52 protein-coding genes (1 of these 52 running past the window's edge) are annotated in these 57,671 nt (G+C 54.2%); 12 read left to right on the forward strand and 40 right to left on the reverse strand.

Going from position 1 to position 57,671, the window contains the following annotated elements; all coding sequences use genetic code 11:
* The first annotated feature begins 31 nt into the window (after nucleotides 1-31).
* Complete coding sequence (xseA, locus tag AC07RN_RS09930; protein ID WP_478336239.1) at nucleotides 32-1,405, forward strand: exodeoxyribonuclease VII large subunit; 1,374 nt, start codon at nucleotides 32-34, stop codon at nucleotides 1,403-1,405.
* Here the strand turns inward: xseA and AC07RN_RS09935 are convergent.
* From AC07RN_RS09935 to AC07RN_RS10000, 14 genes are all read right to left on the reverse strand, one after another.
* The gene (locus tag AC07RN_RS09935; RefSeq protein WP_478336240.1) at nucleotides 1,402-1,617 is read right to left on the reverse strand and encodes a zinc ribbon domain-containing protein; all 216 of its coding nucleotides are present in this window, start codon (nucleotides 1,615-1,617) and stop codon (nucleotides 1,402-1,404) included. The two genes, xseA and AC07RN_RS09935, sit on opposite strands and share 4 nt — an antisense overlap.
* Before the next feature lie 469 nt (nucleotides 1,618-2,086).
* On the reverse strand, nucleotides 2,087-2,359 hold the full coding sequence (locus AC07RN_RS09940; RefSeq protein WP_478336241.1) for a hypothetical protein: 273 nt from the start codon (nucleotides 2,357-2,359) through the stop codon (nucleotides 2,087-2,089).
* Nucleotides 2,343-2,891 (reverse strand): DUF2778 domain-containing protein, encoded by a 549-nt coding sequence (locus AC07RN_RS09945; RefSeq protein ID WP_478336242.1) that lies wholly within the window; start codon nucleotides 2,889-2,891, stop codon nucleotides 2,343-2,345. The genes AC07RN_RS09940 and AC07RN_RS09945 overlap by 17 nt, the downstream gene beginning before the upstream one ends.
* Nucleotides 2,891-3,337 (reverse strand): Hcp family type VI secretion system effector, encoded by a 447-nt coding sequence (locus tag AC07RN_RS09950; protein WP_478336297.1) that lies wholly within the window; start codon nucleotides 3,335-3,337, stop codon nucleotides 2,891-2,893. Before AC07RN_RS09950 ends, AC07RN_RS09945 begins: the two co-directional genes overlap by 1 nt.
* Before the next feature lie 130 nt (nucleotides 3,338-3,467).
* Nucleotides 3,468-4,940 (reverse strand): ribosome biogenesis GTPase Der, encoded by a 1,473-nt coding sequence (der, locus tag AC07RN_RS09955; protein ID WP_015960001.1) that lies wholly within the window; start codon nucleotides 4,938-4,940, stop codon nucleotides 3,468-3,470.
* Nucleotides 4,941-5,050: 110 nt separating this feature from the next.
* Entirely contained in the window at nucleotides 5,051-6,229 is a 1,179-nt protein-coding gene (gene bamB, locus AC07RN_RS09960) for an outer membrane protein assembly factor BamB (RefSeq protein WP_478336243.1), read from the reverse strand.
* A gap of 10 nt (nucleotides 6,230-6,239) precedes the next feature.
* The gene (locus AC07RN_RS09965; protein WP_235133836.1) at nucleotides 6,240-6,860 is read right to left on the reverse strand and encodes a YfgM family protein; all 621 of its coding nucleotides are present in this window, start codon (nucleotides 6,858-6,860) and stop codon (nucleotides 6,240-6,242) included.
* 13 nt (nucleotides 6,861-6,873) lie between these two features.
* The gene (gene hisS, locus AC07RN_RS09970) at nucleotides 6,874-8,148 is read right to left on the reverse strand and encodes a histidine--tRNA ligase (protein ID WP_235133837.1); all 1,275 of its coding nucleotides are present in this window, start codon (nucleotides 8,146-8,148) and stop codon (nucleotides 6,874-6,876) included.
* 79 nt (nucleotides 8,149-8,227) lie between these two features.
* Nucleotides 8,228-9,346 (reverse strand): flavodoxin-dependent (E)-4-hydroxy-3-methylbut-2-enyl-diphosphate synthase, encoded by a 1,119-nt coding sequence (ispG, locus tag AC07RN_RS09975; RefSeq protein WP_015960005.1) that lies wholly within the window; start codon nucleotides 9,344-9,346, stop codon nucleotides 8,228-8,230.
* 26 nt (nucleotides 9,347-9,372) lie between these two features.
* Nucleotides 9,373-10,383 carry a cytoskeleton protein RodZ gene (gene rodZ, locus AC07RN_RS09980; RefSeq protein WP_478336244.1) on the reverse strand — a complete coding sequence of 337 codons (1,011 nt, stop codon included), beginning with the start codon at nucleotides 10,381-10,383 and terminating at the stop codon, nucleotides 9,373-9,375.
* Nucleotides 10,384-10,675: 292 nt separating this feature from the next.
* Nucleotides 10,676-11,842: a dual-specificity RNA methyltransferase RlmN gene (rlmN, locus tag AC07RN_RS09985; protein ID WP_133629608.1), complete on the reverse strand. Its 1,167-nt coding sequence runs from the start codon at nucleotides 11,840-11,842 to the stop codon at nucleotides 10,676-10,678.
* 147 nt (nucleotides 11,843-11,989) lie between these two features.
* Nucleotides 11,990-12,421 (reverse strand): nucleoside-diphosphate kinase, encoded by a 432-nt coding sequence (gene ndk / locus AC07RN_RS09990; RefSeq protein ID WP_015960008.1) that lies wholly within the window; start codon nucleotides 12,419-12,421, stop codon nucleotides 11,990-11,992.
* Between the two features lie 156 nt (nucleotides 12,422-12,577).
* Nucleotides 12,578-14,893: a peptidoglycan glycosyltransferase PbpC gene (gene pbpC / locus AC07RN_RS09995; protein WP_478336245.1), complete on the reverse strand. Its 2,316-nt coding sequence runs from the start codon at nucleotides 14,891-14,893 to the stop codon at nucleotides 12,578-12,580.
* 10 nt (nucleotides 14,894-14,903) lie between these two features.
* On the reverse strand, nucleotides 14,904-19,856 hold the full coding sequence (locus AC07RN_RS10000) for an alpha-2-macroglobulin family protein (RefSeq protein WP_478336246.1): 4,953 nt from the start codon (nucleotides 19,854-19,856) through the stop codon (nucleotides 14,904-14,906).
* Between the two features lie 281 nt (nucleotides 19,857-20,137).
* Between AC07RN_RS10000 and AC07RN_RS10005 the strand changes: the two genes are divergently transcribed.
* From AC07RN_RS10005 to AC07RN_RS10020, 4 genes are all read left to right on the forward strand, one after another.
* A complete protein-coding gene (locus AC07RN_RS10005) occupies nucleotides 20,138-21,682 on the forward strand; it encodes a PTS transporter subunit EIIC (protein WP_478336247.1) in 1,545 nt (514 codons plus the stop codon).
* 11 nt (nucleotides 21,683-21,693) lie between these two features.
* The gene (locus tag AC07RN_RS10010) at nucleotides 21,694-23,061 is read left to right on the forward strand and encodes a 6-phospho-alpha-glucosidase (RefSeq protein WP_478336248.1); all 1,368 of its coding nucleotides are present in this window, start codon (nucleotides 21,694-21,696) and stop codon (nucleotides 23,059-23,061) included.
* A gap of 139 nt (nucleotides 23,062-23,200) precedes the next feature.
* The gene (sseA, locus tag AC07RN_RS10015; protein WP_478336249.1) at nucleotides 23,201-24,046 is read left to right on the forward strand and encodes a 3-mercaptopyruvate sulfurtransferase; all 846 of its coding nucleotides are present in this window, start codon (nucleotides 23,201-23,203) and stop codon (nucleotides 24,044-24,046) included.
* Nucleotides 24,046-24,816 (forward strand): MurR/RpiR family transcriptional regulator, encoded by a 771-nt coding sequence (locus AC07RN_RS10020; protein WP_015960014.1) that lies wholly within the window; start codon nucleotides 24,046-24,048, stop codon nucleotides 24,814-24,816. The genes sseA and AC07RN_RS10020 overlap by 1 nt, the downstream gene beginning before the upstream one ends.
* 18 nt (nucleotides 24,817-24,834) lie before the next feature.
* Here the strand turns inward: AC07RN_RS10020 and sseB are convergent, their stop codons facing one another.
* The 11 genes from sseB to trmJ form a co-directional block, all read right to left on the reverse strand.
* Entirely contained in the window at nucleotides 24,835-25,611 is a 777-nt protein-coding gene (gene sseB, locus AC07RN_RS10025) for an enhanced serine sensitivity protein SseB (RefSeq protein ID WP_478336250.1), read from the reverse strand.
* Nucleotides 25,612-25,716: 105 nt separating this feature from the next.
* Nucleotides 25,717-27,003, reverse strand: coding sequence for an aminopeptidase PepB (pepB, locus tag AC07RN_RS10030; protein ID WP_478336251.1), 1,287 nt, complete (start codon nucleotides 27,001-27,003; stop codon nucleotides 25,717-25,719).
* A 61-nt stretch (nucleotides 27,004-27,064) separates the two neighbouring features.
* On the reverse strand, nucleotides 27,065-27,265 hold the full coding sequence (gene iscX / locus AC07RN_RS10035) for a Fe-S cluster assembly protein IscX (protein WP_478336252.1): 201 nt from the start codon (nucleotides 27,263-27,265) through the stop codon (nucleotides 27,065-27,067).
* 11 nt (nucleotides 27,266-27,276) lie between these two features.
* Entirely contained in the window at nucleotides 27,277-27,612 is a 336-nt protein-coding gene (gene fdx, locus AC07RN_RS10040) for an ISC system 2Fe-2S type ferredoxin (protein WP_015960018.1), read from the reverse strand.
* 1 nt (nucleotide 27,613) lies between these two features.
* Nucleotides 27,614-29,464, reverse strand: a complete 1,851-nt coding sequence (hscA, locus tag AC07RN_RS10045) for a Fe-S protein assembly chaperone HscA (protein WP_478336253.1) — start codon at nucleotides 29,462-29,464, stop codon at nucleotides 27,614-27,616.
* Nucleotides 29,465-29,478: 14 nt separating this feature from the next.
* Complete coding sequence (gene hscB, locus AC07RN_RS10050; protein ID WP_235133846.1) at nucleotides 29,479-29,994, reverse strand: co-chaperone HscB; 516 nt, start codon at nucleotides 29,992-29,994, stop codon at nucleotides 29,479-29,481.
* Nucleotides 29,995-30,192: 198 nt separating this feature from the next.
* A complete protein-coding gene (gene iscA / locus AC07RN_RS10055) occupies nucleotides 30,193-30,516 on the reverse strand; it encodes an iron-sulfur cluster assembly protein IscA (protein ID WP_015960021.1) in 324 nt (107 codons plus the stop codon).
* Nucleotides 30,517-30,532: 16 nt separating this feature from the next.
* Nucleotides 30,533-30,919, reverse strand: coding sequence for a Fe-S cluster assembly scaffold IscU (iscU, locus tag AC07RN_RS10060; RefSeq protein ID WP_005120408.1), 387 nt, complete (start codon nucleotides 30,917-30,919; stop codon nucleotides 30,533-30,535).
* A gap of 23 nt (nucleotides 30,920-30,942) precedes the next feature.
* The gene (locus AC07RN_RS10065) at nucleotides 30,943-32,157 is read right to left on the reverse strand and encodes an IscS subfamily cysteine desulfurase (RefSeq protein ID WP_015960022.1); all 1,215 of its coding nucleotides are present in this window, start codon (nucleotides 32,155-32,157) and stop codon (nucleotides 30,943-30,945) included.
* 179 nt (nucleotides 32,158-32,336) lie between these two features.
* A complete protein-coding gene (iscR, locus tag AC07RN_RS10070; RefSeq protein WP_015960023.1) occupies nucleotides 32,337-32,828 on the reverse strand; it encodes a Fe-S cluster assembly transcriptional regulator IscR in 492 nt (163 codons plus the stop codon).
* A 148-nt stretch (nucleotides 32,829-32,976) separates the two neighbouring features.
* Nucleotides 32,977-33,711, reverse strand: a complete 735-nt coding sequence (gene trmJ / locus AC07RN_RS10075; protein WP_015960024.1) for a tRNA (cytosine(32)/uridine(32)-2'-O)-methyltransferase TrmJ — start codon at nucleotides 33,709-33,711, stop codon at nucleotides 32,977-32,979.
* Nucleotides 33,712-33,847: 136 nt separating this feature from the next.
* Here trmJ and suhB point away from each other — a divergent pair, with 136 nt between their 5' ends.
* Nucleotides 33,848-34,654: an inositol-1-monophosphatase gene (gene suhB, locus AC07RN_RS10080; protein ID WP_015960025.1), complete on the forward strand. Its 807-nt coding sequence runs from the start codon at nucleotides 33,848-33,850 to the stop codon at nucleotides 34,652-34,654.
* A 53-nt stretch (nucleotides 34,655-34,707) separates the two neighbouring features.
* Here suhB and AC07RN_RS10085 read toward each other — a convergent pair whose 3' ends face one another.
* Together AC07RN_RS10085 and AC07RN_RS10090 are read right to left on the reverse strand one after the other, a co-directional pair.
* Nucleotides 34,708-35,688, reverse strand: a complete 981-nt coding sequence (locus AC07RN_RS10085) for a nickel/cobalt transporter (protein WP_478336254.1) — start codon at nucleotides 35,686-35,688, stop codon at nucleotides 34,708-34,710.
* Nucleotides 35,679-36,317, reverse strand: coding sequence for a DUF1007 family protein (locus AC07RN_RS10090; RefSeq protein WP_478336255.1), 639 nt, complete (start codon nucleotides 36,315-36,317; stop codon nucleotides 35,679-35,681). The genes AC07RN_RS10085 and AC07RN_RS10090 overlap by 10 nt, the downstream gene beginning before the upstream one ends.
* A 124-nt stretch (nucleotides 36,318-36,441) precedes the next feature.
* Here AC07RN_RS10090 and csiE point away from each other — a divergent pair, with 124 nt between their 5' ends.
* Nucleotides 36,442-37,719, forward strand: a complete 1,278-nt coding sequence (gene csiE, locus AC07RN_RS10095; protein ID WP_235133849.1) for a stationary phase inducible protein CsiE — start codon at nucleotides 36,442-36,444, stop codon at nucleotides 37,717-37,719.
* 3 nt (nucleotides 37,720-37,722) lie between these two features.
* On the opposite strand, the gene AC07RN_RS10100 is transcribed toward csiE, so the two are convergent.
* The gene (locus AC07RN_RS10100; protein WP_015960029.1) at nucleotides 37,723-38,862 is read right to left on the reverse strand and encodes a 3-phenylpropionate MFS transporter; all 1,140 of its coding nucleotides are present in this window, start codon (nucleotides 38,860-38,862) and stop codon (nucleotides 37,723-37,725) included.
* Between the two features lie 172 nt (nucleotides 38,863-39,034).
* On the opposite strand from AC07RN_RS10100, the gene AC07RN_RS10105 reads away from it, so the two are divergent.
* Nucleotides 39,035-39,457 carry a DoxX family protein gene (locus AC07RN_RS10105; protein WP_478336256.1) on the forward strand — a complete coding sequence of 141 codons (423 nt, stop codon included), beginning with the start codon at nucleotides 39,035-39,037 and terminating at the stop codon, nucleotides 39,455-39,457.
* A gap of 48 nt (nucleotides 39,458-39,505) precedes the next feature.
* Here the strand turns inward: AC07RN_RS10105 and glyA are convergent, their stop codons facing one another.
* The gene (glyA, locus tag AC07RN_RS10110; RefSeq protein WP_015960031.1) at nucleotides 39,506-40,759 is read right to left on the reverse strand and encodes a serine hydroxymethyltransferase; all 1,254 of its coding nucleotides are present in this window, start codon (nucleotides 40,757-40,759) and stop codon (nucleotides 39,506-39,508) included.
* 302 nt (nucleotides 40,760-41,061) lie between these two features.
* Between glyA and hmpA the strand changes: the two genes are divergently transcribed.
* Nucleotides 41,062-42,252, forward strand: coding sequence for an NO-inducible flavohemoprotein (gene hmpA / locus AC07RN_RS10115; protein ID WP_478336257.1), 1,191 nt, complete (start codon nucleotides 41,062-41,064; stop codon nucleotides 42,250-42,252).
* A gap of 38 nt (nucleotides 42,253-42,290) precedes the next feature.
* Here the strand turns inward: hmpA and glnB are convergent, their stop codons facing one another.
* The 5 genes from glnB to purL all read right to left on the reverse strand — a co-directional run bounded on the left by glnB (nucleotide 42,291) and on the right by purL (nucleotide 50,715).
* Nucleotides 42,291-42,629: a nitrogen regulatory protein P-II gene (gene glnB, locus AC07RN_RS10120; protein WP_002914032.1), complete on the reverse strand. Its 339-nt coding sequence runs from the start codon at nucleotides 42,627-42,629 to the stop codon at nucleotides 42,291-42,293.
* A gap of 78 nt (nucleotides 42,630-42,707) precedes the next feature.
* Complete coding sequence (gene glrR / locus AC07RN_RS10125) at nucleotides 42,708-44,045, reverse strand: two-component system response regulator GlrR (protein ID WP_015960033.1); 1,338 nt, start codon at nucleotides 44,043-44,045, stop codon at nucleotides 42,708-42,710.
* Entirely contained in the window at nucleotides 44,042-44,806 is a 765-nt protein-coding gene (gene qseG, locus AC07RN_RS10130) for a two-component system QseEF-associated lipoprotein QseG (protein WP_478336258.1), read from the reverse strand. Before qseG ends, glrR begins: the two co-directional genes overlap by 4 nt.
* The gene (gene qseE / locus AC07RN_RS10135; RefSeq protein ID WP_015960035.1) at nucleotides 44,803-46,236 is read right to left on the reverse strand and encodes a two component system sensor histidine kinase QseE/GlrK; all 1,434 of its coding nucleotides are present in this window, start codon (nucleotides 46,234-46,236) and stop codon (nucleotides 44,803-44,805) included. The genes qseG and qseE overlap by 4 nt, the downstream gene beginning before the upstream one ends.
* Before the next feature lie 591 nt (nucleotides 46,237-46,827).
* Complete coding sequence (gene purL / locus AC07RN_RS10140; protein ID WP_478336259.1) at nucleotides 46,828-50,715, reverse strand: phosphoribosylformylglycinamidine synthase; 3,888 nt, start codon at nucleotides 50,713-50,715, stop codon at nucleotides 46,828-46,830.
* A 266-nt stretch (nucleotides 50,716-50,981) separates the two neighbouring features.
* Between purL and mltF the strand changes: the two genes are divergently transcribed.
* Nucleotides 50,982-52,535: a membrane-bound lytic murein transglycosylase MltF gene (gene mltF, locus AC07RN_RS10145; RefSeq protein WP_478336260.1), complete on the forward strand. Its 1,554-nt coding sequence runs from the start codon at nucleotides 50,982-50,984 to the stop codon at nucleotides 52,533-52,535.
* Here mltF and tadA read toward each other — a convergent pair.
* The 4 genes from tadA to murQ are packed head-to-tail and all read right to left on the reverse strand — an operon-like array spanning nucleotide 52,420 to nucleotide 55,897.
* Complete coding sequence (gene tadA, locus AC07RN_RS10150; protein ID WP_015960038.1) at nucleotides 52,420-52,929, reverse strand: tRNA adenosine(34) deaminase TadA; 510 nt, start codon at nucleotides 52,927-52,929, stop codon at nucleotides 52,420-52,422. The genes mltF and tadA overlap by 116 nt on opposite strands.
* Before the next feature lie 57 nt (nucleotides 52,930-52,986).
* Entirely contained in the window at nucleotides 52,987-53,622 is a 636-nt protein-coding gene (gene yfhb / locus AC07RN_RS10155; RefSeq protein ID WP_015960039.1) for a phosphatidylglycerophosphatase C, read from the reverse strand.
* Nucleotides 53,623-53,625: 3 nt separating this feature from the next.
* Entirely contained in the window at nucleotides 53,626-54,987 is a 1,362-nt protein-coding gene (locus AC07RN_RS10160; protein ID WP_478336261.1) for a PTS transporter subunit EIIC, read from the reverse strand.
* Between the two features lie 16 nt (nucleotides 54,988-55,003).
* Complete coding sequence (gene murQ, locus AC07RN_RS10165) at nucleotides 55,004-55,897, reverse strand: N-acetylmuramic acid 6-phosphate etherase (RefSeq protein ID WP_478336262.1); 894 nt, start codon at nucleotides 55,895-55,897, stop codon at nucleotides 55,004-55,006.
* 117 nt (nucleotides 55,898-56,014) lie between these two features.
* Between murQ and AC07RN_RS10170 the strand changes: the two genes are divergently transcribed.
* Both AC07RN_RS10170 and AC07RN_RS10175 read left to right on the forward strand, forming a co-directional pair.
* Nucleotides 56,015-56,863 (forward strand): MurR/RpiR family transcriptional regulator, encoded by an 849-nt coding sequence (locus AC07RN_RS10170; protein ID WP_015960042.1) that lies wholly within the window; start codon nucleotides 56,015-56,017, stop codon nucleotides 56,861-56,863.
* A gap of 56 nt (nucleotides 56,864-56,919) precedes the next feature.
* Nucleotides 56,920-57,180 (forward strand): YfhL family 4Fe-4S dicluster ferredoxin, encoded by a 261-nt coding sequence (locus AC07RN_RS10175; protein WP_015960043.1) that lies wholly within the window; start codon nucleotides 56,920-56,922, stop codon nucleotides 57,178-57,180.
* Here AC07RN_RS10175 and acpS read toward each other — a convergent pair.
* Nucleotides 57,177-57,557, reverse strand: a complete 381-nt coding sequence (gene acpS / locus AC07RN_RS10180; protein WP_015960044.1) for a holo-ACP synthase — start codon at nucleotides 57,555-57,557, stop codon at nucleotides 57,177-57,179. The two genes, AC07RN_RS10175 and acpS, sit on opposite strands and share 4 nt — an antisense overlap.
* Nucleotides 57,557-57,671: the end of a pyridoxine 5'-phosphate synthase gene (pdxJ, locus tag AC07RN_RS10185; protein WP_478336263.1), read on the reverse strand. Its footprint extends 617 nt past the window's final position; only the last 115 of its 732 coding nucleotides appear in the window; the start codon falls outside the window, past its right edge — the gene reads right to left on this strand; the stop codon is at nucleotides 57,557-57,559. The genes acpS and pdxJ overlap by 1 nt, the downstream gene beginning before the upstream one ends.

A 57,671-nucleotide genomic window follows, 5' to 3' on the forward strand; every position in this document is an offset into this window, starting at 1 on the left:
ACTTGCTGATTTAAAATTTGATCCCGCTCACATGTTATCTTCCCAAAGCCCCTCAATTTATACCGTTAGCCGCCTCAATCAATCGGTTCGTTTACTGCTCGAGCAGGAAATGGGACAGGTTTGGATCAGCGGTGAGATTTCCAATTTCACGCAACCCTCATCCGGTCACTGGTATTTTACGCTTAAAGACGATAACGCTCAGGTGCGCTGCGCGATGTTTCGCAACAGCAATCGCCGCGTAACGTTTCGCCCTCAGCATGGCCAGCAGGTGCTAGTCCGCGCCAATATCACACTGTACGAACCGCGCGGTGATTATCAAATCATCGTCGAGAGCATGCAGCCCGCAGGCGAAGGGTTGTTACAGCAAAAATATGAGCAGTTAAAGGCGAAGCTGTCAGCGGAAGGTCTGTTCGATCAGCAGTTCAAAAAGCCACTGCCCTCCCCTGCGCACTGCGTCGGTGTCATTACCTCCAAAACCGGTGCAGCGCTGCATGACATTCTGCATGTGCTGAAGCGTCGCGACCCCTCCCTGCCCGTCATTATCTACCCAACAGCGGTTCAGGGTGACGATGCGCCGGGGCAAATTGTTCGCGCGATTGAGCTGGCAAATGCGCGTCATGAGTGTGACGTGTTAATTGTTGGACGCGGCGGCGGGTCCCTTGAAGATCTCTGGAGCTTTAACGATGAGCGCGTCGCGCGGGCGATTTTTGCCAGTCAGATACCCGTCGTAAGCGCCGTTGGGCATGAAACCGATGTCACTATCGCCGATTTTGTATCGGATATGCGTGCGCCGACGCCATCAGCAGCGGCTGAAGTGGTGAGTCGAAATCAGCAGGAACTGCTACGCCAGATGCAGAACGGGCAACAGCGTCTTGAAATGGCGATGGACTATTTCCTGGCTAATCGCACGCGCCGCTTTACTCAATTGCACCATCGGCTGCAGCAGCAGCATCCACAGCTGCGACTGGCGCGCCAACAAACCGTACTGGAACGCCTGCGTCAGCGCATGAACTTCGCGCTGGATAATCAGCTTAAACGCGTTGTTTCTCGTCAGCAGCGCATGACTCAGCGGCTGAATCAGCAAAACCCGCAGCCGAAAATTTACCGGGCGCAAACCCGTATTCAACAGCTGGAATATCGTCTCGCCGAGAACTTACGCGCACGTTTGAGCACGACGCGAGAACGTTTTGGCAATGCCGTTACCCATCTCGAAGCCGTCAGCCCGCTCTCCACGCTGGCACGTGGCTACAGCGTGACCACAGCGACGGATGGCAAAGTGCTGAAGCAGACCAAACAGGTTAAAGCGGGGGATTTGATGACGACCCGCCTGGCAGATGGCTGGGTAGAAAGCGAAGTGAAAGGCATAACGCCTGCCAAAAAAACGCGTAAGAAAAAGCCGGTTTAAACCGGCTCAAACTCAACACGCTTTTTTGAAATCAACCCATGACCGTTCTGGCAGAAATAATCGACCGCACCGCAAGCCTTTAAGACCTGAAGAGGCAGCTGGCACTCAGGGCAACGCGCCACCAGAGCGATATCGTTACCACAGTTGCCGCAATGCGCCATCCCATTTTCAGGCTCAAGCGTTGCCTGGCATGCCGGACAGATAATCGTCATTGTGACTCCTCAATTGAATGTTAGTGACACGAGCATTCTAACATGACGTCGTGAATACCCGCTGTAATCGCTGCGATCATTCTACCGCCCTGAGCCGTTGTGAATCCCAGCAGATAAAAAACAAAAACCTGACAGAGTCGCGCTTTATCGTGCAATGACTCGCTTTCTTGATGTGAAAATACAACACGACATATTCTATTGATTTTTATACATTTTAAATCTAATAAAATCTTTGTGTACTTCCTTGTGTATCTTAAAAACTGAAGCGCTGGTTTTTGTATAAAATTCATTAAATCCATGAGGATAAATTTTTTTGCGTTTGACTTCAAAATACTCATAGTAAACACAGTGCGCCGCGTACTTTTTGCATATCAGTTCACCCTATGGCTTCCAGAGATTCCTCCCCTTCCCGTCAGCTTTCTACATGCAGATATTTAGACAAAGGCGGCATGATTGCCGCCTGAGTGATTTAGGTATTACGCTCCAGCCAAACTACCTTTTCCCCAAGGAATACAGCCACAGCTGCCGTCAAAGCATTAAACACGATGTACATAGTGAAATAGTTATCGTCTACGCGATCAGGGTAAGGTCCCAGTTTCTCAGTCGGAAAGTAATTCATCAAGTTCGTGACGGTAAATTTCAGGCTTTCGGCCAGCGGGTTGAATACCCCTGATAGCATCAGCACAATCGTGATAGCCAGAAACACCAGCAGTCGAAACGACCATTTAGCTGGACTTGACATCACAACTCCCAGACTTATCACCAATTACCGTTACTTCACCATAAGCCCAGAGCTTATCCCCCTGCAGAACGCGATGTCGGTGGGATTTTAATAGCTCAGAGCGCACCACGTAAAAGTCACAGGACAAGAAAAAGGTTATACAGCCCTCACTGATCCCTGATCCATCTGGCCGTGGTGGATGTAAACGGAAATGACCGCACTGGTAGTGATGGCGTGCATCAACGTCAAAGTTCATGTAATCATCAATGATTCCATCCTTTCTGAACAGCGCAAACCAACCGTAATAGTTATTACCTGTATATGCGTGCTTAAACCAGGTTTGAGTATGGGAGTAAAAACCACCTTCCGGGCGGTCAACTATCCAGTAACTGCCCGGAGGAACGGTCGCGTTCGTCATGTATGAACTTTCTGGTTTGTTTGCCAGATCGCCCAATCCGGAAAAAACAGGAAACGAACCAACGCCGCCCACATCCAAACGGGCCACCCGGCCTTCGTCATAAAGATGATTAAAATCGACTCTGCAACTAATCATTAAGCCACCACTCGCTGATTCCATGAGTCTGTATATGAAATATTCCCTTCGAGATAGAGCCAGGTAATGCTTTCATACGCCAGCGAAATTGATTCAGTAGGATTATTCATCTGGCCGCCAGTGTTCTTAAAGTTGTGCATCACCGGGGTAACGGCCACCACCTTTACGTTTTTCAAAATGATGTGCATGAATTCCTCCTCTACGCCTGCGTCATTAATCCGATACCACTTAATGATCGCCTGCTGGAGCGTCTCGCCCTGACAAACTGCACGGTTCAGGTAAGGCGTAGCCTTGTCCAGCTCTTTCGTGAAACTTAACTGGTCATGCACGCGTGTTCCTGTGAGTTTGCCGAAGGTATTATCGTAGGGGATGTGTACGCCATGGTTAAAACTCTGCATTTCAATAGCGCCCTCACGAAGCAGCACATTGCTACTTCCTTGGACCAGGGTTCCGCCTTAAGCGAAGTGTTTTGCATGCTTCATATCTGCTTTAACCGGATAGCGTCCAGTAATAAAAAAAGCCCGACGCATTGCGGGCTTCTGGGATTTTTGAAAGCGGATGATTTTTAATGAATCATCATTTACTTTTCTTGATGTGCTTAATTAAACGCTTACGCTTACGCATTTGGTTTGGCGTCAATGTGTTGCGCTTATCTGCAAACGGGTTTTCCCCTTCCTTGAACTGAATTCGGATAGGCGTACCCATCACGTCCAGCGATTTTCGGAAGTAGTTCATCAGGTAGCGTTTGTAGGAATCAGGCAAATCTTTCACCTGGTTGCCGTGAATGACCACGATTGGCGGATTATAACCACCGGCATGAGCATACTTCAGCTTCACACGACGACCACGAACTAACGGCGGCTGATGGTCTTCAGAGGCCATGGTCATAATACGAGTCAGCATTGCGGTGCTCTGACGACGCGTTGAGCTGTCGTAGGCTTCACGAACAGATTCAAACAGGTTGCCCACACCACTACCATGCAGCGCAGAGATAAAGTGAATGCGAGCAAAGTCGATAAAGCCCAGACGGAAGTCCAGCATCTCTTTCACTTGCTCTCTCACATCATTACTCAGGCCGTCCCATTTGTTGACGACGATAACCAGTGAGCGCCCACTATTGAGGATAAAGCCCAACAGAGAGAGATCCTGATCGGAGATACCTTCACGCGCGTCGATCACCAACATGACCACGTTTGCGTCTTCAATCGCCTGCAGCGTTTTGATAACGGAGAATTTTTCCACCACATCGGTGATTTTCCCACGCTTACGCACGCCCGCAGTATCAATCAGCACGTATTCACGCTCGTCACGCTGCATCGGGATATAAATGCTGTCACGCGTGGTGCCAGGCATGTCATAAACCACGACGCGATCTTCACCGAGAATACGGTTAGTTAGCGTTGACTTACCTACGTTTGGACGGCCAACAATCGCTAGCTTGATCGGCAGATCCTGCGGGTTAAAGTCATCCACAGGCTCTTCTTTGCCTTCCACGGCCTCTTCGAATTGCGCCCAATAGGCGGCGTCTTCGTCGATTTCTTCAGGCGGGTTGATTTCGTCAACCCATGGCATCAGCACCGTTTCCAGCAGGCTAGTGACGCCACGACCATGAGAAGCCGCGATCGGATAGATTTCTCCCAGGCCCAAAGCCCAGAAATCCGCGACGGCCTGATCGGCATCAATACCGTCAGTTTTGTTCGCTACCAGGAAGGTTGGCTTTTCGCGAGAACGCAGGTGTTTGGCAATAGCCGTATCGGCTGGCATTAAACCCGCACGGGCATCAACCATGAACAGCACAATGTCCGCTTCTTCGATTGCCAGCAGAGATTGTTCCGCCATACGCGTTTCCACGCCGTCTTCTGTACCATCAATACCACCGGTATCGATACAGATAAACTCTCGTCCTTCCACTTCAGCACGACCGTACTTACGGTCACGAGTCAGCCCCGGGAAATCCGCAACCAGCGCATCACGGGTGCGTGTTAAACGGTTAAAAAGAGTGGATTTTCCAACGTTCGGGCGCCCGACAAGCGCGACCACAGGTACCATGTTTGAAGCCTCATAAAATTCAAAATAACGCCGTATTCACGACGTCTATAAAAACAGTAAAACGGCTCCTGAGTTAACAGGAGCCGTTTATTATACTACAAACGCTACGATTAACGCGTGATTGCGTACAGCGTTCCGTCTTTTGCCTGGATCAGCAGCTTGCCACCAGCAACAACAGGGTCGGTCAGGAAACCTGAACTATCGACTTTCTCCTGTGCTACAAAGCGTCCGTTTTCTGGATCAACCCAGTGCATGTAGCCTTCGCTATCACCTACAACCAGGCTACCATTATACAGCGCCGGTGCGGTCAGCAGACGGTGCAGCAGATCGCTTTGCGTCCACAGCGTGACGCCGCCGTCGGTGTTCAGTGCCAGCAGGCGATCGTTCTGATCGACCAGATAAATGCGATTACCTTCAACGACGAAATCATTCACAGACCCCAGTTCACGTTTCCACATGACCTGGCCGCTGCGCAGATCCAACGCCGTGAGGTTGCCGTTATAAGCCAGCGCATAAACCACATTGTCGACAATGACTGGGGTGGTATCAACATCGCTCAGGCGGTCGATTTCAGTCGGCCCTGTAGCCTGAGAAATACGCTGCTGCCAAATCATCTGGCCTTGCTGCATTAATACGGCGCTCACGCGGCCATTATCACCACCCACGATAGCTGCACCAAAAGCCGTAGCCGGAGCAGATTCACCACGCAGAGAAAGTGCTGGCATGTCCAGGTTAACGGTCCATTTCACAGCACCATCAGCCTCGTTCAGCGCTTGCAACTGACCATTACTGGTGTGAATCAGCACCACACCGTCACTGACGACAGGACGTGACAGCGCTTCACCTGCAACGCGAGATTGCCACGCGACAGAGCCATCATTGGTGTTCAGCGCATAAACCTGGGCTTTCTCGCTACCGACATAAACGTGTCCACCGGAAACGGTCAACCCACCAGAAAGCAGCGCAGGTGCACGAGAGAACCAGCCGTCTTTTTCCGCCAGGTTCACAGACCAGACTTCTTTACCGTCATCCGCATTAAATGCGCGAACGGTGCCTTTGCGGTCAGCCGCATAAACAACGTTGTCAGCAAAAGCTGGATGCAGGTTGGAATAGAAATCACCAATACCGCTACCCACGGAAGAACTCCACGCGGTGGAGGGGGTAAATTGATTTTCAACGGTTGGCAACGGAGACATTTTTACAACATCTTCTTCGCCACTGAACAGTGAACAGCCGCTCAATAACGTAACGGAAAGCAGTCCTGGCAGAAGTAATTTACGCAATTGCATCGGGTCCCTCTCAGACGGACAAATTATTTATTTTCATCTGCATCATTTCGCTCAGCGCAGGTGAGGCGTTACTTTTCACGCCTGATTCCCACGCGCTGCGCGCGCCTTGTTTGTCGCCTTTGCTCAGCAGAGCTTCACCGCGCAGGTCAGCGACAATGGCAGCAAAACCTTCGCCTTTGATGGTGTCGAGCGTTTTCAACGCATCATCAGCCTTTTTCTGCTGAACCTGAATACGGGCAAGACGCAGATTGATCACCGCTTTCAGATTATCATCGCTCGTTGCAGAGAGACCCTGCTGGAGCTGCGCAGCCGCTTTATCCAGTTCGTTCTTATCAACGAATTGTTGAGCAACTTCAAGCGACGCAAGTGCGCCGTAGATGTTTTTATTGTCAGCAGCAAATTTTTCGGCAGCCGTCAGCGTTTGAGGCTGATCGGCGCGAATTGCGCTCACGGTATTTTCGTAAGACAGGGAAGCTCCACGCGCGGAATCAGCCTGATGGCTGTTCCAGTAACGCCAGCCCATCAGCGCGCCCACACCTAAAATTACACCAACAGCCAGGGCTTTGCCGTTTTCAGCAAAAAAGCGTTTAACCGCATCAACCTGGTCGTTTTCGTTCTCGTACATTTCCACGCCGTTCTTCCCCTTAGCCCAGTAAAGTGCGCAAGTGCGCCGCAACGCCATCCTGCGTTACCGTTGTTTGCTCACCAGAGCGCAGGTCTTTCACCACGACTTCACCAGCGGCCACTTCGGACTCACCCAGTACCAGTGCAACACTTGCGCCCCATTTATCAGCACGGGCAAACTGTTTTTTGAAGTTGCCACCGCCGTGGTTGGTCATCAGTTTAACGCCCGGTAGCGCATCGCGCACACGTTCGGCAAACTGCATGGCCGCAGACTGCGTATCCGCACCTGAAGCGACCAGGTATATATCGACAACGGATTCTGCTTTAAATTCCGGATTAACTGCCTGAACCAGCAAAACAAGTCGCTCAAGCCCCATCGCGAAACCAACCGCTGGCGCTGCGCGGCCCCCCAGTTGCTCGACCAGACCGTCATAACGCCCGCCAGCACAGACCGTACCCTGAGAGCCGAGGCTGGTGGTCACCCACTCAAACACGGTGCGGTTGTAGTAATCCAGACCACGTACCAGACGCTGATTCACGGTGTACGCAATGCCAGCAGCTTCAAGCAATTTACACAGACCCGCGAAATGCTCGCGAGACTCTTCATCAAGATAATCACCCAGCGCAGGCGCATCGTTCAACAGTGCCTGAACATCCTGATTTTTGGAATCCAGAACGCGCAGCGGATTGCTATACATACGACGCTGGCAATCTTCATCCAGCTTGTCTTTATGCTGTTCCAGGAACGCAACCAGCGCATCACGGTAGTTCGCGCGTGCTTCCAGGGACCCGATGGAGTTCAACTCCAGCGCAACGTGCTGAGAAATACCCAGCTCACGCCACCAGCGCGCAGTCAGCATGATCAGTTCAGCGTCAATATCCGGGCCTTGCAGACCGAACACTTCGACACCCAACTGGTTAAACTGGCGATAACGGCCTTTTTGCGGACGTTCGTGACGGAACATCGGGCCGATATACCACAGGCGCTGTTCCTGATTGTACAGAAGACCATGTTCGATGCCGGCACGTACGCAGCCCGCCGTTCCCTCAGGACGCAGCGTCAGGCTATCGCCATTGCGGTCCTCAAAGGTATACATCTCTTTTTCAACGACGTCGGTCACTTCGCCGATCGCGCGTTTAAATAACGGGGTCTGCTCTACAATCGGCAAACGGATTTCACTATAACCGTAGCTGCCGAGCACCTGTTTCAGTGTGCCTTCAATGCGCTGCCAGATGGCGGTTTCGCCAGGCAGATAATCGTTCATGCCGCGAATGGCTTGAATGTTTTTTGCCACGTTTATTCTCTTTCTATATACAAAAAAGAACCCTAAGAATGGGTTCAATCATACATGGGAAGCACCGCTTCCCATCACGTTATTTCTCAATCTGCTGAATGCTGATGCGCTGCGCTTCATCCAGTATTGTTGCTTTCGCTCGGATGCGGGCTTCAAGCTGATCGATCATGTCGTTATTATCAAGACGATCCTTACGAATGCCATCTTCATAAAGGCCACTTTTCTTATTCCCACCCGTCACCCCGAGGGTAGACACCAGCGCTTCACCAGGACCGTTAACGACACACCCGATGATCGAGACATCCATTGGCGTAATGAGATCTTCGAGGCGTTGTTCCAGCGCGTTTACCGTACCGATAACGTCAAACTCCTGACGCGAACAGGTTGGACACGCGATAAAATTGATGCCGCGGGCACGAATGCGCAGTGATTTCAAAATATCGAAACCAACTTTGATCTCTTCGACCGGATCGGCCGCTAACGAAACGCGTAACGTGTCGCCGATACCTTCGGAAAGCAACAGCCCCAGACCAATGGCCGACTTAACGGAACCGCTACGCAAACCACCAGCTTCAGTGATCCCAAGGTGCAGCGGCTGTTCGATCTGTTTTGCCAGCAAACGATAGGATTCGACCGCCAGAAACACATCTGACGCTTTAACGCTCACTTTGAACTGATCAAAGTTGAGACGATCGAGATGATCGACATGACGCATGGCTGATTCCAGCAGCGCCTGCGGGGTCGGTTCGCCGTATTTTTCCTGCAGATCTTTTTCCAGCGACCCGGCGTTAACGCCGATGCGGATAGGTATATTTTTATCACGAGCACAATCAACTACTGCGCGGATACGCTCTTCGCTGCCGATGTTACCCGGATTAATACGCAGGCAATCAACGCCGTATTCGGCCACTTTTAGCGCGATGCGATAGTCGAAGTGGATGTCCGCAACCAGCGGAACATTGACCTGCTGCTTGATGAGTTTGAATGCTTCAGCCGCATCCATTGTCGGCACGGAAACGCGAACAATATCCGCACCTACGCGCTCTAATGCTTTGATTTGATTAACTGTCGCAGCAACATCCGTGGTGCGGGTGTTGGTCATCGACTGGACGGCGATAGGTGCACCATCGCCAATCGGCACATTCCCAACGTAGATCCGTTTGGATTTCCTACGTTGAATCGGAGCCTGGTTATGCATGAAAAGTCTCCCGCGTTACTCGCCTATTACTGTGCTACAGATTGTTCGGCACTAACGGTAAGACGCGCAACCTGGTTTGTTCTGATAAAACGGCTTAGATCGACAGGTTTACCTTGATACTGGATCTGTACCGCAGATGGAGCGCCAATTTTAAGCTTATACGGCGCCTGACCCGTTAGATTTAACGTGCCATCTTTACGCTGCAAACCGCTGAACAGCTTTTTACCTGTCGCGTCTGTCACTTCAAGCCAGCAGTCGGCAGAGAAGTTCATGACCAGCGCGTTGGCATCAGCAGTCGTTGCTGCAACGCCAGCCTGATCGGTAGGCAGTGGCTGAGTAAGGTTAGCATTGCCAGTCGTTGTGGGGGTTACCGCCGGTGCAGAATCAACGTTCGCCTGAGAAGGCGATACCACTGCGTTTTGCGCAGCAGTCTGATCTGGCGTCATAGCAGGCGCTGGAGTCTGGACAGGCTCGACAGTCTGAGAATCCGTCTCAGCGGTTTGAGGTTCGCTTGACGTCGAAGCGCTGTCAGTGTTTAACGGCACGCTTTGCGCGCCGTTGTTGCCGGAATTATTCAATGCCGCCGAAGATTGATCGGCCATGGTGGTGATCTCTTCCTGCTGCGCTTTATGGTTTTGCCACCACCAGGCGCCAGTCAGGCCAATAACCACAAACAGAACCAGCCAGGTAAAACTCATTAACCAGCCGTCACGTTTTTTACGACGTTTGCCCAGAGAGAAGGTCTGCATCGGAGCGACTTTCGCCGCGCGAACCGGTGCATGTTTTTCCATCATCGGCAACAGTTCTTCTTCGGGGATATGCACCAGTTTTGCATAAGAACGGATGTAACCACGCAGAAACGTTGAAGCAAGATCGGCAGGTGCCTTATCTTCTTCAATATCGCGAACCGTGGAAACTTTCAGGCACAAGCGTTCTGCAACAGCTTGCTGGCTGAGTCCGAGTTGTTCACGGGCGTTGCGAAGACGAACGCCAGTGGAGAGTGCTTCAGTTTTATCGTGAGTGGCTTCAGTATTCATTCGCTACAACTACTGGTACGTGTAAATTAGGATTCAGGTGCCGGTCAGTCACAATGCCACCCGCACCGCGAAACTTCTGGTCAATTAACCTTAGACAGACAGTATAGGACTGCCAGGCCTTAGTTTACAGTGCAGCTCAACTCGCGAAGCTAAACTGTTGTTACGACGTTACATACTGCCTTAAAGTCGTCAGAAACGCACCGTAATTATTAAGTGATTACAACGAATCTGACTGATTATTCAGTAAGCTGATGCTTCACGGCGCAAAGCATGCGCCGTGACTGCATGATAATCAAACAGCTTTAACGTCGATTGTCTCGCCCTGCATACGCTTACGCAGCGTGCGTTTGGTGCGGTCAATCACATCGCCCGCCAGCTGTCCGCAGGCTGCATCAATGTCATCGCCACGGGTTTTACGCACGATAGTGGTAAATCCATAATCCATCAGCACTTTAGAGAAACGGTCAATACGACTGTTCGAGCTACGTCCATATGGCGCGCCCGGGAACGGGTTCCATGGGATCAGGTTGATTTTACACGGTGTGTCTTTCAGCAGCTCTGCCAGCTGATGTGCATGATCGGTTTCATCATTCACATGATCCAACATCACATACTCGATAGTGACGCGGCCCTGATTCGCATTGGACTTGGCAAGGTAGCGGCGCACGGCAGCGAGGAAGGTTTCGATATTGTACTTTTTGTTGATCGGTACAATTTCATCACGGATTTCATCGTTGGGTGCATGCAAAGAGATCGCCAGTGCAACGTCAATCATGTCGCCCAGCTTATCCAGCGCAGGAACGACACCAGACGTGGAGAGCGTCACACGGCGTTTGGACAGACCAAAACCGAAATCGTCCAGCATGATTTCCATCGCCGGAACGACGTTAGTCAGGTTCAGCAGCGGTTCACCCATGCCCATCATCACCACATTGGTGATAGGACGCGTGCCCGTAACTTTAGCCGCGCCAACGATTTTCGCTGCGCGCCACACCTGCCCGATAATTTCTGAAACGCGCAGGTTACGGTTAAAGCCCTGCTGGGCCGTTGAACAGAATTTGCACTCAAGTGCACAACCCACCTGAGAGGAAACGCACAGCGTCGCGCGATCTTCTTCCGGGATATAAACCGTTTCAACACGCTGATCGCCAACTGCAATCGCCCATTTGATAGTGCCGTCGGCAGAGCGTTGCTCTTCGACCACTTCAGGTGCGCGGATTTCAGCGACATCTTTCAGCTTGTTACGCAGCACTTTGTTGATGTCCGTCATGTCATCAAAGTTGTCGCTGCAATAATGGTACATCCACTTCATGACCTGATCGGCACGAAAAGGCTTTTCGCCCATTTCCAGAAAGAACTCGCGCATCTGCTGGCGGTTCAGATCCAGCAGGTTGATTTTTCCATTTTTATTGGGAACCGCGACAGTGGCGACTTCTGAGGTATTCACTAATTCAGACATAATATTTTCCGGCCTCGTTGTTACACGTTATGGCCCGTGGAGGGTTAAAAAGAAACGCCCCGGTGAGCAGTCTGCTCTTCCGGGGCGTAGCATTGTACAAATTCTGGCGCAGGGATGCCACGTTTGCACGCAGCATTTACGAAAAAATTAACGTGTGCGTGGACACACTTCGCCTTCAGCGAAGAAATAAGCGATTTCGCGCGCGGCAGATTCAACTGAATCAGAACCGTGAGTTCCGTTCTCAGTGAAGCTATCAGCATAATCAGCGCGCAGAGTACCCGCCAGGGCGTTAGCCGGGTTGGTCGCACCCAGCAGATCGCGGTGACGCTGTACTGCATTTTCGCTTTCCAGTACGGAAACAACGATTGGGCCGGAAGTCATGAACTCAACCAGACCGTCGAAGAAAGGTTTACCGTCATGCTCTGCATAGAAACCGCGAGCCTGTTCAACGGTCAGATGCAGCATTTTGGTGCCTACGATTTTGAACCCTGCAGATTCAAAGCGAGCAAAGATGCTGCCAATAACGTTTTTTGCCACCGCGTTTGGCTTAATGATGGAAAAAGTACGTTCAATAGTCATGATAACCCCTGTAATTTGTTCTGTTGTTTTGCATACGTCTGTATGACCTGGCGCGGATTATAGAGAGCATTAGCCCTATTGCCTATGGATCTAAGTAACATTTTTTTAAAATAAGACGAGCTTTAGCAACAGACCACATCGACGATTTGCTTTTATTCACTGCAGGACGAAGTTCACTGTGGCAACCTGCCCCGTTTCATCCATGATCAGTACCTGATAATCGCCTGCTTTATCAAGCTGCAAAGTGTAAGCGCTCCCCTGAACATCCAAAGGCTCGCCATTCAGGAACCACCAGCGCCTCCCTTCCCCACCAAATGTGGCGAGCGGTAACGATACGCGCGATTCGCCAGGCAAACGTTTGATAACAGCCCCCTCACGCACCCCGGATAACTGGAAGGGCGCGGGTGAATCCTGCGCCAAAGGGGGACAAACCGAAGATGCTAATGGGATACGCGCCTGTCTTCGCTCTGAAGTAGGCAGCCATGGCTCAAGCGGTAGCGGCCAGACGTCCAGGACTTTTTCTTGCGCACCAGGGCAATCGGCGGCGACGCGCTTGCCCTCGTTATCTACCCAAATTGGAAAACGAATTCCCCGAATACCCTCCTGCTCCGGCAGCAACAGCGTTGGCGGCTGGCTGCCGTCAAGCAGCCATGTCGACAACCGGCGACGACAGTTTTCACTCCCAACGGGCAGCGATTGGCCACCCGGCCAGCAAATCACGCCGCGCCCCACGGAGTCTGGGCGCAAGTCACGCGGCAAGTGTGACTCGTCAATCGCCGAGTTAGACTGAAGCAAGTTGTTGACCTGATTCAGCAGCGGAACGGCGCTGGCAAACCCAAACTGCCCGGCGACAGGGGTCCCGTCGGGGCGTCCCGTCCAGATACCGATTATATAACGCGCGTTCAAACCCACCGCCCAGGCATCGCGATAGCCATAGCTGGTGCCGGTTTTCCACGCCAGCGGGGCAACCTGCGGCAGCGCGGCATCGGGCAGCGGCTGCGACTCATTGGCTAAAATACGCCGAATAATCCAGGCAGCGCCCGGCGAAAGTAACGGTCGTTCGACTAGCGGATCGCCTGGCTGGACGCGCAATCGACCGGCTTTACCATGCCGGGCAAACGCACTGTAGGCTGCCGTAATATCGGCAAGCCGCGCCCCTGCTCCGCCAAGAATGAGTGATAAATTTGGCTGTGCGCCTGCGGGGAGGAGTAGTGGTAAGCCTGCGTTACTGAGTAATCCTGCAAAACGTTTTGGCCCGTAAGCTTCCAGAACTTGCACGGCGGGTAGATTCAGCGAACGGACCAGTGCTTCACTCATGCTGACAGGACCGTGAAATCCGCTGTCGAAATTACCCGGCCGATAATCTCCCGTTCGGCGCGGAACATCCTGCAGCAGAGAAGCGGGATGAATCAGGCCATCGTCCAGCGCCATTCCGTAGATAAAGGGCTTCAGCACCGATCCCGGCGATCGGATCGCATTGACCATATCAACATGGCTAAAACGGCTGTCATCGGTGATGTCTACCGACCCCACCCAGCCGCGCACCTTCATATTGGTATGATTCACTACGATCATCGCCAATGAGCTGCGCGACGGGAGCCGGGATTTCCAGTTGATCGCCAGCTCTTCCAGTTGTCGCTGAAGGGAGGCATCCAGAGTGGTTACAATTTTATTTTCGCGGCTTTTGTTGAGCATCATGCGCGAGAACAGCGGCGCTAATTGCGGCATCTGTCGTGGAGCAAGCCAGACTGGTTCTTCTCGCGACTCTTTAACCTGCTGCGCAGTCCAGACGCCTTGCGTCACCATGCGCTCCAGGACTTTATTCCTGGCTGCTTCAGCACGATCCGGCCAGCGGTCTGGGCGCAGGCGGCTCGGTGCCTGAGGGAGCACCGCCAGAAGCGCGGCTTCTGAATAACTCAACTGGGCGGGGGATTTACCAAGATAAGCCCAACTTGCGGCACCAACGCCTTGTAGCGTCCCGCCAAATGGGGCGCGATTAAGATAAAGCGTGAGGATATCGCGCTTGGAAAGATGCCATTCCAGCTGCATGGCACGCCATAGCTGGCGGATTTTGCCGCCAAAGGTGCGCGGATGAGGGTCAAGAAGCCGCGCTACCTGCATAGTGAGCGTGCTGCCACCCGACACGACTTTACCCGAACGCAAATCCTGCCAGGCCGCGCGCATGACTGAAAAGGGGTTTACACCAGGATGATCCCAGAACCAGCGATCCTCATACTGGATCAGGGCTTCAAGATAGCGCGGAGAAACGTCTTCAATGGTGACGGGATAGCGCCAGATCCCTTCGCTATCCGCAAATCGCCAAAGTGGAATTCCTTTTTCATCTGTGACCACGCGCGCGGGACTGACCTCTTTTAAAGGCAACGGCCACAGGCGATCGGCAGCGAAAACTAGCCCCCATAAAATAAGAAGAGCGCCCGCCAGCCATAGCCAGCGGGAGCGTCTCAGATGCATTGACCGCACGTTACGGAACGACAATCAGCGGGCCACTTGCCGCACCTGTTGCCCGCCACTGCGGAACATACATGGACTCCACCAGAGGAACCGGAACCTGGTATGTTCCCGGCGTGACAGCGCGGGCCAGATAGACCAGCGTAACAGGTTGTCCTTCGTTTACCGGGACCGCCGCAACGAAGCGATCGTCGCGGAACTCCATATGCTGGATATCGGCCTGCTGCATCTGGCTAAGCAGATTCTGGACTTCACTGCCGCTGTCTTGCAGGCTGGCGCTACTGCTGGCCAGGTTTTGGTTTTCAAGCTCAAGCCCGGCAGGCAATAAGTCGACAACCAGTGCATCAGGGACATTCTGGTTGGCTTTGACTTCTAGCCAGACCAGTACCAGTTCGCCGCTTTTTAGAGAAGAGAGCGATTTAGTGCTGCCATCGGTGGCCAGAATATGGCGTTCAATTTGCAGAACGTTTGAACTCGGCTGCGGTGCATATTCCGGATACCCCGAGGTATCAAGACGTACCCATAACGGCCCCGTCCCGCTGTTTGTGACCTGCAATGTGGCAAGCCGATCGCCCGCGACATTTTGCACCTGCGCGCGATCGCCACTGAGCGCACTTTCCGCCAGGCTGGTCGTTGCCTGCCATTTTCCTGAAAGCGTCTGTAACGAACGTCCGGCCAGGAACAGGGCATTGCTTTCCTGAGTCGACAGCCAGCGCTGGCTGAATGCCTGTTCTGATAGAACATTCAGCAAGCTATTTTGCGCATCCGGCAACAGCTTGTACTCTTCCAGCAGCGAAAGCATCAGCGCATTATCACGCAGCTGGCTACCATAATCTGCCATCCAGTTTCTGGAATCACTCCGCGGAGTTTTAAGCGCTAAATCCAGTGCCTGCTGGCTTCGCGGTGCGTCACCCATCAGCTTCAGCGCCATACCTAACTGCATCAACGGAAGCCCTGAAGCGGCCTGATCATGGCGCTGCCAGATTTCACGCAGCGCCCCCAGCGGCGCTTTTTGCTGACGCGCCAGCACCAGCGCAGCATAAGCCTGCACGGCAAATTTACTCGCCTGCGCATTATCGCTGTAGCGAATCGACATCATGCCGGGATCTTGCAGATAGCGCAGCAGACGGCTGTTGGCATTATTGATGGCATCAACCGGCACGCTGTAGCCCTGCTCACCGGCACGTACCAGGAAGTCAGTGACGTATGCGGTGAGCCAATACTCTTCCGGGCCGTTCTTATCCCATAAAGCAAAACCACCCTCGTCGCGCTGCATTTGCAGCAAGCGCGAGATGCCAATATCAATGGCCGCACGCCGTTTATCGTCCGTGTCTCCTTTGATGCCAAGCGCGGCGAGTTGCGCTGCATTGGTATAAAGCGACGGGAACAACCCGCTGGCGGTTTGCTCCAGACAGCCATAAGGGTAAGCCTGTAACTCGCGGATGTAACGCGCCAGATTTAGCGGCGGCTTACCGCTGAGCAGCAATTGCCCTTGCAGGGTTGCCGGAGAGAACCCGCTAAAATGTTGGGCAGGTGCCGTCCAGCTTTCGCCCGGATTGAGCATCGCCCCCGTATTGACCGTTTGTGCCGGGAATGCCGGACGCACGCCGATTTTCCAGCTCTTCTGCTGAGCAGCGAACGTCTCGCCCGGAAGCGTCAAGCCTGAGACTTGTGCAGCGATTTCGCCGTCACCGTAGCCTTCCAGGGCGCGCACCGGAATAAAGAGTGTGGTTCGCGCACCTGGTGCTAATTTAACCGGCTGCGGTTGACCGCCTTCAAGAGCCATCAGCCCTGAAACGTTCAGCGCGACGTTCAGCGTTTGCGGCTGGTCGGTAAGGTTAGTGAGATCGAGCGTTAATCGTGTGGTATCGCCGCTGGCCAGGAAACGTGGCATGTTCAGCTCAGTAATGACGGGCGCGGCGACGATCACTTTGCTTTCATTGCTGCCGAAGTCATCCTCGGTCCAGGCCTGCGCCATTAGCCGTAGCTCGCCGTTGAAATCACCAATCGGTAAAGAAACCGTTCCTTCTCCGTTGGCATCCAGCACGACGGGTTGCGCCTGTTGAGCGATAATAGTGACATGATTCACCGGTGGTTTACCGCCGCGTTTCAGTTCATCACCATCGCCACCAAAGCGCAGCGCTGCCAGTCGGCCCTGCCCTTCAATCACCTGTCCATAGATATCGTAAATATCTGCTCCGTAGCGTTTCTGACCGAAGAAGGCCTGCCACGGATCCGGCGTGACGTAATCGGTAATATTCAACACACCGCTATCCACAGCAGAAACCAGTACGTTCACTTTTTGAGGTACTGTCCCCTCTTTTACGCTGGCTTTCACTTTTACCGACAGCGTTTGATTCGGACGCATTTTCTGCGGATTATCCAGCGCGATATTCAGACGGCGATTCTCATCTCCCATCGGCAGATGCAGCAATCCCACAGCACGTTTTGGTGTGGCCGATTTGGATTTGTCACCCGGGCGAACCACCAGTGTGCTCAGGTACAGATCGTGGCGCTTCCAGGTTTTGTCGACCGGTATGGACAGATCCAGCCCATTTGCCGGCACGTCGATCTCCTTCCACCATAGCGGACCTTCGCTGGACTCGATCATCGCATAGCCTTTACCTGCGGCCGGTGCGGCGATATGTAACTTAATAGTATCGCCCGGTTGATAGGCGGGTTTGTCGAGCTTCAGTGTCACGCGATCCGGACGAGCCGCACCGGTGCCGTCGCTGTTGTCCTGCCAGCTGTAACCGGCCCAGAATCGTACGCTACTGACCACGTTGTCTGGCGCTTTGACTTCCAGCCTGTATGAACCCCACTCCACGGGGAACGTCACTTTGCCCGTCTCGTCGGCTGCCAGCGTCATCTCCTGCTCGCCTTCAACCAGCTCTTTTTGGTCGAACTGGGACATCCAGCCTTCGCTTTCCGACCAGTTCCAGTAGTAATCACGGCGCTCGCGGATCAAACGAACCTGTAAACCCGACACAGCTTTTTTAGCTCCGCTGGCATCGGCATAGACGATATCGAAACTGGCGTTACCGTTTTCATCAACAATGGGCTGATTCACCGTGGTGTCGGTTCGGTAGTCATACACTGCTTTGCTGGCAAACTGCGGGCGAATACCCGGAAGCGTCTCCGCAGGCCAGATCGCCTGCTCCGCACGACGGGTTATCGGACGGCCACCGGATTCCAGCAGGCTCGCCTGAAGAATAAGCTGCAGCGGTGAATGGGTCTCTTTCCACTGGCTCTCGGTTGAAACCTGTCCTCTCCCCATTTCATCGAGCGTCAATTGCACTTCATCCAGACTGCGGCTGAGATTCTCTTCTGCAATGTCGCCAAACTGGAAGCCAGGTAATGCGCTGACAGCTTCACGCAATGGGCGCAGGAACAGCTGCCCTTGCAGGCTATTTCCATTGGCCGGCGCACCGTAAAGGTAATAACCCACAACGTTGAAATTCACTTCGTCTTGTGGCGAAAGAGGCGTTTTCTGCGTTTTCAGGTCAAGCGCCATGCGCTCTGGCATAAAATCTTCAACATGGAAATCCCACATCCGCTGCTGGTTGTCGCCCGTATTCGCGCGAATATGCCACATGCCGGTTTGGGCACCGCTATCCAGCGGATAATTGAAGCGATACAACCCGTTTTCTGGCTGGCTGACAAACGTGCGCGCCACTTGCCCATCGGGACGAAGGACTTCGAGCTTCACAGGCTGATCGGGAAGCGGTTTGCCGTCACTGTCACGCAGCAAACCGTTGAGAATGACCGTTTCGCCCGGACGATAGAGATCGCGTGGGCTAAACATAAAGAATTGTTTGCTGAAACCGGGCGCACCGGCAATATCAAACTCAGCCAGATCGAGCGCCGGGAGTTTCAGATCGAGCAGCGTCGTTTGCCCGTCTTTGCGCGCCAGGATCAACGCGGCCTCTTTATCGGTTTCGAGCTTCGCGTGTCCATCCGCATCACTGGTGCCTTGCGCCAGGGTTTGCCCCTTATCGTTTAGCAGCGTGACTTCGATTCCCGATTGCGCAGCGCCGTTTTCCAGGCCCTGGGTGAAGATATCAAGACGATTGTGGTAGCGATGCGCAGACAGGCCGATGTCGCTCAGAGTAAAAAGCGTGGCGGCATTGCTGTAGTTGTAATGCCCGGCCTGATTCATTACGGCGATGTAGACACCTGACTGCTGCAACGGCTTGATATCACGCAGCGGGAGCAGCAGTTTTTCACGGGTGTTACGCGCCGGGTTCAGGTCAAAACGTCCGGTATAAACCAGCTCTGCCATTTTGAGTAGATTATCGGACTCCCAGTTGGTCAGGGAATTGCGGTATTCCCACTGGCTGACAAATGCCGCCAGCGACTCCGGCTTAATTCGATAGAAATTGACGTCCACATTGTTGACGTTCAGGGACATGACCGGCAAGCCTTCAACCACTTTTCCCGGCAGGAGTGAACCCCGGCTGGCAAACCCCACACTGGGTTCAATGTCGCGCGTAGTCAGGGCCTTTTCGTAATCAATCCCAAACGTGGCTTTGTTCAGTGCCTGAAGGTCACGCTCGATAGTCACCACCAGATTGCGGTTCGGCTCCAGGTGACGCAGGCGCAACTCTTTAAGCGTGGGGGAGAGTTCCCACGCGCCGTCCACTTTGCCGCTTTTTTTATCGACGACATGAACGGTACGGGCGAAATCTTGATCAGGATTGAGCGGGACAGAGAAGGTCAGCACCAGGGTTGATGCGCCGTCGAGCTGCACTTCCGACGCATCCAACAGCGTTAGCGCTTTCCCCTGGCTTTGCGCAGCCAGTTTCGCCAGCTTTTCACCATCAGGTTTTTCAGCGGTTTTTGAAGGCGCGGCGGCCGATGCAGCGGGTGCAGCGGCCTGAGTTTTATCGTCGCTGTTGTCACAACCGAAGAGTGTGAACGCGGAAAATAGAGCCAGCGAAAGTGCGGCTATACGAAACGGTTTCATCTTATATCCCTGGCCTGTGGGGCCTGTTGATGGTCATCCGGGTAATTATTATCGGCTAGTTTCATTAATTCAAAAGTCCAGTGCAAGAATTTGGAAAGCGCCTCGCATATCTCTTCACTTGAATTCCTGCTGCCACACCGGTCACAGTGTCGCACGTTACATGTAACCTTCGAAGTCATTTGTTTTTAAAACAATAAGATAGATGGATACCTTGCCCCATCACCTGCTAGTTTTAAACCTGAGACGCACTCTGAGTGCGCGGTTCATTAAGAGAGATAGCCATGAAACGAGCCGTGAACGCCCTACAAAACTTTGGAAAATCATTGTACGGACCGGTACTTATCTTACCCATTGTCGGTCTGTTCATCGCTTTCGGCAACGTGTTAGGTAACGGTAATCTTGCCGAGTACCTTCCGTTTCTGGGGCATCCGCTGATTCAAAATATCGGTCAGTTGATTGCCAAATCTGCCGTATCGGTGCTGGTAAACCTGGCGCTGGTGTTTGCCGTGGGGATCCCTGTCGGCCTTGCGGCGCGCGATAAAGGTTACGCCGCGTTAATTGGTCTGGTGACGTTTGTGGTGTTTATCAACGCCATGAATGTAACGCTTCAGTTGCAGGGGGAACTCTCGCCTGCGGAGCACATGAAAGCAGCCGGTCAAAGCATGGTGCTGGGCGTGCAGGTTCTGGAGATGGGTGTCTTCGCCGGGATCCTGACGGGTGCCCTGTCTGGATACCTGTACAACAAATATTCCAGCGTACAGTTTAACGGCGCGATGGCGATTTACTCCGGACACTGTTTTGTCGCCATTATCATGCTGCCGGTCTCAATGCTGCTGGGCGTGATAATGAGCGAGCTGTGGCCATTTGCTCAACACGGTATCAGCACGATGGCGCTGGCGATTAAAGGGTCCGGTCCGTTTGGCGTCGCCATCTACGGGTTCCTGGAGCGCATCCTGGTGCCGACCGGCCTCCATCACCTTGTCTACACCCCTTTCCTCTACACCGAACTGGGCGGCACGCAGGAAGTCTGCGGGACGACTTACCAGGGCGCACGCAATATTTACTTTGCCGAGATGGCTTGCCCGGACGTGAAGCAACTCAGCAGCACCGTGGTGTGGGATGCGCGCGGCATCAGCAAAATGTTTGGCCTGCCCGCCGCAGCTCTGGCGATGTACATGACCGCTAAACCGGAGCGCAAAGCGATCGCCAAAGCGATTCTGATCCCGGCGGCGTTGACGTCGCTGCTGGTGGGTGTCACCGAGCCCATTGAGTTTTCCTTCCTGTTTGTTGCCCCGCTGCTTTTCGTGGTGCATGCGGTGCTGACCGGCCTCGGCATGATGCTGTTTTATCTGTTCGGCGTTCACGCCATCGGTGCCAACGGCATTATCGATTTCATTCTCTATAACCTGCCGCTTGGCACGGAGAAATCGAACTGGCCGATGTACATCGTGGTCGGGCTGATTATGTTCGCGCTCTATTTCATCGTGTTCCGTTTCCTGATTCTGCGCTTCAACATGAAGACGCCAGGTCGTGAAGACGAGGATCAGGAGACCCGCCTGTACAGCAAGCAAGAGTATCAGGCGAAAGGCAATAACGACGGGCTGGGAGAATCCATTGTTATCGGCCTCGGCGGGCGAGAAAACATTGAAGTGGTGGATAACTGCTACACCCGACTGCGCGTCACCGTGAAAGATGTCGCCATTATTGATGAGCCGCGACTCAAGGCGACCGGCGCGAAGGGAATTATCAAACAAGGTAACAACGTTCAGGTGGTCTACGGGCTGCATGTCAAAAAAATGCGAGAAGCCGTTGAGACGTTTCTCTGAAGGAGATAAACATGTTTAACCCCCCTTTTATTCTGTCCATCGCCGGTGGCGGCAGTACCTATACGCCTGGCATTGTGAAAAGCCTGATGGTGCAGTTACAGGACTTTCCGCTGGCAGAAATTCGCCTCTATGATATCGATGCGGCGCGCCAGAACACCATTGCGCCAGTCGTTGAAAAAGTCATACGCGATCACAGCCAGAGCATTATTTTCACCGTCACCGACGATCCAGAAGTGGCCTTCAGCGGCGCGCACTTTGTTTTTGCTCAGATGCGCGTGGGTCAGTACAAAATGCGCGAGCAGGATGAGAAGATCCCGCTGCGTCACGGCGTGGTCGGCCAGGAAACTTGCGGACCGGGTGGGCTGGCCTACGGACTGCGCACAATCCTGCCGATGGTGGAGCTGATCGATCTTGTCGAGCGTTTCGCCCACGAGAAGGCCTGGATTGTGAACTACTCCAACCCGGCGGCGATTGTGGCAGAAGGTGTGCGCCGTCTGCGTCCGAACGCACGCGTGCTCAACATTTGCGATATGCCGGTGGCGGCGATGCGCAATATGGGGGCGATTTTGGGCGTCGATCGCCACAAGCTGGAAGTCGATTACTTTGGCCTGAATCACTTCGGCTGGTTTACGCGCGTGATGGTGGACGGCGTCGACAGACTGCCGGAGCTGCGCAGCCACATTGCCAAATTTGGGTTGCTGACCGAAGACGCGGCCAAAACCGATCCGCAGCACTCCGATCCGTCATGGGTCAAAACCTGGCGCAACATTAAGCCGATCATGGATAACTTCCCGGACTATCTGCCGAATCCGTATCTGCAGTATTACCTAATGCCTAACCAGATCGTTGAACATCAGAACCCGGATTACACCCGCGCCAACGAAGTGATGAACGGGCGCGAGAAAAAGCTGTTCGCGGCGGCTGAAGAATACAAGCGTACTGGCATTTTATCCGATGCGTTCCACGTCGGCGTTCACGGCGAGTTTATTGTGGATGTCGCCCGTTCGCTGGCGTTTAACCTGCGCCAGCGCCATCTGGTGATGGTCGAAAACCGTGGCGCGATCACCAATCTGCCTTACGATGCGGTTGTTGAAGTCCCTGCGTATATCACATCCGAAGGGCCAGAACCGATTCGCGTCGGACAGGTGCCGCTGTTCCATCAGACTTTGCTGCAGCAGCAGCTTGCGTCTGAGCAACTGTTGGTCGAAGCCACTGTTGAAGGCAGCTACGAAAAAGCCCTGCAGGCCTTCACCCTGAACCGCACGGTGCCGACAATGGAACACGCTAAAGCGATTCTGGATGACATGATAGAAGCTAACCGGGACTACTGGCCTGCGCTGCAAAAAGCCTGGCAGGACGGCGAAGCGGTGAAAAAATAAGGGGTTGCTCGCGAGTTGAACGTGGTTTGCTTGTCGGTGTTAGAAAAAACACCGACAATCCATTTTTACCGTCAATCCTTCGGGTTGCAGCATTTGCAGCACTAAGGGGAACGGTTAAGTGGCGAAAATGGAGGCAACCATGTCCACCTCATATTTTGTTGCAGCCGACTGGCTGATTGAACATAGCGACGATCCGGAAGTACAAATTATTGACGCCCGTATGGCACCTCCCGGTCAGGAGCACCGCGACCTCACCGCTGAATACCGCGCCGGACATCTGCCGGGCGCGGTATTTTTTGATATTGAAGCCCTGTCCGATCACACCTCCTCGCTTCCCCATATGCTCCCGCGCCCGGAGGCCTTTGCCGTGGCCATGCGCGAGCTGGGCGTGAATCGTGAAAAACATCTGGTCGTGTACGACGAAGGGAATCTGTTCTCCGCCCCGCGTGCATGGTGGATGCTGAAAGCCTTTGGTGCTGACAACGTGTCTATTCTGGCGGGCGGTCTCGCGGGCTGGAAGCGTGATGAATTGCCCTTGCAACAGGGTGACGTTGCGCTGCCTGAAGGGGACTTTGATGCCACGTTAGATGCCGCCCAGGTGAAACGTCTCACCGATGTGTTGCTGGTCAGCCACGAAAAAACAGCGCAAATCGTCGATGCCCGTCCGGCGCCACGGTTTAACGCGCAAGCGGACGAACCGCGTCCTGGCCTGAAGCGCGGCCATATTCCCGGCGCGCTCAACGTGCCGTGGGGCGATTTAGTCTTTGAAGGTGAACTGAAAACTACCGATGAGCTGGTCGAGATTTTTGAGCGTCAGGGTGTGAGCCTTCATCAGCCCATTATTGCCAGCTGTGGTTCCGGCGTGACGGCCTGCGTGGTGATTCTGGCGCTGGCGACGCTGGGTGTTTCAGACGTCACGCTTTATGACGGCGCCTGGAGCGAATGGGGTGCGCGCGACGACCTGCCGATTGAACCTACGCCGTAATGGATAATCGCCTGGCAACGCTGCTGACGCGCGGGGAATCACTGACCCGCGCGGAGTATCGCGTCTTAGCGCATCTGACAGAACACCCGTTGCTGGTGGGCAATATCACAGTGCGCGAACTGGCGCAGGCGACGTTTGTCTCGACCGCGACCATCATGCGGCTGTGTCAAAAGCTGGGGTTTAGCGGTTTCAGCGAGTTTATCTGGCACTGTAAACAGCTACTTTCCGATACGCCGCATATTGCGTCGCAGGCTCAGGATTTGCCGCAACTCCCTGCCCTGTTTAATCAGTTTATCGCCAACTATCAGCTGACGTTTCAATGGGCCACGCAAGAGAAGCGACAGCAATTTGCAGCACTATTGCGCGAGAAAGAGAGCTTCTTTCTCTACGGCGCGGGCTTTTCGTATTTGTTTGCTGAATACCTGACCAAGAAATTGCAGGTGTTAGGCAAAACGGCGTTTATCTCCGGCCCCGGTGACAGTCGAAATATCTTTTTGAGCAACGCGGCGCGTTACCAGGTGTTTATCGCCGTTTCACGCAGCGGTGAAACGGAACAGGTGCTGGATAAAGCGCGGATTGCGAAAAATGTCGGCATGACGGTGGTCGCGTTTACGCGCGCGTCGGCGAATACCCTGGCGGGGATGGCGGATGTGCACTTTGCGCTGTATGACGAGGCGGTGCATTACGCTGCTGAAGCCGCAGGCGTGACGTCGTTTGAATCAAATCTGGTTTTGCTGATGGATTTATTGCTGCTGGAAGCGACGGGGTGAGCGCTCACCCCGATCACTTTAGAGGATACGGTTGGTTTTAAGATCGCGCAGGAATCCGCCCCAGCGACGTTCGTAAAACGGCGTGATGTGTTCAGTGATAAAGTGGCTGATGCCCTTTTCACCTTTCACAACCCGACAAATATCAATCGGCTCATCGCCCGGCAACGTATCCGTTGCCACACTTCCCGCCGCCTGAATAATGTCTTCAATCTCACCGTCCGCTTCAATGCCGATCAGCAGAATCGGCTGTTCGTCGGCACGCTCTTTGATAAAGCACAGAAACGCGCGTTTGACCGGCTTGATGGTTTTGAACAGCGTGGTTAAAGAGTCAATCATCTGCGCCGGGGGTTCTGCCACTTCGGACAGCAGCAGCGTTTCACCGCCTTCCAGCACTTCTTGCGTGCTCAGCGGATTGCCCTCTTCACCGATGAGATGGCTGATTTCACGCGGGGTAAACTCTTTACCGGTCGGCAGTTTGGCATTGAGGAACAAGGTTTCGCCAAGCGTCATCTCAAAGAGCGTGCGCACCGGCATCACGACGAACGCCTGCTCGTCTTCCACCGCTTCCTGCAACGTTTCGAGGGAGGTGAAGAACGGGATCACCGAGGTGCCGTCGTCTTTTTCCCAGTGCAGCAGATCCAGTGCGCTGTCTTCAACAACCTGCTCGCCTTCCGCCGCCGTTCCTGGTACCCACACCGTGGATTCCAGCAGTGTGCGGAAAAATGCCGGACGATGGGCTGGCTCAGTCGCCGCTTGCTCCAGCAGAGTTTCTAATTCGTTTTTGGTTTCGGACATAAACTTTCCAGATGTCATTTTTCCCCTCACCCCGGTCCTTTCTCAAGGGCGAATGAGCAAACCATCGCCTCTCCCCGTGGGAGAAGGCCAGGGTGAGGGCAACAGTTACTCTGCGGTCAAAAGGTTCGCAATGGTGCGTACGCCCAAACCAGTTGCGCCCGCAGACCACTGCTCAACGCCCGCTTTACGGTAAGTTGCGGAGCAGTCGATGTGCAGCCAGCCTTCGTGATAGTTCTCAACGAAGTGGGACAGGAAACCTGCCGCGGTGCTTGCACCGGCTGGATACGCCGCGCTCGCGGTGTTGTTCAGCTCGGCAAAGTTAGACGGCAACTGGCTACGGTGGAATTCCGCCAGCGGCAAACGCCAGAACGGTTCGTTCTCAGCCGCCGCGCTCGCCATCAGACGGCTCGCCAGTTTATCGTCAAAGGTGAACAGCGCGTGATAGTCATTGCCTAGCGCAGTTTTCGCCGCACCGGTCAGCGTGGCCATATCAATGATCAGCTCTGGTTTTTGCGCAGACGCATCAATCAGGCCATCCGCCAGGACCAGACGGCCTTCGGCGTCGGTGTTCATCACTTCGACGTTTTTCCCGTTACGATAACGAATGATATCGCCAAGCTTAAACGCGTTACCGCTCACCATGTTGTCTGCACAGCACAGGTACAGCTTCACGCGCTTGTTCAGACCACGGGTGATAGCGAAGGCCAGCGCACCGGTAATGGTCGCCGCGCCGCCCATATCGGACTTCATTGAGTCCATGAACGCGCTCTGCTTCAGGCTGTAGCCACCGGTATCGAAGGTGATGCCTTTGCCGACCAGACAGGCATAGACCGGCGCTTGTTTGTCGCCCGTCGGGTTGTAATCCAGCGCCAACAGCACTGGCGGACGCTCTGATCCACGACCAACCGTATGCAGGCCCATGTAATTTTGCTCGCGCAGGTCTTCGCCTTTGGTGATGCGGTAAGACATTTTGTCGCCTGCCGCTTTGCACAGCAGATCCACTGCGCGCTGCGCCAGCTGTTCCGGACCTAACTCTTCCGCAGGAGCGTTAATGGTGTCACGCACCCAGTCGATGATCATCAGACGGCTTTCCAGCTCTTTCTGACCGGCTTCGTCGAGGTTTGCCCACTCGATTTTACGCGTGCCTTTCGGGCCTTTGTAACCTGCCCAGAATGCCCAGCTGCGATCCGTATCCCAGTCTTCGCCCGCCAACGTAACGTGTTTAATACCCAGGCCGTCAATTTTGCGCGCGGCGCGCTGGATCAAACCTAAATCATCGCTGCCGTTCAGGTGCAGGGTGATGCCGTCGTTATTAATGCTGTAGGTGGCTTTTTCGCCCCAACGCGCATCCGCAGGCTGGGTAGAGAGCGTAATCTTCATCGCTTCGGTCATTTTTATTTATCCTTATTAGCAACTAGCAAACGGGCCGCCTCAAGGCAGCCCGTTTCATTTTCTATTCTGCTTCAGCTAACCAGACTAACAGAATCGCCTCCAGAATTTTTTCACTGGATGCGCTGGGATCGTCATCAAAATCTTCCAGATCGCAGATCCACTGATGCATATCGGTGAATCGCACGGTCTTCGGATCGAGATCCGGATTGGCATCGTACAGCGCCTCGCCGATTTCGCGGCTATCAGTCCACTTCAGTCCCATACTAACCTCTGTTAATGCTCGCGGGCATGGTTAATAGTGTAACGAGGGAATTCGACCACCAGGTCTTCATCGGTGACGCGCGCCTGACAGCTCAAACGGCTATCGGGCTCCAGACCCCATGCCTTATCCAGCATGTCATCTTCGTCTTCCGTGCTTTCCGCAAGGGAGTCAAAACCTTCACGAACCACGCAGTGGCAGGTCGTACAGGCACAGGATTTTTCACAGGCGTGTTCCACCTCGATACCGTTGCGCAGGGCAACATCGAGAATGGTTTCGCCGGTCTCAGCTTCCAGAACTACGCCATCCGGACACAGGTCCGCATGAGGCAAAAAAACAATCTTTGGCATATTAAACCTCGTCCACGGACTGGCCTTTCAGCGCGACACGGACAGATTTATCCATGCGGCGAGCGGCGAAGTCCTGGGTTTCTTTATCAACGTTTTTAATCGCTTGTTCTATTGCGTCAGCGTCATTTTCTGCAGCAACGATCCGTAAATGGGCCGTTGCCTCATCAATCACCTGACGCTCTGCGGCGCTGAGCAGCGCGGCATCAGCAGTGAGTGCGCCTTCAAGACTTTCCAGTACGCGTGCGGCTTCCACTTTTTGTTCCGCCAGCATGCGCGCTTTCACGTCCTGTTCGGCATAGCTCATTGAATCCTGAATCATGGTGGCGATTTCGCTATCCGTTAAACCGTAAGACGGTTTTACCTGAATAGACGATTCGACGCCGGTCGATTTTTCCATCGCCGTGACGTTCAGCAAACCGTCCGCATCGACCTGGAAAGTGACGCGGATATGCGCCCCACCCGCAGGCAATGCCGGAATGCCACGCAGCGCAAAACGCGCCAGCGAACGGCAATCCTGAACCAGCTCGCGCTCGCCCTGCATCACGTGGATGGACATCGCAGTTTGGCCGTCTTTGAAGGTGGTAAATTCCTGCGCGCGCGCCACCGGAATGGTGGTGTTACGCGGGATAACTTTCTCGACCAGGCCGCCCATGGTTTCTAAACCAAGGGAAAGCGGGATCACGTCCAGCAACAGCATTTCGCTGTCCGGCTTGTTGCCGACCAGAATATCAGCCTGGATCGCCGCGCCAATTGCCACGACTTTATCCGGGTCGATAGACGTCAGCGGCGTGCGGCCAAAGAATTCACCCACGCGCTCACGCACCAGCGGCACGCGGGTCGAACCGCCAACCATCACCACTTCAAGCACTTCACTGGCTTCGACATCCGCATCTTTCAGCGCACGACGACACGCCAGCAGCGTGCGTTTAACCAGCGCGGCAATCAGTTCATTGAACTGATCGCGCGTGATTTCACCCTGCCAGCCCGCCACATTCACGGTCACCGCCTGGGCATCGCTGAGCGCGATTTTCGCGTCAATGGCGGCATCCAGCAGTTCACGCTGTACGCGGACATCGCGACGATCGACAATACCCGCCTGCTCGCGAATATAATCCGCCAGCAGATGGTCAAAGTCATCACCGCCCAGCGCAGAATCACCGCCGGTCGCCAGCACCTCAAACACGCCACGGCTTAAGCGCAGAATGGAAATATCAAACGTCCCGCCGCCGAGATCGTACACGGCAATGACGCCTTCCTGACCGGAGTCCAGACCGTAGGCGATTGCCGCAGCTGTCGGTTCATTCAGCAGACGCAATACGTGCAGGCCCGCCAGACGCGCAGCGTCTTTGGTGCCCTGACGCTGTGCATCATCAAAATACGCGGGGACGGTGATCACGACGCCATCGAGATCGCCTTCAAGCGTCGCGGTAGCGCGCGCAGCGAGGGCTTTCAGGATATCGGCAGAAACGCGAATCGGATTCAGCAGTCCGGCATCGGTGGCAATCATCGGCAGGCCGTTTTCACTCGCCTGGAGTTGATACGGCAGATGCGGATAGCGTTGTTGAATATCCACCAGCGAGCGGCCCATCATGCGTTTAACGGAGCTGATGGTGTTGGCAGGATCTTTCGCCGCGTTGGTGCGCGCGTCATATCCCACCGAGTGGCCCTGCTGTTGGTAGTGGACGACGGAGGGCAGCAAATGACGCCCTTCGGCGTCTGCCAGCGTTTCAGCCTGGCCGCTACGAACGGTCGCCACGAGGGAATTGGTGGTGCCTAAGTCAATGCCCACCGCCAGACGACGCTGGTGTGGTGCGGCGCTTAAGCCAGGCTCACTAATTTGTAATAAGGCCATAATCGCTTCCGAAATTAAAAATCGAGCAGTTTTTCTTCGAGTTGTTCAGCGCTGCTTCGTAGTTTATCGAGAAAACGCAGCTTGCGCACAGAGTCTGCGGCCACGTCCCACGTCTCGTTATTCAGTTGTTCAACCATCTGCTGATGGCGGGAATCGAACATACCCTTAACTCGCTTGATGAAGCTTTCCAGACGCGCTTCGTCTTTCGCCTGATCGATTTCATCCAGCTCTTCACGCAGCTCCAGCTGTTCCATCAGGAACGCGGTGTCACGTACGGTATGCTGTTCGCTCGTCAGATCAAAACCGTGCAGGGAAAGCAGATACTCCGCGCGAGCCAACGGGTTACGCAGGGTTTGCCACGCCTGATTGATGGTTGCAGACTGTGATACAGCCGCCAGTTGCTCCGCCGGGGTACCGCTGGCGAATTTATCCGGATGGAATTGACGTTGCAAATCCTGAAAACGGATCGTCAGCGCGGGAAGATCAATCGCGTACTGGGCGGGCAACCCAAAGAGGGTGAAATAATCCATAACAATCTCAGGGTTAGCCTGTTAAAACAAACCCCACCGCAGGAGTACTACGCGTGGGGTTATACCTTCTTTCTTCGCGTTGCAAATGCGTTGTCTTCACGTGTTCACCCCAGTCACTTACTCAAGTAAGCTCCTGAGGATTCACTCGCTTGCCGCCTTTCTGCAACACGAATGACTCGGCATAACAGCGGATCGCGACTATACGTGGAAGCTTTCGCCGCAACCGCACTCATCTTTGACGTTCGGGTTGGTGAATTTAAACCCTTCGTTCAGGCCTTCTTTGACGAAGTCCAACTGAGTGCCGTCGAGGAATTGCAAGCTCTTGCCATCGATCACTACCTTCACGCCTTTGTCTTCAAACACGGTGTCATCCGTCGCCGGTTCGTCCACAAATTCCAGTACATAAGCCATACCGGAACAGCCGGAGGTACGTACGCCCAGTCGCAGGCCATAGCCTTTACCACGGTTCTCCAGGAAGGAGCTTACTCGCGCGGCAGCGCTGTCGCTAAGGGTAATCGACATACTTAAACCTCAACTCTTATTTTGCTTCACGTTTGCTTTTGTAGTCCGCAATAGCGGCTTTAATCGCGTCTTCTGCCAGGATAGAGCAGTGAATTTTCACGGGTGGCAGTTCGAGTTCGTCAGCAATATCGGTATTTTTAATTGCCTGTGCTTCGTCCAGAGACTTGCCCTTCACCCACTCGGTTACGAGGGAGCTGGACGCGATTGCAGAGCCGCAACCGTAAGTCTTGAAACGTGCGTCTTCAATGATACCTTCATTGTTGACTTTGATCTGCAACTTCATCACGTCGCCACACGCTGGCGCGCCAACCATGCCGCTGCCTACGCTCTCGTCGCTGTTGTCGAAAGAGCCAACGTTGCGTGGGTTCTCGTAATGATCAATAACTTTTTCGCTGTATGCCATGATTGAATCTCCTTACCTACCGATTAGTGATGTGACCATTCGATGCTGTTGATATCCACGCCCTGTTTGAACATTTCCCACAGTGGAGAAAGGTCGCGCAGACGGCCAATGGAGTTGCGAACGAGCTTGATGGTGTAGTCAATCTCTTCTTCGGTAGTGAAACGACCTAAAGAGAAACGGATAGAACTGTGTGCCAGCTCGTCGGTCATGCCCAGTGCGCGCAGCACGTAGGATGGCTCGAGGCTTGCAGACGTACAGGCAGAACCCGAAGAAACGGCCAGGTCTTTCAGCGCCATAATCAGCGACTCGCCTTCAACATAGTTGAAGCTGACGTTGAGAATGTTTGGCACGCCCTGCTCGAGATCGCCGTTCAGGTACACTTCTTCCATGTCCTTCACGCCGTCCCAAAGACGGTTACGCAGCGTGCGCAGGCGCGCCATCTCGGTCTCCATCTCTTCTTTCGCGATACGGTAGGCTTCGCCCATTCCCACGATCTGGTGAACAGGCAGAGTCCCTGAACGCATGCCGCGCTCGTGACCGCCGCCGTGCATCTGTGCTTCGATGCGGATACGGGGTTTACGACGAACGTACAGCGCGCCGATACCTTTCGGGCCGTAGATCTTGTGGCCGGTGAAGGACATCAGATCCACTTTCAGCTGGCTCAGGTCGATAGGCAGTTTGCCCACGCTCTGGGTGGCGTCCACGTGATAGATGATGCCGCGCGCACGGCACATTTCGCCGATAGTCGCGATATCCTGAACCACGCCGATTTCGTTGTTCACGTGCATGATGGAAACCAGAATGGTGTCGTCACGCATCGCCGCTTCGAGCTCCTTGAGGTCGATGATACCGTTGCTTTTTGGCGCAAGGTAAGTGACGTCAAACCCTTCACGCTCCAGCTGACGACAGGTATCCAGCACGGCTTTGTGTTCGGTTTTGCTGGTAATAATGTGCTTGCCTTTCTTCTGATAGAAGTTGGCCGCGCCTTTTATCGCCAGGTTATCGGATTCGGTAGCGCCGGAGGTGAAAACAATTTCACGCGGATCGGCACCCACCAGCTCAGCAATCTGATTACGGGCGATATCAACCGCCTCTTCAGCATGCCAGCCAAAACGGTGAGAACGGGAAGCTGGGTTACCAAAGTTTCCGTCCAGGGTCAGACACTGCATCATTTTCTCGGCAACACGCGGGTCCACCGGCGTGGTTGCGGAGTAGTCGAGATAGATCGGTAATTTCATTGCTCTATAAACTCCGTACATCGCTTCAATGCAAGGAATCAGGCAACCGGCTGGATGTACGACCGAGTAAACGGGGCGGGTTAACGCCCCGGCCTGATTCTAAAATCTCTTTTATAATTTTTACCCTAACTGCTTTGCGGGACAGCGTCGTTGGCTGCCCACGAAACAGGATGGGTAAATTATGCGCGTAACTTAACGTCGATAGCGTCTTGCGCGCGGGTAGTGCGTTGTGTTTCATGACTCTGCTGACGACCCGACACATCCAGAACTTCCTGGTTATTCACCAGTTCACCCAGGGTGATGTTGTTCAGGAAACCGGTCAGACGGTCACTCAGATCGCGCCACAGCGCGTGGGTCAGGCACTTATCGCCGCCCTGACAACCGCCTTTGCCCTGGCAACGCGTCGCATCTACAGACTCGTCAACAGCGCTGATCACTTCGCCAACTGCAATACTGCCCGCGTCTTTACCCAGCAGATATCCGCCGCCTGGGCCACGAACGCTGGAAACCAATCCATTTTTACGCAGTCTGGAGAAAAGCTGCTCCAGATAAGACAGGGAAATTCCCTGACGTTCTGAAATATCTGCCAACGGAACCGGGCCCGTTTCGGAGTTGAGCGCAACGTCCAGCATCGCGGTCACGGCATAACGCCCTTTAGATGTCAGTCTCATGTCTTACTTAACCTCAAACTCGCCCCTGCCCGGGGTTTTTATTGTAAAATGGGGGTATTGCATAGCAGGGGCAAGTCTGACATTCCCGACTAAATTGGTCAACTATTTACTTGACTGTTTTAGTCAGGTATTTAACCTTCTGTGCCGTTTAAGATTCTTTGTTCTTTTGCTCAATAATTGAAGCCAACATGCCGCGCAGAATGTTCAATTCCTGGGTTTCTGGACGGGCACGCGTAAACAGACGGCGCAGCTTATTCATGACCTGGCCTGGATGAGAGGCGCGGATAAAACCGGTCGTGAGCAGCGTTTGCTCCAGATGACCGTAAAAACGCTCGAGATCATCCACCAGCGGATACGGTGTTTCTTCGGGTTCAGCGGTCTCGCCTTTTTCCTGCGCGGCGAGCCATGCCATCCGCACTTCGTAAGCAATAACCTGTACCGCCATCGCCAGATTCAGCGAGCTGTATTCTGGGTTAGCCGCAATCGCCACATGGTAGTGGCACTTCTGTAGCTCGTCGTTAGTCAGGCCAACGCGCTCACGACCAAACACCAGCGCCACCGGCGCATGTTCGGCTTCGGCAGTACTTTTCAGACCGCATTCGCGTGGATCGAGCATCGGCCACGGCAGCGTACGCGAGCGCGCGCTGGTGCCGACCACAAGGCTGCAACCCGCCAGCGCTTCGTCGAGGGTATCCACGATTTGTGCGTTGCCGATAACATCACTGGCACCCGCGGCCAGCGCGATCGCCTGAGAGTCTGGCTTCACTAGGGGATTCACCAGCCACAGATTGGTTAAACCCATTGTTTTCATTGCACGGGCAACAGAGCCCATATTGCCGGTATGCGATGTTTCGACCAGCACGATTCGAATATTTTGCAGCATAGTTTTAGTTGTCTGAGGTCATTGTCTGAAGAATATTCCGGCATATTATCATAAACGAGAGACATGATCCGAACTCGCTGCTATACTCTGCGCCGTTTTCGTTTCCCTGTTCTTTAACATCCAGTGAGAGTAACCGATGCAACATCCTATGTTGACCATCGCCGTGCGCGCAGCGCGCAAGGCGGGTAATGTAATTGCCAAACACTACGAAACACCAGATTCTGTAGAAACCAGCCAGAAAGGCAGCAATGACTTTGTGACTAACGTCGATAAAGCCGCAGAAGCGATTATTATCGAAACCATTCGCAAATCTTACCCGCAGCACACCATCATCGCCGAAGAAAGCGGTGAGAATGAAGGCGAAGATCAGGATGTTCAATGGATTATCGATCCACTGGATGGCACGACCAACTTCGTTAAACGCCTCCCACACTTCTCTGTTTCTATCGCAGTACGCATCAAAGGCCGTACTGAAGTCGCTGTTGTTTACGATCCAATGCGTAACGAACTGTTCACCGCAACTCGCGGTCAAGGCGCACAGCTGAACGGTTATCGTCTGCGTGGCACCAACGCGCGCGATCTGGATGGCACTATTCTGGCGACCGGCTTCCCGTTCAAAGCCAAACAGCACGCCACCACGTATATGAAAATCCTCGGCAAGCTGTTCACCGAATGCGCGGACTTCCGCCGTTCAGGTTCTGCTGCACTTGATCTGGCCTACGTTGCGGCTGGTCGTGTTGATGGTTACTTCGAAATCGCACTGAAGCCATGGGACTTTGCTGCAGGTGAACTGATTGCACGTGAAGCAGGCGCACTGGTGTGTGACTTCACTGGCGGCCACAACCACCTGATGAGCGGTAACATCGTTGCAGGTAACCCACGCGTCGTGAAATCGATGCTGGCGAGCATGCGTGACGAACTGAGTGATGCGCTGAAGCGTTAATCGCTCCAGCAGCATCCCACGGTTCCCTCTCCCATTGGGAGAGGGAAAAGTCATCAAAACGGTCTTAATCCCCTTCCCATCGGTACGGCGCTTATCCACATCGTCACCGCCGCGACCAGCAGAATCACGCCACCCGCTAATGCCAACGTCGTCCATCCCACCTGTTGCCACAGAACCGGGGCTTTATTACCGCTCAATCTGACGGCCAGTTGACGGAAGCTGTGCACCAGCAGCGCCAGCGACGTAATCGTCAACGACGTACCGGCCGCCATCGCCAGTGCGGACACAACACCCCAGCTAAATACGCCAATCACCTTACTAAACAGCAGAACCATAATCGCCCCGGAACACGGTCGCATTCCCATGGACAGAATAATCATCAGGCGTGCCCGCCAGTCATCGCCGCTCTGGAGCTGTTCCTGCGTCGGTAAATGCTGATGCCCACACCCGCAGCGTTCGTCATGAACATGATGCGGGGTAAAGGCTTTGAATTTCGGCTTGCGCAGCAGCGCGCTTAATTTTTTGAGCGCTCGCCAGCAGAGCATCACGCCCAGTAAGCCCACCAGCGCGTAGCTGCCCTTCTCTAACCAGAAACTACTCATATGCAGCTGACGAGCGGGCAATTGCAGCAGCGTGAGCACCACGAGCACCAGAGCAATCGCCACGCAGCCTTGCAATAAAGACGACGCGAGCGTTAAACCAATACTGGATTTCAGCCTGGAAGGATGCGTCGCCAGCCAGGTGGTAATGACAATTTTTCCATGCCCCGGTCCTAAGGCGTGCAGCACGCCATAGAGAAAGCTGAAAATCAACAGCGAGCCTCCCGCCTTTGACGGATTCTCCGCAACGGCTTTCAGCAAGCCGCTCATCTGCTGGTTAACCTCTCGTTGCCAAAGAATGCTTTTCATCATCACCTGCGGCCACGCCTGCCAAAGCCACAGCGCGGCAATCCCCACGATGACCAAAAACAGCGCCAGCGGCCACAGATGTAGCCAACGACGCTTTTTCTTCATCGACGCTGAAATTACTGACATTGGACGGTCACCTGCTGCGCAAACTGTTTGCCCAGATCCATGTCCTCCGGCGGCGCATCGTCTTTATCCAGAGCAATCGCAAAATTGCGCGTTTCGTCGCTGGGCGAGGGCGTATGTACGGCGATGCTGCAGCGTTTTTGTAGCGCCGCTGGCAAGGTAGCATCGCGGTCTTCGGCGTAACTCATATCGACGTAATAGCTCGGATCAAAAGTGGAAAACGTGTATTTCTGCCCGGCCAGCGGCTGCGGTTGTGCCAGAGGCAGAATAAAAGTCAAAACCGCCTGATGACCGTCGCGCTCCATGCCGTATGTCGTAGGACGATTCAGGAACTTTACCTTTTGTCCGTTATGCCAGAATTCAGTGAAATAGTGCTGGCCGAGGACATTTGCCATCACTTCTGCCGCCAGTGTTTTCCAGATTTCATCGCCGGGTTTAGCGTTGCCCGCATCATAGAGCAGATCGGCGGAGGTGATTTCATCCATCGTCCAGCGCATTTTCAGCCCACTAATCTGCGCGTCATCAGCCACCACTTCCGTTTTCAGGCTGATGAAACTGTGAGGATGCGCCGCGGCGGAGAGGGATAAAACCGCCAAAAATAGCGCGCTGGCGCATTGTTTAACTATTTGCATCGTTTCCTCACGTCAAAAATTCTGTGATGTTCTCCCGCATTCCTGACGGAAAGAGCTGCCGCCGCGCTTTCCAGCGCACATCCTTTGGCTATTCTTATCGAATACTTCTCCTGGATACCGACAGATGATGACGACACTTGAAATTCCATCTGTGCTCTCCAGTTCGCAGCGTCGCTGCCAGGTGCTTTTGATGCTTTACCTGCCCGATTTTGCCGTTACCCCGCAAAGTATTGTTGGCATTAATGGGGTGGACGACGACATTGCACGGCAAGATATAGCCGAGACGCGCGATGAAATCCAGCGCTATCACCGGCTCGACATCGCCACGCACCATGACGGCAGCTACCGGCTTGAAGGCACCACGCTCGATCAACGGTTATGCCTGCTGCACTGGCTGCGTCGGGCGTTGCGTCTGTGTCCGCACTTTATCACTCAGCAGTTTACCCCGGCGCTTAAAACGCAGCTTAAACAGCTCGGCATTGCGCGCACACTCTATGACGATACCAATCTGCGGGCGCTGATCAACTTCTGCTCGCGCCGCCTGCAGCGCCAGTTTGAGTGCCGCGACGTTCAGTTTTTACAGCTGTACCTGCAGTATTGCCTGATACAGCATCATCTTGGTCTCACGCCGCAATTTTCTCCCGTGCAACGTCACTGGGCGCAGTCCCGCGGGGAATTCCTGACCGCGCAGGAGATCGTTCGTCACTGGCAGCGCCGGGTACAACAGAATCCTCACACCGATGAAAATCTTTTCCTGTCGTTGCTGTTCATGATGATTCGCACCCCGGACCCGCTGCGGGACGCGCATCAGCAGGATGAGCGACTGCGTCAGGCGATTTCGCGAATGATCGGTCGTTTTCGCGGCCAAACGGGCATGCGCTTTAGCGATGAACAAGGGCTGACGGACCAGCTGTATATCCATCTGACGCAGGCGCTGGATCGCTCGTTGTTCGGCATCGGGATCGATAACAGCCTGCCCGAAGAGATCGGGCGACTTTATCCGCGCCTGATGCGCACCACTCGCCATGTTCTGTTTGAAGTCGAAGCCGAATTTGGCCTGCGCTTTTCGGATGAAGAGATGTGCCTGGTTGCCGTCATCTTTGGCGCGTGGCTGATGCAGGAAACCGACCTGTATGAAAAACAGGTGGTATTGCTCACGGGTGAAGACAAAGCGTGTGAAGAGCTGATTGAGGAACAACTACGGGAGCTGACTCTGTTGCCGTTGAATATTCGCTATCTGACGCTGCAGGCTTTCCAGAAAGACGGTGCACCGCGAGAGGCGGCGCTGGTGATTACCCCTTACGCCACCGCCCTGCCGCTGTTCTCGCCGCCGCTGATTCATGCCGTAGAGGCATTGAACACGCAGCAGCAAGAACATATTCGCGTGATGCTGGAATCGTAACGCTTAACTGCGTGCGGCCACTTTCGGTCGCACAACCATCGCGGGCAACGCAACCAGCGCCATCACCCAAAACACGCCGTGACCGAGATGCTGGTACAAATAGCCCGCAAATACCGTCATCACGGCGATACTGCCACCCATCGCCACGGCGGAATAAATCGCCTGCAGACGAATAACGTCGCCGCCCTCACGCGCAGAGATGTAACGCATTGCCGCCAGATGGCACACAGTGAACGTGCCGCAGTGCAGGATTTGCGCCACAATGAGCCACGGTAATTCCGTCGTCCAGCCCATGATCCCCCAGCGCGCCACGCCGCATACGGCGGAAAGCAGCAGCAAATCGCGCGCACCAAAGCGGCGGAACAGCTTCTTGCTGAGCGCGAAAATAACCACTTCCGCCACCACGCCGAGCGACCACAGATAACCGATGGCCGAAGCGGAATAGCCCGCGCCCTGCCAGTAGATCGCGCTGAAACCGTAGTACGCCGCATGTGCGCCCTGCAGCAAACAGACACACGCCAGAAAACGCCAGCTTTGCACGATCAGCATTTTCCAGGCCGGCCAACCCGCGTGCTCCTGATGACGGCTTTCGCCCTGTGGCATCACGGACGGTCGCAGCAGCATCCCCAGCAGCATTGAGGCAATACCGACACTCAATAGCGCCAGAATGGCCTGATAATCATAAAGGCTGACCAGTTTCCCCACCAGCGCAGAGCCAATCACAAAGGCTATCGACCCCCACAGGCGCACCCGGCCATAATCCATCGGCATCTGTTTTTGCCAGGTATTGGCCAGCGCATCCGTCAGTGGAACCAGGGGGGAGAAAAAGAGGTTGAAGCCGACCATCACCACCATCAGCCAGGCAAACTGCTGGCTGACCCAAAAGCCCGCCAGAAATACCAACGTGAGCAGTGAAAGAATGCGCACGGATTTGATCAGCAGCGAGGGATCGCTGACACGCGGCGCAATCAGCAGACTGCCTAAGAAACGCGCCACCAGACCTGCACCAAGCAGGATGCCGATCGTTTCGGGCGTGAGGCCGATTCCTGCGAGCCAGACGCTCCAGAAAGGCAGAAAAATACCGTAGCTAAAGAAGTAGGTGAAATAGCTGAGCGCCAGCCAGCGTGTGGAATGCAAAATCATGAATCCCTCCCGATTTGGAGGCGTTAGTCTGGCGAGAATAGCGAAATTAAGCAAGCCGTTAGCCTGCTATAAATTAACGATAAATTAACATCGCTGGAGCCGTTCGGCTGATGGCGGTGACGGTAAATGTGTATTACGTTTAAATAACAACACTTGCAGAGGTCATTTCCCCATGAACTCACTTCGCTATTTCGATTTCGGCCAGTCTCGTTCGTTAATACTGTTGATCGCCCGCATCGCGGTCGTGGTGCTGTTTATTATTTTTGGTATTCCCAAAATAACCGGGTTTGATGGAACGGTACAATATATGACGTCGCTGGGTGCGCCTATGCCAATGCTGGCGGCCATTATTGCGGTGGTGATGGAAGTGCCTGCCGCAATCCTGATTGTGCTCGGTTTATTTACCCGCCCACTGGCCGTACTGTTTGTCTTTTATACGCTGGGAACGGCGGTAATTGGGCATCACTACTGGGATATGAGTGGCGATGCGGTGATGCCAAACATGATTAATTTCTACAAAAACGTCAGTATCGCTGGCGCATTTTTATTGCTGGCGGTAACCGGGCCGGGTGCGATTTCTATTGACCGACGCTAGATAAACGAAAGGCCGCTTACGCGGCCTTTCATGTCACTGCGAGCAGAATTAGGCGTACACAGGGAAACGTGCGCAGATATCCAGCACTTTACCTTTAATACGTTCGATCACCGCTTCGTCGTTGATGTTATCCAGAACATCACACATCCAGCCAGCCAGCTCTTTCACTTCAGCTTCTTTAAAGCCGCGGCGAGTCACAGCCGGAGAACCGATACGGATACCGGAAGTCACAAACGGGCTCTTCGGATCGTTCGGTACGCTGTTTTTGTTCACGGTGATGTTCGCGCGGCCCAGGGCGGCGTCTGCTTCTTTACCGGTCAGGTTTTTATCAACCAGATCCAGCAGGAACAGGTGGTTTTCAGTCCCGCCGGAAACCACTTTGTAACCACGGTTCAGGAAGACTTCCACCATGGCTTTTGCGTTTTTCGCAACCTGCTGCTGATACACTTTAAACTCTGGCTCCATCGCTTCTTTCAGCGCCACGGCTTTGGCCGCGATCACGTGCATCAGCGGGCCACCCTGAGCGCTTGGGAACACAGCAGAGTTCAGTTTTTTGTACAGCTCTTCGTTACCGCCATGTGCCAGGATCAGGCCGCCACGCGGACCCGCCAGGGTTTTATGGGTGGTCGTCGTCACAACGTGAGCATGCGGAACCGGGTTCGGGTAAACGCCTGCCGCAATCAGACCCGCGACGTGCGCCATGTCGACGAACAGGTATGCGCCGATGCTGTCTGCGATTTCACGCATTTTTGCCCAGTCAACCACGCCAGAGTAAGCAGAGAAGCCACCGATAATCATCTTCGGTTTGTGGGTCTCAGCCTGCTTCGCCATGTCTTCGTAGTCAATTTTACCGGACTCATCAATGCCGTAAGGGATGATGTTGTACAGTTTGCCTGAGAAGTTAACCGGTGAGCCGTGAGTCAGGTGACCGCCTTGTGCAAGGTTCATACCCAGCACGGTATCACCCGGCTGCAGCAGCGCGGTGTAAACCGCAAAGTTAGCCTGAGAACCGGAGTGCGGCTGCACGTTAGCGTAATCTGCGCCAAACAGCTCTTTTGCACGGTCAATCGCCAACTGCTCAACGATATCAACGTACTCGCAACCGCCGTAGTAGCGTTTGCCTGGATAACCTTCAGCGTATTTGTTGGTCAGCTGAGAACCCTGAGCCTGCATAACGCGCGGGCTGGTGTAGTTTTCGGAGGCGATCAGTTCGATGTGCTCTTCCTGACGTACTTTTTCCTGCTCCATTGCTTGCCACAGTTCTGCATCATAATCGGCAATGTTCATTTCACGCTTTAACATCCGCTTCTCCTACTCAGCTAACAATAAAATTTGGCCTAAAAAGCCGGTCCTGTTGGACAACGCGCCACAGTATAACCGAATAGTTCTTCGATAACAGGTCTTGACAAACGAATTTACGCAAACGTTTACCTCCACGCCACGCAAGGGTTTGAGGAATAAAGCTCTCACGATTTTAAACGGATTTCTTTTCAGGTTTGTGATGCACATTTTTCATGATGCACAGACCCATTTACAACGCAGGGTTATTTTTTATAAGATGCATATAAAATACATCATTAAAATATCACCTGAAGGAAATTGCTATGTTAGACGCTCAAACCATCGCTACGGTCAAGGCTACCATTCCCCTGCTGGTTGAAACCGGACCAAAACTCACCGCCCATTTCTACGATCGCATGTTCGCGCATAACCCGGAGCTCAAAGAGATTTTCAACATGAGCAACCAACGCAACGGCGATCAACGCGAAGCCCTGTTTAACGCCATCGCGGCTTATGCCAGCAATATCGATAATCTTGCGGCGCTTTTGCCAGCGGTCGAAAAAATCGCGCAAAAACACACCAGCTTCCAGATCAAACCGGAGCAGTACAATATTGTCGGCAGCCATCTGCTGGCAACGCTGGATGAGATGTTCAGCCCAGGCCAGGAGGTGCTGGATGCATGGGGAAAAGCTTATGGCGTGCTGGCGAATGTATTTATCAATCGCGAAGCGCAAATCTACAGTGAACACGCCACTAAAAAGGGCGGCTGGGAAGGAACGCGTGCTTTCCGCATCGTAGAGAAAACACCGCGTAGCGCGCTGATCACCAGTTTTGAATTTGAGCCGGTTGATGGTCTGCCTGTCGCGGACTATCAGCCAGGTCAGTATCTTGGCGTGTGGATCAAGCCCGAGGGGTTCCCACATCAGGAAATCCGCCAGTATTCCCTGACTCGCAAACCAAACGGTAAAGGCTATCGCATTGCCGTGAAACGCGAAGATGGCGGTCAGGTATCAAGCTGGCTGCACAACCACGCCGTGGTTGGCGACGAAGTTCATCTTGCCGCGCCGGCGGGGGACTTCTTTATGACTGTTGATGCCAATACGCCTGTTACGCTGATTTCCGCAGGCGTCGGCCAAACGCCTATGCTGGCGATGCTGGACACGCTCGCTCAAGCCAATCATAGCGCTCAGGTTAACTGGTTCCACGCGGCGGAAAACGGCGATGTGCATGCCTTTGCCGATGAGATAGCTACCATGACGACCGGTTTGCCGCGCTTTAACGCACACACCTGGTACCGTCTGCCAACGGGTGCAGACCGCGCAAATGCACGTTTTGACAGCGAAGGGTTGATGGATTTAAGCCTGCATGAGGGATTATTCAGCGCGTCGGAGATGCAGTTTTACGTCTGTGGGCCGGTGGCGTTTATGCAGTTTGCCGCGAAGCAGCTGGTTGAGCTGGGCGTGAATAAAGACAACATTCATTACGAATGTTTCGGCCCACATAAAGTGCTGTAGTAGGACTTCCCCTCCCGAGCGGGAGGGGAATATTCAGATTAGATTGCGGCGTCGTCTTCTTCACCCGTACGAATACGAATGACGCGCGCCACATCAAAGACAAAGATCTTACCGTCACCAATTTTACCGGTTTGCGCCGTGCGGATAATGGTATCCACACAGGTATCCACGATATCGTCAGTCACCACAATTTCGATTTTCACTTTCGGCAGGAAGTCCACCATGTACTCTGCGCCACGGTACAACTCGGTGTGGCCCTTCTGGCGACCAAAACCTTTCACCTCGGTCACTGTCATCCCGGTAATGCCAACTTCCGCCAGCGCTTCACGCACATCATCCAGTTTGAAAGGTTTAATAATCGCATCAATCTTTTTCATGGTGGGTCCTTAAACGCCTGTCTTTTGCAGCTTCGTAATCGATTGCTCACAGTATCATAAACAATCAAATTTGCGGTATTACTCTTTAAAGTCGTTCGCTTCCAGCTCATGGCGCGACAGCAGTTTATAAAACTCTGTACGGTTTCGCCCAGCCATGCGCGCGGCGTGCGTCACGTTGCCCTTGGTGATTTGCAGCAGCTTACGCAGATAGTTCAGCTCGAACTGATTACGCGCTTCAACAAACGTCGGCAGCGCGGTGTTTTCGCCTTCAAGCGCCTGCTCCACCAGCGCATCGCTGATGACCGGCGAAGAGGTCAGCGCCACGCACTGCTCAATCACGTTCACCAGTTGACGGACGTTACCCGGCCAGCCGGCGGTCATGAGTCGTTTCATTGCATCGGTTGAAAACGCACGCACAAACGGCTTATGTCTGTCCGCCGACTGGCGCAGAAGATGATTTGCCAGCAGCGGAATATCTTCCGCACGCTCCGCCAGCGCGGGGATTTTCAGATTGACGACGTTCAGGCGGTAGTAGAGATCTTCGCGGAACTCTTTACGCTCCATCGCTTTCGGTAGATCACGGTGAGTGGCCGAGATAATACGCACGTTAATGTCGATATCACGGTTGCTGCCGAGCGGACGCACTTTGCGCTCCTGCAACACGCGCAGCAGTTTGACCTGCAATGGCGCGGGCATATCACCAATTTCATCGAGGAACAGCGTCCCGCCTTCTGCAGCCTGGAACAGCCCTTCCCTGCTACTCACCGCGCCCGTAAACGCGCCGCGTGCGTGGCCAAAGAGTTCAGATTCCAGCAGCTGTTCCGGCAGCGCACCGCAGTTAATGGCGATGAAGGCGTTTTTGCTGCGCGGGCTGGCGTTGTGAATCGCCTGCGCCAGAATCTCTTTCCCGGTGCCGCTCTGCCCATTAATCAGCAGGCTGACGTCGGATTGCGCGACCATGCGCGCTTGTTCCAGCAAGCGCAGCATAATCGGGCTGCGCGTGACGATGGATTCACGCCATTTTTCATCAACGGACGGAGCGGAATGTTCCAGCGCATCGTCGATGGCTTTATACAACGCGTCTTTGTCCACCGGCTTGGTCAGAAAACTAAACACGCCCTGCTGCGTTGCGGCGACCGCATCAGGAATCGAGCCGTGCGCCGTGAGAATAATGACCGGCATTCCGGGCTGCAGCTTCTGGATTTCGACGAACAGCTGCATGCCATCCATCTCGTCCATGCGCAGATCGCTGATCACCAGATCGATTTTCTCGCGACCAAGCGCTTTCAGCCCTTCCTGTCCACTTTCGGCGGTGACAACGCTGTAGCCTTCGCTGACCAAGCGCATTCCCAACAGCTTCAGCAAGCCGGGATCGTCATCCACCAGCAGGAGATGGGCAGGTTTGCGGCTTGTCATGGCTTCACGTCCTCTTGTTTCGAAGTACCAACGTCATCATCAGGCGTTTTAGTCGGCTGCGCGTTAGTCTTCGGTCCGTCCGGCAGATAGTTGCTGGCTGGCTTACGTGTGGATAGCTGACGCTCAATATCCGTGAGGTTTTCCAGCTTGCGCGTCGTGGTTTCAAGCTGCGCGCGCAAATACTGGTGTTGTGACCGAAGCGTATCCAGTTCAGCGTCAGCGGATTGCTGCAATTTACTGTAACGGAAGCGCTCTTCGGCGAGCTGCAATTGCAGGACCTGCCCGTCACGCCAGAGCTGATACACCGGGCGAACTTGCGCAGGAATTTGTGGGCTGAGCGCATCCATCCGCGTGGTGTTCACGCGACGCTCAACCGGGTTAATTTTGGCATTGGCCAGCAGGATGCCGCGTTTGAAACTGTCCTGCCAGGTGTCATCGGCCCACTGGTGGGCCTGTGCGCGCGCCGCCGCAGGTGACAGCCGATCGGCGCAATCAATTCCTCGCAACCAGAATAACGGGTTCGCTTCGACATCATGGCCGTTCAGTTGCCAGATGTTTTCGCAATCAGTCGAGAGGAAATCGGCCAACTGATGCTCAGGTAATTTATCGTCTTGTTTATCGCTGATTGCACTTTTCGGCGCGTGGGAAACGCATCCCGCCAGCAGCAAACATGGCAGGCCGGTACGGATAATTTTACGGGAAAACACCGCGTTAATGGCGCGAGAAAAGACGTGTAACATACTCACCAGACTTAGATTCATTGCATTGATTTTTCCGGCTCAAGAGGCAGTTCAATACGAAAGCAAACATCGGCGCGATCGTCATGCGAGATATACAACTCGCCGTGCATACGCCGTATGCAATCGCGGGCGATACTTAAGCCCAAACCGCTCCCCTTTACCGCACCTTTTCGCTGATGACTTCCCTGGAAAAAGGGCTCAAAAATCATCGTTTTTTCGTCATCCGGAATGGGATCTCCGGTATTAGCAACATCGACACACACCCGCGATCCCTGGGTGAAACTACGAATATAAATGTTACCGGATTCAGTACCATAGTGCACCGCATTGGAATAAAGATTATCCAGCACACTCATTAATAGCATAGGCTCTGCAAAACAGACTGGCTCCTGGAGATCCAGTTCGGTATGCATCATTTTAGCTCGCGCAGGCAAGCTGTGGGCGGAGAGCACCATATCCACCAGCGGTTCGATCTCCACTCTTTCCAGTTCAACCGCGCCATCAGCCAGTTTACGGTTGTAATCCAGCAGTTGTTCGATCAGCTTTTGCAGATTCCGGCTACTGGCATCCAGGATTTCAACAATCTCTTTTTGCTCGGCGGTTAACGGCCCTGCCACTTCATCGGCGAGCAGTTCCGTCCCCTCGCGCATGCTGGCGAGCGGCGTTTTTAATTCGTGGGAGATATGGCGTAAAAATTGGTGGCGCTGAGATTCCAGCCACGCCAGTCGCTCAGAGAGCCAGATAATCCGTTGCCCCACGGAACGCAGTTCCCGAGGCCCTTTAAACACCACGGTATTCCCGAGAGATTTTCCTTCACCCAAAAGATTAATCATCCGTTCAATGCCTTTTACCGGGCCGATGATCATTCGGGTAAACAGCAGCACCAGCCCAAGACTGACCATAAACAGCACCAGCGCCTGCCAGCCAAAGAACTGACCGCGCTCGGCGATTTCCTGTTGCAGCTGCTGTCCACGGGAAAAAATCACGGTACGGGTTGTTTGCACCATCTCGGTATTGGCGCTGGCAAACGCTTCGAGCCGGACCGTTGCGACAGCATCAGGCCCACTGTTTTTGCACTGCAATTGCCCAAGATCGTTCAGATCCTGGCGCAGCGCCTGATACAGCTTATCGTCAGGGAGCACGCCCGCATGCGCGTCCAGCATTTCGCTGTAGCGTTTGCGTTGATTTTGATAGACCTTTTCCAGCGTACGGTCGTCCAGCACGCAATACTGGCGATAGCTGCGCTCCATTTCCAGCGCGGCGTTGGTCATCGCCTCACTGCGGCGGGCATCAATGAGCGTCGTGCGGTTAGTCTGCGCGGCCTGGGCGCTGAGCGCATTCAGGCTTTGCCACGCCTGCCATGCCAATACCAGCAGTGGTAACAGGATGAGCAGGAAGGCCATCATAACAAGCTGTCGCAGGGAGCGAGGAAAAACAGACCAGCGTTTCAACGCATGATTCTCTCAGTGAGGGGGTCTGGAGAGCGTACCGAGTCTGCCCTTCAGATACAACAAAGCCGGGTAAAAACCCGGCTTTGTTATGCAATGAGGCGGTGCCTTACTCGACGTTTCGCCCGGAGCCTGATAAAGCTTGCGCAATAATCAGTAGTTGGACGGCAGGCACCTTTTTGTGCGTCATTCGAAGTTTATGTAGCGCGTCCCGAAGGGGCTGACATAAGAGGGTGAATGAGCCACTGGTTAATATTATGCAACAGCCGTGCCAAAAATCAAAACAAAATATTAACATTATGAAATATATGAATTTTACTACAATATCTTGTTACTTATTGCCTGAATGATTTCCAGGCTAAGTGTCGCTTATTAACTACACCTTATTACAAACTTTATGACCACCTTATAAATCATGACGTTAAATGTCGCCATTTAGAGACACCTCAAATGCGCCATTGTCGGGGATTACCGACACCTAAAGATGCGCGCCGTCACAATGAAAAAGCCCGGCCGCATTGACGCGGACCGGGCTTTGAAAGCACATCTCATCCGCCGGACGTAACGCTTAGCGTCCGGCGCCAGGCAACTGGGTTACCCCAGCTGCTTGCGCGCATTGCGGAAAATACGCATCCATGGGCTGTCTTCGCCCCAGTTTTCCGGGTGCCATGAGTTGCTGACGGTGCGGAATACACGCTCCGGATGCGGCATCATGATGGTTACACGGCCACTTTCGTTGGTCACAGCGGTAATGCCGTTCACCGAACCGTTCGGGTTTGCCGGGTAGTTCTGCGTCACTTTGCCGTTGTTATCGACAAAGCGCAGCGCCACCAGCCCTTTGCTTTCGAGCGTCGCAAGATGCGCAGCGTCACGCAGTTCTACCTGCCCTTCACCATGCGAAACCGCAATCGGCATCTGTGAACCCACCATGCCCTGCAACAGCAGCGACGGGCTTTGAGTCACTTCAACCAGGCTAAAGCGCGCTTCAAAACGGTCCGACTGGTTACGCACAAAGCGCGGCCAGGCTTCGCTGCCCGGAATGACTTCGCGCAGATTGGACATCATCTGGCAGCCGTTACATACGCCCAATGCCAGCGTTTGTGGACGATGGAAGAAGGTTTCAAACTCATCGCGCACGCGATTGTTGAAGAGAATGGACTTCGCCCAGCCTTCACCCGCGCCCAGCACGTCGCCGTAGGAGAACCCGCCGCAGGCCACCAGCGCCTGGAAGTCCTCAAGACCCATGCGGCCAGCCAGCAGGTCACTCATGTGCACGTCGATAGCATCAAAGCCCGCACGGTGGAACGCTGCCGCCATTTCAACGTGGGAGTTCACGCCCTGTTCACGCAGCACAGCGACCTTCGGACGCGCACCGGTCGAAATATACGGAGCCGCAACATCCTCGTTGATATCGAAAGAGAGCTTCACGTTCAGGCCCGGATCGTTATCGTTGGCTTTCGCCTCATGCTCCTGGTCAGCGCATTCTGGGTTATCACGCAGGCGCTGCATCTGCCAGGTGGTTTCAGCCCACCACATACGCAGCGTCGATCGGCTTTCGCTGAACACCGCATGACCGTCCGCTTCAATGACAAAGCGATCGCCCGCCACGGCTTTACCCAGATAATGCACGCAATCAGCCAGACCGTGCTGCGCCAGTAGCGCTTCTACGGCTTCGCGATCCGCCGCACGCACCTGAATCACCGCGCCCAGCTCTTCGTTGAACAGCGCCGCCAGACGATCGTCACCCAGCGCAGCAATATTCACTTCCACGCCGCAGTGACCGGTAAAGGCCATTTCCGCCAGAGTGACCATCAGGCCGCCGTCTGAACGGTCGTGGTAGGCCAGCAGTTGGCGTGCGGCCACCAGCGCCTGAATGGCCTCGTAGAAGCCTTTCAGCTGTGCCACATCACGCACGTCAGCAGGTTTGTCACCAAGTTGGCGGTAAACCTGCGCCAGTGCGGTCGCGCCTAGCGCGTTGTGTCCTTTACCCAGGTCGATAAGCAACAGGGCATTATCGTCGGTAGAAAGCTGCGGTGTGATGGTATGACGTACGTCTTCAACACGCGCAAAAGCAGTAATCACCAGCGACAGCGGAGACGTCATCTCGCGCTGCTCATTGCCTTCCTGCCAGCGGGTTTTCATCGACATCGAGTCTTTACCCACCGGAATGGTCAGGCCGAGCGCCGGACACAGCTCTTCGCCTACCGCTTTCACCGCTTCGTACAGACCGGCGTCTTCACCAGGGTGCCCTGCGGCCGCCATCCAGTTTGCGGACAATTTGATGCGTTTGATGTCGCCAATCTGCGTGGCGGCAATGTTCGTCAGCGCTTCGCCAACAGCCAGGCGCGCAGAAGCAGCAAAGTCGAGCAGCGCGACCGGCGTACGTTCGCCCAGCGCCATCGCTTCGCCATAATAACTATCGAGGCTCGCGGTGGTAACCGCGCAGTTCGCCACCGGGATCTGCCACGGGCCGACCATTTGATCGCGTGCCACCATACCGGTCACGGAACGGTCACCGATGGTCACCAGGAAGGTTTTCTCTGCCACCGCAGGCAGATGCAGAACACGGTTTACCGCATCGGCAATCGTCACACCATGCAGATCCAGCGCTTTGCCCGTCGCTTTACGGGTTTGCACATCGCGGGTCATTTTTGGCGTTTTGCCCAGCAGCACATCCAGCGGCAGATCGATCGGCTGATTGTCGAAGTGCGGATCATTCATGGTCAGGTGCAGTTCTTCTGTCGCTTCACCAATCACCGCGTACGGCGCGCGCTCACGGCGGCACAGCTCGTCAAACAGCGGCAACTGATCGGCAGCGACGGCCATCACGTAGCGTTCCTGAGATTCGTTACACCAGATTTCCAGCGGGCTCATGCCTGGCTCGTCGCTCAGAATATCGCGCAGATTGAAGCGACCACCGCGACCGCCGTCGCTCACCAGCTCTGGCATGGCGTTCGAAAGACCACCCGCGCCGACATCGTGAATGAACAGAATCGGGTTGGCATCACCAAGCTGCCAGCAGCGGTCGATCACTTCCTGACAACGACGTTCCATTTCCGGGTTGTCACGTTGGACGGAGGCAAAATCAAGGTCTGCGTCAGATTGACCGGACGCCATAGAAGACGCCGCACCGCCGCCAAGACCGATATTCATGGCCGGACCGCCCAGGACGATCAGTTTTGCGCCCACAACGATCTCGCCTTTCTGGACATGATCGGCGCGAATATTGCCGATCCCACCCGCCAGCATGATCGGTTTGTGATACCCGCGCAGCTCTTCGCCGTTATGGCTATCGACTTTTTCTTCGTAGGTACGGAAGTAGCCGTTCAGCGCCGGGCGTCCAAATTCGTTGTTAAAGGCTGCGCCACCCAGCGGGCCTTCGGTCATGATATCGAGCGCGGTGACAATGCGATCCGGCTTGCCGAAATCTTCTTCCCACGGCTGTTCAAAGCCAGGAATACGCAAGTTTGAAACGGAGAAGCCTACCAGCCCTGCTTTAGGCTTCGCGCCACGTCCGGTTGCGCCTTCGTCACGAATTTCGCCGCCGGAACCTGTCGCCGCTCCCGGCCACGGAGAAATCGCCGTCGGGTGGTTATGCGTTTCGACCTTCATCAGGATATGCGTTGGCTCCTGGTGGAAGTCATAGCGCCCTTTTTCGCGATCGGCGAAGAAGCGACCCACGTCAGACCCTTCCATGACCGCCGCGTTGTCTTTATACGCTGACAGCACGTGTTCAGGGTTTTTCTCAAAGGTGTTTTTAATCATCTTGAACAGCGACTTCGGCTGTTCTTCGCCGTCGATAATCCAGTCGGCGTTAAAAATCTTGTGACGACAATGCTCAGAATTCGCCTGCGCGAACATATACAGTTCGATGTCGTTAGGGTTGCGGTTCAGCGTAACGAACGCATCCTGCAGGTAGTCAATTTCGTCATCCGCCAGCGCCAGTCCTAAACGCAGGTTGGCGTCAATCAGCGCCTGGCGGCCCTGTCCCAGCAGATCCACGCTTTGTACAGGTGCAGGCTGATGATGAGAAAACAGCTGTTGTGCATCGTCCAGAGAGGCAAACACGCTCTCCATCATGCGATCGTGCAGCTCAGCGGCAACCGTCTGCCACTGCTCGTCTGTCAGCGTCGATGCTTCAACGTAGTACGCCACGCCGCGTTCCAGACGATTGATCTGGCTCAGACCGCAGTTGTGGGCGATGTCAGTCGCTTTAGAAGACCAGGGGGAGATGGTGCCCGGACGAGGCGTAGCAAGAATCAGTTTACCGGTCGGCGTGTGGCTGCTCAGACTTGGGCCATACTTGAGCAGGCGTTCGAGCTGCGCTCGCTGTTCTGCATTTAAAGGAGCATTCAGGTCAGCAAAATGGACATACTCAGCGTAAATAGTGCTTACCGGAAGGCCGTCAGCCTGAAAACGTGCCAGCAGTTTGTTGATACGGAAGGCAGATAGTGCAGGCGAACCACGCAGAATTTCCATCATAAGTCTCTCGTCTTCGAAGCGCTTGAGGCGCTTACAGTGTGCGCAAGGGGAAAACGGGCGTCATTATAGAGAATCCTGAGCGCCGACGAAACCGTTTGCGTCGAAATAAAATCATTCTGAATTTTTATCGATTGGTGTGACCTGTCTCTCTAATTAGTTGCCAACTGGCGTAAGTTTACGCAAAATGCCGCTCAATCAATGGTAAACCTTATTAATAACATGACTACAGCACACTGAGGCATCGCACGGCGCAGAGAATTAACTAATTGAAAAAATTCAAGATTAATTATCTGCTCATCGGCATAGTCACCTTGCTGCTGGCAGCGGCCTTATGGCCTTCTATTCCCTGGTTCGGCAAAGCCGAAAACCGTATCGCCGCGATTCAGTCGCGGGGGGAACTGCGCGTCAGTACCCTCGACTCCCCGCTGACCTATAACAATGTGAATGGCAAAATCATTGGCCTGGATTATGAACTGGCGCAACAGTTTGCCGATTACCTGGGTGTGAAGCTCAAAATAACTGTTCGTCAGAATATCAGCCAGCTGTTTGATGACCTGGATAATGACGATGCCGACCTGCTGGCCGCTGGGCTGGTGTATAACAGCGAGCGGAGTAAAAACTATCAGCCCGGCCCGACATACTATTCTGTATCGCAGCAGGTGGTGTATCGCGTCGGTGGCGTTCGTCCGCGCACGATGGCCACGCTTAACGATCAGCAGCTCACCGTCGCGCCGGGCCATGTGGTCATTGACGATCTGCGTGCCCTGAAAGAAAAAAAATATCCGGATCTGAGCTGGAAGGTTGATGAGAAGCTGGGTACCACTGCGCTGCTGGAGCAAGTGAAAGACAAAAAACTGGCGTACACGATCGCTGATTCTGTCGCGATCAGTTTCTTCCAGCGCGTTCATCCAGAAATCGCCGTTGCGCTTGATGTGACCGATGAACAGCCCGTCACCTGGTTTAGCCCGCTCGACGACGATCAGACGCTCTCCGCCGCCATTCTCGATTTCTTTAATTCCATGAATGAAGAAGGCACCCTGGCGCGACTTGAAGAGAAATATCTCGGGCACGGCGGTGATTTTGATTACGTTGATACCCGCAGCTTCCTGCGTGCCGTTGACAGCGTGTTGCCCGATTTACAGCCCCTCTTCGAGAAATATGCCGAGGAAATTGACTGGCGTTTGCTGGCGGCAATTTCCTATCAGGAATCACATTGGGATGCCCAGGCGACATCACCGACCGGTGTACGCGGCCTAATGATGCTCACCAAAAATACCGCGCAAAGTCTCGGCCTGACCGATCGCACCGATGCCGAACAGAGCATCAGCGGCGGCGCGCGCTATTTGCAGGATATGATGGCAAAAGTACCGGATACCGTGCCGGAAGAAGAGCGGATTTGGTTTGCGCTCGCGGCCTACAATATGGGCTATGCGCATATGCTCGACGCCCGTGCGTTGACGGCCAAAACGAAAGGAAACCCGGACAGCTGGTCCGACGTTAAACAGCGCTTGCCCCTGTTAAGCCAGAAACCCTGGTACAACAAACTCACCTACGGCTATGCGCGTGGGCATGAGGCTTACGCCTATGTGGAAAATATCCGGAAATATCAGATAAGCCTGGTGGGTTATCTGATGGAAAAGGAAAAGGAAGTGACGAAGGCAAAACAGATCGCGCAGAGCTATCCGGTGGTTTCACCGCATGAACTCAATCACCCCGCGACGACGTCGATTCTGCCTTTTGTTGCTTTTTCTGCTGACGGCGCATTCGAAAGAAATCACTTAATAGCCCCGAACACTCTGGTGCAAGCACCCCGTCGATAACCTGCACCTGGTGGTTCATACCCGGATGGCCGAGCACGTTCATCAGCGAACCCGCTGCGCCTGTTTTTTCGTCACGCGCCCCAAAGACCAACGTCCCGATGCGACTGTGCACCATCGCGCCAGAGCACATTACGCAGGGCTCCAGCGTGACGTAAAGCGTGGTATCAAGCAGACGATAGTTTTGTAATACCAGACCGCCCTGACGCAACGCCATAATTTCGGCATGTGCAGTGGGATCGTGACGCCCAATCGGGCGGTTCCACCCTTCCCCAATCACCTGGTTGTTGTGCACCAGAACAGCACCCACGGGCACTTCGCCCTCATCCCAGGCGCGTTTGGCAAGCAGGAGCGCATGGCGCATCCAGTATTCGTGATTAAGTTCGAGGTCGGACAACGGCTAATACTCCAGTCTGAAAAGCGGGCGCATTATACACACCCGTTATGATTAACACTATTCCAGTTGCTGAAGTTCGCCAGACGGTGTGACTCGCCAGCGGTGCTGGCAAAAATAGAGCAGCGGGTTGTCTTGTTTGCTGTCGCTGTAACCGCTGTACAGCCGCAGCGGCGTGCCAATTTTTTTCTCGAGTTGCACGACTTTCTCATGCCCGAGGCAGCGCATTGTCAGCACCCAACCACCATAGGCACGGCCAGTTTGGGTGGCGATAAGATTCACGCGCGGCAGCCACGGCGTATCAAAATAGACCTGCTCCACCAGCGGCTGGGGAGAACCGGTAATTAACCAGATATCCGCATCGTTGGCATTCAGATAGGTGGTCAGGCGATCCTGGACCACCGGAAACGCGGTGACATGCTCGCGGAACCACAGGGCAAAATCCTGCTGAAGCTGCTTGAGCCGTGCCTCGCTATGACCAAAAGTACATCCCCATAGCAGCAGGCTCATCGGCCAGCGAGCGGCGCGTCCTTTGATTAACAACGCCATGCCGATCACCGGCAAAAGAGGCAGCACGAGCAGCGCATTGAGGGGCTGGCGGCGCAGCAGATAGCGCATAAATGTGCCAAACATATCCTGCTGATGCAGCGTTCCATCTAGATCGAAAAAGACAACACGTCGCTCGTGATTAACCAAACCTTACTCCTCTGGATCGTTGAACCCTAACAGCCAGGTAAACAGGAACCCGGCGATCACCGCTATTAGATAGCCTAACAGATAGAGCATGACTTTTCCGGTCACGATGGTTAATGCCAGCGGTAAACCTGAAATGCCAAAGGTGATAACGGTCGCCACTTTCCAGTAGCTGATCAGCGCCCCGCCCACGGCGCCGCCCAGACAAGCACCGAGGAACGGTTTACCAAGCGGAAGCGTGACGCCGAAAATAAGCGGCTCGCCGATACCCAACAGCCCTACCGGCAGCGCCCCTTTGATGACCTTTTTCAGTCGGGCGTTGCGCGTTTTCATCAGTACCGCAATGGCCGCACCCACTTGTCCAACGCCCGCCATCGACAGGATCGGCAGCAGAGCGTTGTAACCATGCGCCTGAACCAGCTCAACGTGAATCGGCACCAGTCCCTGATGTAAACCGGTCAACACTAGGGGCAGGAACGTCCCGGACAAAATTGCCCCAACCAGCAGGCCGCCGCGATCGATAGCTAAAGAAGCGCCGTGAGCGATGGCCTCTGAGATCCATCCGCCCAACGGTTGTAGCGCAACAATCGCGATACTCCCTGTGATCAGCGTCGTCAGCAGCGGGTTAAGAATCAACTCAATTGAGCCTGGCAGCAGGCTGCGCAGTTTTTTCTCTACCCAGCACATCAGGACGATCACCAGCAGCACCGCGATTACGCCACCCCGCCCCGGCTGTAGCGCCTCGCCAAACAGCGTTATTTGCGCCAGCTGCGGGCTGGAGAGAATCCCCGCCATCACGCCGCCCATCGCCAGCGACCCGCCAAACACCTTCGCGGCATTGACGCCGACCAGGATATTCATAATGGCAAATACCGCGCTGCCGAAAATGCCCAGAATCCCCAGCATATTCGGATACTGCGTGGCAAAATCCCCGACGATGTCCGGTCGCTTAAGAATATTGATAATGCCGGTAATCAGACCCGAGGCGATAAACGCAGGAATCAGAGGAATAAAGACGTTAGCCAGCTGTCGCAGCGCATCGCTCATTGGGGCTTTGTATTTGGCTTTCGCCTGAGCTTTGGTGCGTTCGGCGTCCTCAAACGCACCAGCGCCGCCTGCCCCCATTAATGCCCGCATCGCATCGACAACCTGCGCGGCTTTGCCCGGCCCAACAATCAACTGGTGCTGCGCACCTTGTTTAACGTAGCCGCTGACGCCGGAGAGATTTTTCAGGCGAGCGACATCAAGCTGCTCGTCATCCTGAACTTCCACTCGCACCCGCGTCATGCAGTTTTCAAGACGCAGAATATTTTTCTCTCCGCCAATCCCCTGCAAAATGTCGCTGGCGAGCGCTGCTGTTTTTTCCATACACGCCTCTGCTGTTTTAGTTTTCTAACGCTGCCCGCAGGAAACCTTGATGCGCATCGAGCTTAGCGCGCGCCGCTGCGGCGTCCAGCCCACTCAGGATCATCAGAATGGCGGGTTTCACATCGTGATCGGTTTGCTTGAGCGCCGCTTCCGCCTCTTCACGGCTGGCCCCTGTTGCCTGCACCACCATGCGACAGGCTCTGTCCACCAGCTTGATATTGGTGGCTTGCATATCCACCATTAGGTTCTGGTAAACCTTGCCGAATTTCACCATCGCGCCGGTGGAGATCATGTTGAGCACCAGCTTTTGTGCCGTGCCGGATTTAAGCCGCGTTGAGCCGGTCAACGCTTCTGGCCCCACAATAGGAGAGATAGCAATCGCCGCGACCTGAGCAATCGGCGCCCCCGGATTGCAGGAGATCGCAACCGTCGTGCATCCCAGCTGTTTGGCGTATTCCAGGCCGCCGATGACGTAGGGCGTACGCCCGGATGCGGCCAGACCGACCACCAAATCGTTGGCAGTCAGATGAATTGCGATGAGATCATCTGCGCCCAGTTGCTGATTATCCTCAGCGCCTTCGACCGCTTTTAATAACGCGCCGGGTCCGCCTGCAATCAGGCCAAGCACCAGACCGTGCGGCACGCCAAAGGTTGGCGGACATTCAGACGCATCCAGCACACCCAGCCGCCCGCTGGTTCCTGCGCCCATATAAATTATGCGCCCACCGGACTTCAACGCATCAGCTGCCGCATCCACGGCTTTAGCCACCTCGGGCAATGTCTCTTTCACTGCCAGCGCGACCAGCGTATCCTGTTGATTAAAACAGGTTACAAGGTCAAAGGTGGACAACGCGTCCAGATCCATGGTTTGTGGATTACGTGATTCAGACACTAACGAGCCAAGATTCATCTTTTGTACCTCAAGAATTTTTAATTCATAATACCCGTACTATAGTGGAATATAAAATTCATTCAGGTGAGCAAACGTCGATTTGCTGCGGCTATCACATTTTCGCCAGGAGGACGTATGAACTGCTTAATTCGTATTCGCCAGCGTTATGCGGGCTTTGCCCAGAGCGACAAAAAACTGGCGGATTTCCTGCTGGCGCAGCCCGATCACGCGCGTCACTTAAGCTCTCAACAGCTCGCCAGTGAAGCGGGTGTTAGCCAGTCGAGTGTTGTGAAATTTGCACAAAAGATTGGCTTCAAAGGGTTTCCGGCACTAAAACTGGCGATCAGTGAAGCGCTGGTCAACAACCCTAATCCACAATCTATGCCGCTGCACAATCAGATTCGCGGTGATGACCCGATGCGCCTCGTCGGGGAAAAACTCATCAAGGAGAACGTGACGGCAATGCACGCCACGCTTGATGTGAATAGCGAAGAAAAATTGCTCGAAAGTGTCGCCATGCTGCGCAGTGCGAGACGGATCATTTTGACGGGCATTGGCGCATCCGGACTGGTGGCGCGGAATTTAGGCTGGAAACTTACGAAAATTGGTTTCAACGCCATGTCCGAACAGGATATGCATGCCCTACTGTCGACGGTTCAGGCAATGGCTCCCGACGATCTGCTGCTGGCAATTTCGTATTCAGGTGAGCGCCGCGAGATCAATCTTGCCGCGGATGAAGCGTTACGCGTTGGGGGTAAGATTCTGGCGATTACCGGTTTTACCCCTAACGCTCTGCAACAACGGGCGACGCGCTGCCTGTACACCATTGCTGAAGAACAAGCGACGCGCAGCGCGGCGATTTCGTCCACCAGCGCGCAGATGATGCTGACGGATTTGCTCTTTGTGGCACTCGTACAGCAGGATCTGGAACATGCGCCAGAACGTATTCGTCACAGCGAAGAGCTGGTAAAAAAACTGGTTTGAACAGGGAATGAGCGTATAATGCCCGCCCTGTTTGTGATGTTTCTGAGATTTTCCTGATGGCGCTGTTAATCACTAAAAAATGCATCAATTGCGATATGTGCGAACCCGAATGCCCTAACGAGGCGATTTCCATGGGTGACAGCATTTATGAGATTAACAGCGATCGCTGTACCGAATGCATCGGTCATTACGAGACGCCGACCTGTCAGAAAGTGTGTCCTATTCCAAACACCATCCTCAAAGATCCTGCGCATGCTGAATCAGAAGAGCAGCTGTGGGACAAATTTGTACTGATGCACCACGCCGACAAAGTTTAACTTTCGAGAATGACCGTCGCGCAGGCGTAGCGTCGTTCATCCGCCAGCGTCACGTGCATATTGACCACGCCGAGTTTCTCCGCCAGTTTTTGCGCCTCACCCCATAAACGCAGGCGCGGTTTGCCCAGTTCATCGTTAAACACTTCAAACTGATTAAAAGCCAGCCCGTTGCGAATGCCCGTGCCGAAGGCTTTCGCTGCCGCCTCTTTGACCGCAAAACGCTTCGCCAGAAAACGCACCGGCTGTTGATGCGTTTCCCAGATTGCCCATTCGTTGTCGCTCAGCACGCGTCTCGCCAGGCGATCGCCACTTCGGGCGATCACCGCTTCGATACGGCCAATTTCAACGATGTCCGTGCCTAAGCCCAGAATCGCCATTACTGACGCGCTTCCAGCATCAAACGTTTCATTTCCGACACAGCTTCTTTGAGACCGCTCATCACTGCCCGACCGATAATGGCGTGACCGATGTTCAGCTCAAACATCTCTGGA

This window comes from Lelliottia sp. GFLA7 (assembly GCF_056490165.1).

Excerpts from the sequence above, each read along its gene's own strand:
- xseA (WP_478336239.1), top strand. The coding sequence starts at position 32 with ATGTTATCTTCCCAAAGCCCCTCAATTTATACCGTTAGCCGCCTCAAT.
- AC07RN_RS09935 (WP_478336240.1), bottom strand. The coding sequence starts at position 1,617 with ATGACGATTATCTGTCCGGCATGCCAGGCAACGCTTGAGCCTGAAAAT.
- AC07RN_RS09940 (WP_478336241.1), bottom strand. The coding sequence starts at position 2,359 with ATGTCAAGTCCAGCTAAATGGTCGTTTCGACTGCTGGTGTTTCTGGCT.
- AC07RN_RS09945 (WP_478336242.1), bottom strand. The coding sequence starts at position 2,891 with ATGATTAGTTGCAGAGTCGATTTTAATCATCTTTATGACGAAGGCCGG.
- der (WP_015960001.1), bottom strand. The coding sequence starts at position 4,940 with ATGGTACCTGTGGTCGCGCTTGTCGGGCGCCCGAACGTTGGAAAATCC.
- bamB (WP_478336243.1), bottom strand. The coding sequence starts at position 6,229 with ATGCAATTGCGTAAATTACTTCTGCCAGGACTGCTTTCCGTTACGTTA.
- ispG (WP_015960005.1), bottom strand. The coding sequence starts at position 9,346 with ATGCATAACCAGGCTCCGATTCAACGTAGGAAATCCAAACGGATCTAC.
- rodZ (WP_478336244.1), bottom strand. The coding sequence starts at position 10,383 with ATGAATACTGAAGCCACTCACGATAAAACTGAAGCACTCTCCACTGGC.
- rlmN (WP_133629608.1), bottom strand. The coding sequence starts at position 11,842 with ATGTCTGAATTAGTGAATACCTCAGAAGTCGCCACTGTCGCGGTTCCC.
- ndk (WP_015960008.1), bottom strand. The coding sequence starts at position 12,421 with ATGACTATTGAACGTACTTTTTCCATCATTAAGCCAAACGCGGTGGCA.
- pbpC (WP_478336245.1), bottom strand. The coding sequence starts at position 14,893 with ATGCATCTGAGACGCTCCCGCTGGCTATGGCTGGCGGGCGCTCTTCTT.
- AC07RN_RS10000 (WP_478336246.1), bottom strand. The coding sequence starts at position 19,856 with ATGAAACCGTTTCGTATAGCCGCACTTTCGCTGGCTCTATTTTCCGCG.
- AC07RN_RS10005 (WP_478336247.1), top strand. The coding sequence starts at position 20,138 with ATGAAACGAGCCGTGAACGCCCTACAAAACTTTGGAAAATCATTGTAC.
- AC07RN_RS10010 (WP_478336248.1), top strand. The coding sequence starts at position 21,694 with ATGTTTAACCCCCCTTTTATTCTGTCCATCGCCGGTGGCGGCAGTACC.
- sseA (WP_478336249.1), top strand. The coding sequence starts at position 23,201 with ATGTCCACCTCATATTTTGTTGCAGCCGACTGGCTGATTGAACATAGC.
- AC07RN_RS10020 (WP_015960014.1), top strand. The coding sequence starts at position 24,046 with ATGGATAATCGCCTGGCAACGCTGCTGACGCGCGGGGAATCACTGACC.
- sseB (WP_478336250.1), bottom strand. The coding sequence starts at position 25,611 with ATGTCCGAAACCAAAAACGAATTAGAAACTCTGCTGGAGCAAGCGGCG.
- pepB (WP_478336251.1), bottom strand. The coding sequence starts at position 27,003 with ATGACCGAAGCGATGAAGATTACGCTCTCTACCCAGCCTGCGGATGCG.
- iscX (WP_478336252.1), bottom strand. The coding sequence starts at position 27,265 with ATGGGACTGAAGTGGACTGATAGCCGCGAAATCGGCGAGGCGCTGTAC.
- fdx (WP_015960018.1), bottom strand. The coding sequence starts at position 27,612 with ATGCCAAAGATTGTTTTTTTGCCTCATGCGGACCTGTGTCCGGATGGC.
- hscA (WP_478336253.1), bottom strand. The coding sequence starts at position 29,464 with ATGGCCTTATTACAAATTAGTGAGCCTGGCTTAAGCGCCGCACCACAC.
- hscB (WP_235133846.1), bottom strand. The coding sequence starts at position 29,994 with ATGGATTATTTCACCCTCTTTGGGTTGCCCGCCCAGTACGCGATTGAT.
- iscA (WP_015960021.1), bottom strand. The coding sequence starts at position 30,516 with ATGTCGATTACCCTTAGCGACAGCGCTGCCGCGCGAGTAAGCTCCTTC.
- iscU (WP_005120408.1), bottom strand. The coding sequence starts at position 30,919 with ATGGCATACAGCGAAAAAGTTATTGATCATTACGAGAACCCACGCAAC.
- AC07RN_RS10065 (WP_015960022.1), bottom strand. The coding sequence starts at position 32,157 with ATGAAATTACCGATCTATCTCGACTACTCCGCAACCACGCCGGTGGAC.
- iscR (WP_015960023.1), bottom strand. The coding sequence starts at position 32,828 with ATGAGACTGACATCTAAAGGGCGTTATGCCGTGACCGCGATGCTGGAC.
- trmJ (WP_015960024.1), bottom strand. The coding sequence starts at position 33,711 with ATGCTGCAAAATATTCGAATCGTGCTGGTCGAAACATCGCATACCGGC.
- suhB (WP_015960025.1), top strand. The coding sequence starts at position 33,848 with ATGCAACATCCTATGTTGACCATCGCCGTGCGCGCAGCGCGCAAGGCG.
- AC07RN_RS10085 (WP_478336254.1), bottom strand. The coding sequence starts at position 35,688 with ATGTCAGTAATTTCAGCGTCGATGAAGAAAAAGCGTCGTTGGCTACAT.
- AC07RN_RS10090 (WP_478336255.1), bottom strand. The coding sequence starts at position 36,317 with ATGCAAATAGTTAAACAATGCGCCAGCGCGCTATTTTTGGCGGTTTTA.
- csiE (WP_235133849.1), top strand. The coding sequence starts at position 36,442 with ATGATGACGACACTTGAAATTCCATCTGTGCTCTCCAGTTCGCAGCGT.
- AC07RN_RS10100 (WP_015960029.1), bottom strand. The coding sequence starts at position 38,862 with ATGATTTTGCATTCCACACGCTGGCTGGCGCTCAGCTATTTCACCTAC.
- AC07RN_RS10105 (WP_478336256.1), top strand. The coding sequence starts at position 39,035 with ATGAACTCACTTCGCTATTTCGATTTCGGCCAGTCTCGTTCGTTAATA.
- glyA (WP_015960031.1), bottom strand. The coding sequence starts at position 40,759 with ATGTTAAAGCGTGAAATGAACATTGCCGATTATGATGCAGAACTGTGG.
- hmpA (WP_478336257.1), top strand. The coding sequence starts at position 41,062 with ATGTTAGACGCTCAAACCATCGCTACGGTCAAGGCTACCATTCCCCTG.
- glnB (WP_002914032.1), bottom strand. The coding sequence starts at position 42,629 with ATGAAAAAGATTGATGCGATTATTAAACCTTTCAAACTGGATGATGTG.
- glrR (WP_015960033.1), bottom strand. The coding sequence starts at position 44,045 with ATGACAAGCCGCAAACCTGCCCATCTCCTGCTGGTGGATGACGATCCC.
- qseG (WP_478336258.1), bottom strand. The coding sequence starts at position 44,806 with ATGAATCTAAGTCTGGTGAGTATGTTACACGTCTTTTCTCGCGCCATT.
- purL (WP_478336259.1), bottom strand. The coding sequence starts at position 50,715 with ATGATGGAAATTCTGCGTGGTTCGCCTGCACTATCTGCCTTCCGTATC.
- AC07RN_RS10160 (WP_478336261.1), bottom strand. The coding sequence starts at position 54,987 with ATGGAAAAAACAGCAGCGCTCGCCAGCGACATTTTGCAGGGGATTGGC.
- murQ (WP_478336262.1), bottom strand. The coding sequence starts at position 55,897 with ATGAATCTTGGCTCGTTAGTGTCTGAATCACGTAATCCACAAACCATG.
- AC07RN_RS10170 (WP_015960042.1), top strand. The coding sequence starts at position 56,015 with ATGAACTGCTTAATTCGTATTCGCCAGCGTTATGCGGGCTTTGCCCAG.
- AC07RN_RS10175 (WP_015960043.1), top strand. The coding sequence starts at position 56,920 with ATGGCGCTGTTAATCACTAAAAAATGCATCAATTGCGATATGTGCGAA.
- acpS (WP_015960044.1), bottom strand. The coding sequence starts at position 57,557 with ATGGCGATTCTGGGCTTAGGCACGGACATCGTTGAAATTGGCCGTATC.